Source organism: Streptococcus oralis SK304 (assembly GCF_000287715.1).
Taxonomy (GTDB): Bacteria; Bacillota; Bacilli; order Lactobacillales; family Streptococcaceae; genus Streptococcus; species Streptococcus oralis_Y.
On sequence record NZ_ALJN01000024.1, the window covers coordinates 1 to 56,935 of the forward strand.

General features: G+C 42.7%; 54 protein-coding genes, 2 tRNA genes and 2 pseudogenes (1 of these 58 cut by a window edge). 46 read left to right on the plus strand and 12 right to left on the minus strand.

Annotated elements, in window-relative coordinates; genetic code table 11:
• Positions 1 to 19: 19 nt before the first annotated feature.
• A tRNA-Pro gene (locus HMPREF1125_RS11995) sits at positions 20 to 93 on the plus strand.
• Positions 94 to 259: 166 nt separating this feature from the next.
• On the opposite strand, the pseudogene HMPREF1125_RS12000 reads toward HMPREF1125_RS11995, so the two are convergent.
• Positions 260 to 748: pseudogene (locus HMPREF1125_RS12000) on the minus strand (ISL3 family transposase); the annotation flags it as partial.
• Between the two features lie 218 nt (positions 749 to 966).
• On the opposite strand from HMPREF1125_RS12000, the gene HMPREF1125_RS12005 reads away from it, so the two are divergent.
• The 7 genes and pseudogenes from HMPREF1125_RS12005 to HMPREF1125_RS12040 all read left to right on the plus strand — a co-directional run bounded on the left by HMPREF1125_RS12005 (position 967) and on the right by HMPREF1125_RS12040 (position 11,668).
• Complete coding sequence (locus HMPREF1125_RS12005) at positions 967 to 5,358, plus strand: PolC-type DNA polymerase III (protein WP_000095431.1); 4,392 nt, start codon at positions 967 to 969, stop codon at positions 5,356 to 5,358.
• A gap of 23 nt (positions 5,359 to 5,381) precedes the next feature.
• Positions 5,382 to 5,534: a hypothetical protein gene (locus HMPREF1125_RS12010; RefSeq protein WP_000776620.1), complete on the plus strand. Its 153-nt coding sequence runs from the start codon at positions 5,382 to 5,384 to the stop codon at positions 5,532 to 5,534.
• A 15-nt stretch (positions 5,535 to 5,549) separates the two neighbouring features.
• Entirely contained in the window at positions 5,550 to 6,791 is a 1,242-nt protein-coding gene (locus HMPREF1125_RS12015; RefSeq protein WP_000243949.1) for an aminopeptidase, read from the plus strand.
• Between the two features lie 9 nt (positions 6,792 to 6,800).
• Positions 6,801 to 7,031, plus strand: a complete 231-nt coding sequence (locus HMPREF1125_RS12020; RefSeq protein WP_000580440.1) for a GlsB/YeaQ/YmgE family stress response membrane protein — start codon at positions 6,801 to 6,803, stop codon at positions 7,029 to 7,031.
• Between the two features lie 73 nt (positions 7,032 to 7,104).
• Entirely contained in the window at positions 7,105 to 7,827 is a 723-nt protein-coding gene (locus tag HMPREF1125_RS12025; RefSeq protein ID WP_002883442.1) for a pseudouridine synthase, read from the plus strand.
• Positions 7,828 to 7,936: 109 nt separating this feature from the next.
• Positions 7,937 to 9,270 (plus strand): annotated as a pseudogene (gene pepC / locus HMPREF1125_RS12035) (aminopeptidase C).
• Between the two features lie 169 nt (positions 9,271 to 9,439).
• Complete coding sequence (locus tag HMPREF1125_RS12040) at positions 9,440 to 11,668, plus strand: HAD-IC family P-type ATPase (protein ID WP_000876382.1); 2,229 nt, start codon at positions 9,440 to 9,442, stop codon at positions 11,666 to 11,668.
• A 62-nt stretch (positions 11,669 to 11,730) separates the two neighbouring features.
• Here HMPREF1125_RS12040 and HMPREF1125_RS12045 read toward each other — a convergent pair whose 3' ends face one another.
• The 4 genes from HMPREF1125_RS12045 to HMPREF1125_RS12060 form a co-directional block, all read right to left on the minus strand.
• Complete coding sequence (locus HMPREF1125_RS12045) at positions 11,731 to 12,642, minus strand: PTS system mannose/fructose/sorbose family transporter subunit IID (protein WP_000818320.1); 912 nt, start codon at positions 12,640 to 12,642, stop codon at positions 11,731 to 11,733.
• A gap of 14 nt (positions 12,643 to 12,656) precedes the next feature.
• The gene (locus HMPREF1125_RS12050; protein WP_001280325.1) at positions 12,657 to 13,469 is read right to left on the minus strand and encodes a PTS mannose/fructose/sorbose transporter subunit IIC; all 813 of its coding nucleotides are present in this window, start codon (positions 13,467 to 13,469) and stop codon (positions 12,657 to 12,659) included.
• 74 nt (positions 13,470 to 13,543) lie between these two features.
• Positions 13,544 to 14,533: a PTS sugar transporter subunit IIB gene (locus HMPREF1125_RS12055; protein WP_000021989.1), complete on the minus strand. Its 990-nt coding sequence runs from the start codon at positions 14,531 to 14,533 to the stop codon at positions 13,544 to 13,546.
• 280 nt (positions 14,534 to 14,813) lie between these two features.
• Positions 14,814 to 15,626 carry a Cof-type HAD-IIB family hydrolase gene (locus HMPREF1125_RS12060; RefSeq protein ID WP_000162331.1) on the minus strand — a complete coding sequence of 271 codons (813 nt, stop codon included), beginning with the start codon at positions 15,624 to 15,626 and terminating at the stop codon, positions 14,814 to 14,816.
• Positions 15,627 to 15,813: 187 nt separating this feature from the next.
• Between HMPREF1125_RS12060 and HMPREF1125_RS12065 the strand changes: the two genes are divergently transcribed.
• The 7 genes from HMPREF1125_RS12065 (at position 15,814) to HMPREF1125_RS12095 (ending at position 23,157) form a co-directional block, all read left to right on the plus strand.
• A complete protein-coding gene (locus HMPREF1125_RS12065) occupies positions 15,814 to 17,232 on the plus strand; it encodes an NCS2 family permease (RefSeq protein WP_000359305.1) in 1,419 nt (472 codons plus the stop codon).
• A 52-nt stretch (positions 17,233 to 17,284) separates the two neighbouring features.
• Positions 17,285 to 17,992 carry a CPBP family intramembrane glutamic endopeptidase gene (locus tag HMPREF1125_RS12070; RefSeq protein WP_000660809.1) on the plus strand — a complete coding sequence of 236 codons (708 nt, stop codon included), beginning with the start codon at positions 17,285 to 17,287 and terminating at the stop codon, positions 17,990 to 17,992.
• 75 nt (positions 17,993 to 18,067) lie between these two features.
• Positions 18,068 to 19,042: a dihydropteroate synthase gene (gene folP, locus HMPREF1125_RS12075; RefSeq protein WP_002883437.1), complete on the plus strand. Its 975-nt coding sequence runs from the start codon at positions 18,068 to 18,070 to the stop codon at positions 19,040 to 19,042.
• Position 19,043: 1 nt separating this feature from the next.
• On the plus strand, positions 19,044 to 20,366 hold the full coding sequence (locus HMPREF1125_RS12080; protein ID WP_001002854.1) for a bifunctional folylpolyglutamate synthase/dihydrofolate synthase: 1,323 nt from the start codon (positions 19,044 to 19,046) through the stop codon (positions 20,364 to 20,366).
• Positions 20,347 to 20,901 (plus strand): GTP cyclohydrolase I FolE, encoded by a 555-nt coding sequence (gene folE, locus HMPREF1125_RS12085; RefSeq protein ID WP_000380931.1) that lies wholly within the window; start codon positions 20,347 to 20,349, stop codon positions 20,899 to 20,901. The genes HMPREF1125_RS12080 and folE overlap by 20 nt, the downstream gene beginning before the upstream one ends.
• A 158-nt stretch (positions 20,902 to 21,059) precedes the next feature.
• A complete protein-coding gene (folK, locus tag HMPREF1125_RS12090) occupies positions 21,060 to 21,881 on the plus strand; it encodes a 2-amino-4-hydroxy-6-hydroxymethyldihydropteridine diphosphokinase (protein WP_000372476.1) in 822 nt (273 codons plus the stop codon).
• Positions 21,874 to 23,157 carry a hypothetical protein gene (locus tag HMPREF1125_RS12095; protein WP_001125357.1) on the plus strand — a complete coding sequence of 428 codons (1,284 nt, stop codon included), beginning with the start codon at positions 21,874 to 21,876 and terminating at the stop codon, positions 23,155 to 23,157. The genes folK and HMPREF1125_RS12095 overlap by 8 nt, the downstream gene beginning before the upstream one ends.
• 50 nt (positions 23,158 to 23,207) lie before the next feature.
• Here HMPREF1125_RS12095 and HMPREF1125_RS12100 read toward each other — a convergent pair whose 3' ends face one another.
• Positions 23,208 to 23,525, minus strand: coding sequence for a DUF960 domain-containing protein (locus HMPREF1125_RS12100; RefSeq protein WP_000886043.1), 318 nt, complete (start codon positions 23,523 to 23,525; stop codon positions 23,208 to 23,210).
• Positions 23,526 to 23,733: 208 nt separating this feature from the next.
• On the opposite strand from HMPREF1125_RS12100, the gene ccpA reads away from it, so the two are divergent.
• Positions 23,734 to 24,744, plus strand: coding sequence for a catabolite control protein A (ccpA, locus tag HMPREF1125_RS12105; protein ID WP_001090633.1), 1,011 nt, complete (start codon positions 23,734 to 23,736; stop codon positions 24,742 to 24,744).
• A gap of 53 nt (positions 24,745 to 24,797) precedes the next feature.
• Here the strand turns inward: ccpA and HMPREF1125_RS12110 are convergent, their stop codons facing one another.
• Positions 24,798 to 25,760: an asparaginase gene (locus HMPREF1125_RS12110; protein ID WP_001124797.1), complete on the minus strand. Its 963-nt coding sequence runs from the start codon at positions 25,758 to 25,760 to the stop codon at positions 24,798 to 24,800.
• A gap of 65 nt (positions 25,761 to 25,825) precedes the next feature.
• On the opposite strand from HMPREF1125_RS12110, the gene HMPREF1125_RS12115 reads away from it, so the two are divergent.
• Positions 25,826 to 27,220, plus strand: coding sequence for a Cof-type HAD-IIB family hydrolase (locus HMPREF1125_RS12115; RefSeq protein WP_000453117.1), 1,395 nt, complete (start codon positions 25,826 to 25,828; stop codon positions 27,218 to 27,220).
• A gap of 32 nt (positions 27,221 to 27,252) precedes the next feature.
• On the opposite strand, the gene HMPREF1125_RS12120 is transcribed toward HMPREF1125_RS12115, so the two are convergent.
• Positions 27,253 to 27,705, minus strand: a complete 453-nt coding sequence (locus HMPREF1125_RS12120) for a universal stress protein (RefSeq protein ID WP_000079164.1) — start codon at positions 27,703 to 27,705, stop codon at positions 27,253 to 27,255.
• A gap of 246 nt (positions 27,706 to 27,951) precedes the next feature.
• Between HMPREF1125_RS12120 and HMPREF1125_RS12125 the strand changes: the two genes are divergently transcribed.
• Entirely contained in the window at positions 27,952 to 29,166 is a 1,215-nt protein-coding gene (locus tag HMPREF1125_RS12125) for a pyridoxal phosphate-dependent aminotransferase (protein ID WP_000657744.1), read from the plus strand.
• 144 nt (positions 29,167 to 29,310) lie between these two features.
• Positions 29,311 to 29,445: a 50S ribosomal protein L34 gene (gene rpmH / locus HMPREF1125_RS12130; protein ID WP_000831902.1), complete on the plus strand. Its 135-nt coding sequence runs from the start codon at positions 29,311 to 29,313 to the stop codon at positions 29,443 to 29,445.
• 199 nt (positions 29,446 to 29,644) lie between these two features.
• Here rpmH and HMPREF1125_RS12135 read toward each other — a convergent pair whose 3' ends face one another.
• Positions 29,645 to 31,489 carry an APC family permease gene (locus HMPREF1125_RS12135; protein ID WP_000488825.1) on the minus strand — a complete coding sequence of 615 codons (1,845 nt, stop codon included), beginning with the start codon at positions 31,487 to 31,489 and terminating at the stop codon, positions 29,645 to 29,647.
• A gap of 150 nt (positions 31,490 to 31,639) precedes the next feature.
• Here HMPREF1125_RS12135 and HMPREF1125_RS12140 point away from each other — a divergent pair, with 150 nt between their 5' ends.
• From HMPREF1125_RS12140 to pflA, 13 genes are all read left to right on the plus strand, one after another.
• Positions 31,640 to 32,413 (plus strand): TatD family hydrolase, encoded by a 774-nt coding sequence (locus tag HMPREF1125_RS12140; RefSeq protein ID WP_000575641.1) that lies wholly within the window; start codon positions 31,640 to 31,642, stop codon positions 32,411 to 32,413.
• Entirely contained in the window at positions 32,413 to 32,979 is a 567-nt protein-coding gene (gene rnmV, locus HMPREF1125_RS12145) for a ribonuclease M5 (RefSeq protein ID WP_000659989.1), read from the plus strand. The genes HMPREF1125_RS12140 and rnmV overlap by 1 nt, the downstream gene beginning before the upstream one ends.
• Before the next feature lie 93 nt (positions 32,980 to 33,072).
• Entirely contained in the window at positions 33,073 to 33,369 is a 297-nt protein-coding gene (locus HMPREF1125_RS12150) for a hypothetical protein (RefSeq protein ID WP_000702744.1), read from the plus strand.
• 157 nt (positions 33,370 to 33,526) lie between these two features.
• Positions 33,527 to 34,240, plus strand: coding sequence for a hypothetical protein (locus HMPREF1125_RS12155; RefSeq protein WP_000013637.1), 714 nt, complete (start codon positions 33,527 to 33,529; stop codon positions 34,238 to 34,240).
• A 19-nt stretch (positions 34,241 to 34,259) separates the two neighbouring features.
• A complete protein-coding gene (gene rsmA, locus HMPREF1125_RS12160; protein ID WP_001216849.1) occupies positions 34,260 to 35,132 on the plus strand; it encodes a 16S rRNA (adenine(1518)-N(6)/adenine(1519)-N(6))-dimethyltransferase RsmA in 873 nt (290 codons plus the stop codon).
• A 1-nt stretch (position 35,133) separates the two neighbouring features.
• Positions 35,134 to 36,012: a ribosome small subunit-dependent GTPase A gene (rsgA, locus tag HMPREF1125_RS12165; RefSeq protein WP_002883439.1), complete on the plus strand. Its 879-nt coding sequence runs from the start codon at positions 35,134 to 35,136 to the stop codon at positions 36,010 to 36,012.
• 10 nt (positions 36,013 to 36,022) lie between these two features.
• Entirely contained in the window at positions 36,023 to 36,679 is a 657-nt protein-coding gene (gene rpe / locus HMPREF1125_RS12170) for a ribulose-phosphate 3-epimerase (protein WP_000085010.1), read from the plus strand.
• Positions 36,642 to 37,304, plus strand: coding sequence for a thiamine diphosphokinase (locus HMPREF1125_RS12175; RefSeq protein ID WP_000006114.1), 663 nt, complete (start codon positions 36,642 to 36,644; stop codon positions 37,302 to 37,304). Before rpe ends, HMPREF1125_RS12175 begins: the two co-directional genes overlap by 38 nt.
• Position 37,305: 1 nt before the next feature.
• Positions 37,306 to 38,562, plus strand: a complete 1,257-nt coding sequence (gene rmuC / locus HMPREF1125_RS12180; RefSeq protein ID WP_000450902.1) for a DNA recombination protein RmuC — start codon at positions 37,306 to 37,308, stop codon at positions 38,560 to 38,562.
• Entirely contained in the window at positions 38,552 to 39,493 is a 942-nt protein-coding gene (locus HMPREF1125_RS12185) for a 3'-5' exoribonuclease YhaM family protein (RefSeq protein ID WP_000703206.1), read from the plus strand. Before rmuC ends, HMPREF1125_RS12185 begins: the two co-directional genes overlap by 11 nt.
• 104 nt (positions 39,494 to 39,597) lie before the next feature.
• Positions 39,598 to 40,425 carry a pur operon repressor gene (purR, locus tag HMPREF1125_RS12190; RefSeq protein WP_002874197.1) on the plus strand — a complete coding sequence of 276 codons (828 nt, stop codon included), beginning with the start codon at positions 39,598 to 39,600 and terminating at the stop codon, positions 40,423 to 40,425.
• A gap of 66 nt (positions 40,426 to 40,491) precedes the next feature.
• Complete coding sequence (locus HMPREF1125_RS12195; protein ID WP_000856545.1) at positions 40,492 to 41,739, plus strand: diaminopimelate decarboxylase; 1,248 nt, start codon at positions 40,492 to 40,494, stop codon at positions 41,737 to 41,739.
• 133 nt (positions 41,740 to 41,872) lie between these two features.
• Positions 41,873 to 42,667 carry a pyruvate formate-lyase-activating protein gene (gene pflA / locus HMPREF1125_RS12200; protein WP_001288279.1) on the plus strand — a complete coding sequence of 265 codons (795 nt, stop codon included), beginning with the start codon at positions 41,873 to 41,875 and terminating at the stop codon, positions 42,665 to 42,667.
• 72 nt (positions 42,668 to 42,739) lie between these two features.
• Here the strand turns inward: pflA and yidC are convergent, their stop codons facing one another.
• Both yidC and HMPREF1125_RS12210 read right to left on the minus strand, forming a co-directional pair.
• Positions 42,740 to 43,669, minus strand: coding sequence for a membrane protein insertase YidC (gene yidC, locus HMPREF1125_RS12205; protein WP_025172373.1), 930 nt, complete (start codon positions 43,667 to 43,669; stop codon positions 42,740 to 42,742).
• Positions 43,670 to 43,746: 77 nt separating this feature from the next.
• Positions 43,747 to 44,025, minus strand: a complete 279-nt coding sequence (locus HMPREF1125_RS12210) for an acylphosphatase (protein ID WP_001174619.1) — start codon at positions 44,023 to 44,025, stop codon at positions 43,747 to 43,749.
• Between the two features lie 33 nt (positions 44,026 to 44,058).
• Between HMPREF1125_RS12210 and HMPREF1125_RS12215 the strand changes: the two genes are divergently transcribed.
• The 11 genes from HMPREF1125_RS12215 (at position 44,059) to HMPREF1125_RS12260 (ending at position 52,844) form a co-directional block, all read left to right on the plus strand.
• Positions 44,059 to 44,799 carry a TrmH family RNA methyltransferase gene (locus tag HMPREF1125_RS12215; RefSeq protein ID WP_025172374.1) on the plus strand — a complete coding sequence of 247 codons (741 nt, stop codon included), beginning with the start codon at positions 44,059 to 44,061 and terminating at the stop codon, positions 44,797 to 44,799.
• Positions 44,800 to 44,853: 54 nt separating this feature from the next.
• Positions 44,854 to 45,537: a Bax inhibitor-1/YccA family protein gene (locus HMPREF1125_RS12220; protein WP_001076865.1), complete on the plus strand. Its 684-nt coding sequence runs from the start codon at positions 44,854 to 44,856 to the stop codon at positions 45,535 to 45,537.
• A gap of 109 nt (positions 45,538 to 45,646) precedes the next feature.
• Positions 45,647 to 46,639 (plus strand): aspartate--ammonia ligase, encoded by a 993-nt coding sequence (gene asnA, locus HMPREF1125_RS12225; protein WP_000747987.1) that lies wholly within the window; start codon positions 45,647 to 45,649, stop codon positions 46,637 to 46,639.
• 64 nt (positions 46,640 to 46,703) lie between these two features.
• Entirely contained in the window at positions 46,704 to 47,243 is a 540-nt protein-coding gene (rsmD, locus tag HMPREF1125_RS12230; RefSeq protein ID WP_000706948.1) for a 16S rRNA (guanine(966)-N(2))-methyltransferase RsmD, read from the plus strand.
• A complete protein-coding gene (gene coaD / locus HMPREF1125_RS12235; protein ID WP_001280714.1) occupies positions 47,233 to 47,721 on the plus strand; it encodes a pantetheine-phosphate adenylyltransferase in 489 nt (162 codons plus the stop codon). The genes rsmD and coaD overlap by 11 nt, the downstream gene beginning before the upstream one ends.
• Positions 47,705 to 48,742: a SepM family pheromone-processing serine protease gene (locus HMPREF1125_RS12240; protein ID WP_000730766.1), complete on the plus strand. Its 1,038-nt coding sequence runs from the start codon at positions 47,705 to 47,707 to the stop codon at positions 48,740 to 48,742. The genes coaD and HMPREF1125_RS12240 overlap by 17 nt, the downstream gene beginning before the upstream one ends.
• 55 nt (positions 48,743 to 48,797) lie before the next feature.
• Positions 48,798 to 49,028, plus strand: coding sequence for a DUF1146 family protein (locus tag HMPREF1125_RS12695; RefSeq protein WP_080585631.1), 231 nt, complete (start codon positions 48,798 to 48,800; stop codon positions 49,026 to 49,028).
• A gap of 23 nt (positions 49,029 to 49,051) precedes the next feature.
• On the plus strand, positions 49,052 to 50,332 hold the full coding sequence (gene murA, locus HMPREF1125_RS12245) for a UDP-N-acetylglucosamine 1-carboxyvinyltransferase (protein ID WP_000411909.1): 1,281 nt from the start codon (positions 49,052 to 49,054) through the stop codon (positions 50,330 to 50,332).
• Positions 50,319 to 50,513, plus strand: coding sequence for a DNA-directed RNA polymerase subunit beta (locus HMPREF1125_RS12250; RefSeq protein WP_000977280.1), 195 nt, complete (start codon positions 50,319 to 50,321; stop codon positions 50,511 to 50,513). Before murA ends, HMPREF1125_RS12250 begins: the two co-directional genes overlap by 14 nt.
• Positions 50,514 to 50,553: 40 nt before the next feature.
• Positions 50,554 to 51,387 (plus strand): DNA/RNA non-specific endonuclease, encoded by an 834-nt coding sequence (locus tag HMPREF1125_RS12255; protein WP_000359011.1) that lies wholly within the window; start codon positions 50,554 to 50,556, stop codon positions 51,385 to 51,387.
• A 125-nt stretch (positions 51,388 to 51,512) separates the two neighbouring features.
• Positions 51,513 to 52,844: a hemolysin family protein gene (locus HMPREF1125_RS12260; protein WP_000390008.1), complete on the plus strand. Its 1,332-nt coding sequence runs from the start codon at positions 51,513 to 51,515 to the stop codon at positions 52,842 to 52,844.
• Between the two features lie 133 nt (positions 52,845 to 52,977).
• Here HMPREF1125_RS12260 and HMPREF1125_RS12265 read toward each other — a convergent pair.
• Positions 52,978 to 53,048, minus strand: a tRNA-Cys gene (locus HMPREF1125_RS12265).
• 306 nt (positions 53,049 to 53,354) lie between these two features.
• Between HMPREF1125_RS12265 and HMPREF1125_RS12270 the strand changes: the two genes are divergently transcribed.
• The 3 genes from HMPREF1125_RS12270 to oppC all read left to right on the plus strand — a co-directional run.
• Positions 53,355 to 55,331, plus strand: a complete 1,977-nt coding sequence (locus HMPREF1125_RS12270; RefSeq protein WP_000748899.1) for a peptide ABC transporter substrate-binding protein — start codon at positions 53,355 to 53,357, stop codon at positions 55,329 to 55,331.
• A 66-nt stretch (positions 55,332 to 55,397) separates the two neighbouring features.
• Positions 55,398 to 56,894 (plus strand): ABC transporter permease, encoded by a 1,497-nt coding sequence (locus HMPREF1125_RS12275; protein ID WP_000759887.1) that lies wholly within the window; start codon positions 55,398 to 55,400, stop codon positions 56,892 to 56,894.
• Positions 56,894 to 56,935, plus strand: the beginning of a protein-coding gene (gene oppC, locus HMPREF1125_RS12280) for an oligopeptide ABC transporter permease OppC (RefSeq protein ID WP_000103693.1). The gene runs 885 nt beyond the window's last position; only the first 42 of its 927 coding nucleotides appear in the window; it begins with the start codon at positions 56,894 to 56,896; its stop codon lies beyond the right edge, outside the window. Before HMPREF1125_RS12275 ends, oppC begins: the two co-directional genes overlap by 1 nt.

Here is a 56,935-nt window from a genome sequence, read left to right on the forward strand (position 1 = left end):
TGCATTTTTTTATTTAACGCGGGAAGTAGCTCAGCTTGGTAGAGTACTTGGTTTGGGACCAAGGTGTCGCAGGTTCGAATCCTGTCTTCCCGATCGATTACGAGGATACTTAAGGGTATCTTTTTTATATGTGTTAAGGAGATTCTGAGAATCTTCTTTTTTGTGGCTCTTTGTCAACTGTAGTGGGTTGAAGTCAGCTAAGATCTAGAAAGGACGAATTTCGTCCTTTCTTTTTTGATGTTCGGAGTTATGAAAATCATTTCTTGAAGCTGTATTCATCCCAAGACATGTGGGTTGGAAGAAAAGATGAATCTGTCTTGAATTTGAATTCTTTCAATTTACGAATGACTGTCGAAGTAGAGACAGATAGACTTTCTGCAATAGCTGTCATAAGGACTTTCTCGATTAATTTTTGAGTGATTTTCTGGTTGACGATGGTCGCGATTTGGTGATTTTTCTTGACGAGAGAGGTTTCGGCGACCGCTATTTTCGAACACTGATAACACTTAAAACGTCGCTTTCTAAGGAGAATTCTAGTAGGCATACCAGTTGTTTCAAGGTAAGGAATTTTGGAAGTTTTTTGGAAGTCATATTTCTTCATTTGATTTTCGCAATCAGGACAAGATGGGGCGTCGTAGTCCAGTTTAGCGATGATTTCCTTGTGTGTATCTCTATTAACAACATCCATAATTTGGATATTAGAGTCTTTGATATCGAGTAGTCTTGTGATAAAATGTAATGGTTCCATATGATTCTTTCTAATGATGATTTGGTCGCTTTTCATTATAGATCATATGGGACTTTTTTCTACAACAAAATAGGCTCCATAATATCTATAGGGGATTTACCCACTACAAATATTATAGAGCCGAATTTAGGAAAACTAGCAGGGTTTAAGGAATGGTAGTGACTATATATTTTCTTTAATTATGGTAAAATAGTAAGAGAATAATGTGAGGAAATTGGATGTCAAGTAAGTTTGAAATTTTAATGAATCAAATAGGAGTCTCTGATCAATTGAGACAGGATCCTGCTCTTGTTAATGCAAGTATTGAGCGTGTTGTGGTTCATAAGATTAGTAAGATTTGGGAATTTCATTTTGTATTTTCTAATATTTTACCGATTGAAATCTTTCTAGAATTAAAGAAAGGGCTTCGTGAAGAATTTTCTAAGACAGGGAATCAAGCTGTTTTCGAAATCAAAGCTCTCTCTCAAGAATTTTCAAATGAACTCTTGCAGGCCTACTATAAGGAGGCTTTTTCTGAAGGTCCATGTGCTAGCCAAGGGTTTAAGTCTCTTTATCAGAATTTACAAGTTCGTGCAGAGGGAAATCGACTCTTTATTGAAGGTTCAGAGGTGATTGATAAGGAACACTTTAAGAAAAATCATCTTCCTAATTTAACAAAGCAACTTGAAAAGTTTGGTTTTCCAGCTTTTGTCTGCCAAATCGAAAAGAATGATGCCCTTACGCAGGAGCAGGAGGAAGCCTTCCATACGGAGAATGAACAAATCGTTCAGGCTGCTAATGAAGAAGCTTTGCGTGCTATGGAACAACTGGAACAGATGACTCCTCCTCCAGTAGAAGAGAAGCCGGCCTTTGATTTCCAGGCTAAAAAGGCTGCGGCAAAACCAAAATTGGATAAGGCTGAAGTTACTCAGATGATTGATGTGACGACTGAGGAAAATCGTTTGGTCTTTGAAGGGGTCGTTTTTGATGTGGAGCATAAGGTGACCAGAACTGGTCGCGTTTTGATTAACTTTAAAATGACGGACTACACTTCAAGTTTTTCAATGCAAAAATGGGTTAAGAATGAAGAAGAGGCTCAGAAGTTTGACATCATTAAGAAAAATTCCTGGCTTCGTGTTCGTGGGAATGTAGAGATGAATAACTTTACACGAGATTTGACAATGAACGTGCAGGATGTGCAGGAAGTTGTTCACTATGAGCGGAAGGATTTGATGCCAGAAGGTGAGCGTCGGGTTGAGTTTCATGCTCATACTAATATGTCGACCATGGATGCTCTGCCAGAAGTAGAGGAAATCATTGCGACAGCTGCAAAGTGGGGACACAAGGCGGTTGCCATCACGGACCATGGAAACGTTCAGTCCTTCCCACACGGCTACAAGGCAGCTAAGAAAGCTGGAATTCAGCTGATCTATGGAATGGAAGCCAATATCGTTGAAGACCGTGTTCCTATCGTTTACAACGAAGCGGAGATGGACTTGTCAGAAGCAACCTACGTGGTTTTTGACGTGGAAACGACGGGACTTTCAGCCATCTATAATGACTTAATTCAGGTTGCGGCTTCTAAGATGTACAAGGGAAATGTTATTGCTGAATTTGATGAATTTATCAATCCTGGATATCCCTTGTCAGCCTTTACTACCGAGTTGACTGGTATTACAGATGACCATGTCAAAAATGCCAAACCACTGGAACAAGTTTTGCAAGAATTCCAAGAATTTTGCAAGGATACGGTTCTAGTTGCCCACAATGCAACCTTTGACGTTGGCTTTATGAATGCTAACTATGAGCGTCATGGTCTGCCTAAGATTAGCCAGCCAGTTATTGATACGCTCGAGTTTGCTAGAAACCTCTATCCTGAGTATAAACGTCATGGTTTGGGACCTTTGACCAAGCGTTTTGGTGTAGCACTGGACCACCACCACATGGCCAACTACGATGCGGAAGCTACTGGTCGTTTGCTCTTTATCTTTATCAAGGATGTAGCAGAAAAACATGGTGTGACTGATCTGGCTAGACTGAATATTGATTTGATTAGTCCAGACTCTTATAAAAAAGCTCGGATCAAGCATGCGACCATCTATGTCAAGAATCAAGTAGGTCTAAAAAATATCTTTAAGTTGGTTTCGTTGTCCAATACCAAGTACTTTGAAGGGGTACCACGGATTCCGAGAACGGTTCTAGATGCTCATCGGGAGGGCTTGATTTTAGGAACAGCTTGCTCAGAAGGTGAAGTTTTTGATGCAGTCGTTTCCCAAGGTGTGGATGCGGCGGTTGAGGTGGCCAAGTATTATGACTTTATCGAGGTTATGCCACCAGCTATCTACGCTCCCTTGATTGCTAAAGAGCAGGTTAAGGATATGGAGGAACTCCAAACTATTATCAAGAGTCTGATAGAGGTCGGGGACCGTCTTGGCAAGCCCGTTTTGGCTACGGGAAATGTCCATTATATCGAACCGGAAGAAGAGATTTACCGTGAAATTATCGTCCGTAGTTTGGGACAGGGGGCTATGATTAACCGAACCATTGGTCACGGTGAACATGCCCAACCGGCTCCTCTGCCAAAGGCTCATTTTCGAACAACCAATGAGATGTTGGATGAATTTGCCTTTTTGGGCGAGGAACTGGCTCGTAAACTGGTTATTGAAAACACCAATGCCTTGGCAGAAACCTTTGAGCCTGTTGAGGTGGTTAAGAGTGACCTGTACACGCCTTTCATTGACAAGGCGGAAGAAACGGTTGCTGAGCTGACCTACAAGAAAGCTTTTGAGATTTATGGAAATCCGTTGCCAGATATCGTTGATTTGCGGATTGAAAAAGAATTAACCTCTATTCTGGGTAATGGATTTGCCGTGATTTATCTGGCTTCCCAGATGCTGGTACAACGTTCTAATGAAAGGGGCTACTTGGTTGGTTCTCGTGGGTCTGTTGGCTCCAGTTTTGTTGCGACTATGATTGGGATTACGGAGGTTAATCCTCTCTCTCCTCACTATGTCTGTGGTCAGTGTCAGTACAGCGAGTTTATCACGGATGGTTCTTATGGTTCAGGATTTGATATGCCCAATAAGGATTGTCCAAAGTGTGGCCATAAACTCAGCAAAAATGGGCAGGATATTCCGTTTGAAACCTTCCTTGGTTTTGATGGAGATAAGGTTCCCGATATTGACTTGAACTTCTCAGGAGAAGACCAGCCTAGCGCCCACTTGGATGTGCGTGATATTTTTGGTGAGGAGTATGCTTTCCGTGCAGGAACGGTTGGTACGGTGGCTGCCAAGACTGCCTATGGCTTTGTAAAGGGCTACGAGCGGGATTATGGCAAGTTCTATCGTGATGCAGAGGTGGAACGCCTCGCTCAAGGTGCAGCTGGTGTCAAGCGGACTACAGGACAACACCCGGGGGGAATTGTTGTTATTCCTAACTACATGGATGTCTACGATTTTACGCCTGTTCAGTATCCAGCAGATGACGTGACGGCTGAATGGCAGACGACTCACTTTAACTTCCACGATATCGATGAGAATGTCCTCAAACTTGATGTACTGGGGCATGATGATCCGACCATGATTCGGAAATTGCAGGACTTGTCTGGTATTGACCCTAATGAAATTCCCATGGATGATGAAAGCGTTATGGCTCTCTTTTCTGGAACGGAAGTTTTAGGGGTGACGCCTGAGCAAATTGGAACTCCGACGGGTATGCTGGGAATTCCAGAGTTTGGCACCAACTTTGTACGTGGGATGGTAGATGAGACGCATCCTACAACCTTTGCGGAGTTGCTTCAGCTGTCTGGTCTGTCCCACGGTACCGATGTGTGGTTGGGAAATGCCCAGGATCTGATCAAGAAAGGAATTGCGGACCTATCAACTGTTATCGGTTGTCGGGACGATATCATGGTTTACCTCATGCATGCAGGTCTCGAACCTAAGATGGCCTTTACTATCATGGAACGGGTGCGTAAAGGCATGTGGCTAAAGATTTCCGAAGAGGAGCGAAATGGCTATATCGAGGCTATGAAGGCCAATAAGGTGCCAGAGTGGTATATAGAGTCCTGTGGGAAAATCAAATATATGTTCCCTAAAGCTCACGCGGCAGCCTACGTTATGATGGCCTTGCGTGTGGCCTACTTCAAGGTTCACCATCCCATTTATTACTACTGTGCTTATTTCTCAATCCGTGCCAAGGCTTTTGATATCAAGACTATGGGAGCGGGTTTGGATGCCATCAAACGCAGAATGGCAGAAATCGCTGAAAAACGGAAGAACAATGAAGCCTCTAATGTGGAGATTGACCTCTATACAACTCTTGAAATTGTCAATGAAATGTGGGAACGTGGTTTCAAGTTTGGCAAACTCGATCTCTACCGTAGTCAGGCGACAGAGTTCCTCATCGATGGGGATACCCTCATTCCGCCATTTGTAGCAATGGATGGTCTGGGGGAGAACGTTGCTAAGCAGTTGGTGCGAGCGCGTGAAGAGGGTGAGTTCCTCTCTAAGACAGAACTACGCAAACGCGGTGGGCTCTCATCAACCTTGGTTGAGAAGATGGATGAAATGGGGATTCTCGGCAATATGCCAGAGGACAACCAGTTGAGTTTGTTTGATGATTTGTTTTAAGAATTAGAACGGAGAACATCTTTATGAAACTTAGAATCTTTGCGGAAGACAAACCAGCTGAAAAGGTTTTTGACTATCAGCTAGAGCTGGCAGATGAAACAATTATCCTATCGACAGTGCTTCTGTCGGGTGCCATTGCTTTAGCAGGATTGTTTTCTGCTTTAAAAGAAAAATAGAAAAGGAAGAATAGAATGGTTTTACCAAATTTTAAAGAAAATCTAGAAAAATATGCGAAATTATTGGTTGCGAACGGAATTAACGTGCAACCTGGTCACACCTTGGCTCTTTCTATTGATGTGGAGCAACGCGAGTTGGCTCATCTGATCGTGAAGGAAGCCTATGCCTTGGGTGCGCATGAGGTCATCGTTCAGTGGACAGATGATGTAATCAATCGCGAGAAATTCCTCCACGCGCCGATGGAGCGTCTAGACAATGTGCCAGAATACAAGATTGCTGAGATGAACTATCTCTTGGAAAACAAGGCTAGCCGTCTTGGTGTCCGTTCGTCTGATCCAGGTGCCTTGAACGGAGTGGACGCTGACAAGCTTTCAGCTTCTGCTAAAGCTATGGGACTTGCCATGAAGCCAATGCGTATCGCAACTCAATCCAACAAGGTTAGCTGGACAGTGGCGGCCGCTGCTGGACTTGAGTGGGCTAAGAAAGTCTTTCCAAATGCTACGAGCGATGAAGAAGCAGTTGATCTCCTTTGGGACCAAATCTTCAAAACTTGCCGTGTCTACGAAGCCAATCCTGTTAAGGCTTGGGAAGAACATGCAGCCATCCTTAAGAGCAAGGCGGAAATGCTCAATAAAGAGCAATTCTCAGCCCTTCACTACACAGCGCCAGGGACAGATTTGACACTTGGTTTGCCTAAGAACCACGTTTGGGAATCAGCTGGTGCTATCAATGCACAGGGAGAAGGGTTCTTACCAAATATGCCAACAGAAGAAGTCTTTACGGCGCCTGACTTCCGTCGTGCAGATGGTTGTGTAACCTCTACAAAACCGCTTAGCTACAATGGAAATATCATCGAAGGGATTAAAGTGACCTTTGAAAATGGTCAAATCGTGGATATCACTGCTGAGAAGGGTGATCAGGTCATGAAAGACCTTGTCTTTGAAAATGCGGGTGCGCGTGCCTTGGGTGAATGTGCCTTGGTACCAGATCCAAGTCCAATTTCTCAGTCAGGCATTACCTTCTTTAACACCCTTTTTGATGAGAATGCTTCAAACCACTTGGCTATCGGCGCAGCCTATGCGACTAGCGTCGTCGGTGGAGCAGAGATGAGCGAAGAAGAGCTTGAAGCTGCAGGGCTTAACCGTTCAGATGTTCACGTGGACTTTATGATTGGTTCTAGTCAAATGGATATCGATGGTATCCGTGAGGATGGAACACGCGTACCCCTCTTCCGTAATGGAGACTGGGCAAATTAAGGAGAAGCTATGATTGGAAGCATGTTTGTCGGCCTTTTAATCGGACTATTAGCTGGAGCTATCACCAATCGTGGAGAACGTATGGGATGCTTTGGGAAGATGTTCCTCGGTTGGATTGGTGCCTTTCTAGGACAATTACTCTTTGGTTCTTGGGGGCCAAGCCTAAACGGTACAGCCATTATTCCAGCAGTTCTCGGTGCCATGATTGTCTTAGCTATCTTCTGGGACAGAGGAAGTTAGCTTTCCGACTCTGAAAAGGAAAGGAGGTTGGTCACTTGGGCTAGCCTCCTTTTGAGTATGATATAATAGTTTTATGAGATTAGATAAATTTTTAGTTGCCTGCGCTGTGGGAAGTCGGACAGAGGTCAAAAACTTGCTCAAGGCTGGACGCGTGACGGTCAATGGCAAGAAAGAAAAATCAGCTAAACTGCAGATCAATGAAGAAAGAGATGAGATTCGCTTTGACGGTCAAGTGCTGGAGTACGAGGAGTTTGTTTACTACATGATGAACAAGCCCCAAGGAGTCATTTCGGCGACTGAAGATCCCAAGCATAGAACTGTTTTAGACTTGTTAGATGACTATGCTCGCGCCAAGGAAGTCTTTCCAGTGGGGCGCTTGGATATTGATACCCATGGTCTTTTGCTTTTGACTAATGATGGTCAACTGGCTCATGCCCTTCTTTCACCCAAACGTCATGTGGATAAGACCTATTTGGCTCAAGTCGAGGGCATCATGAGCCAAGAAGATGTGGATACATTTGCCAAGGGCATTTCTCTCAAAGACTTTACCTGCCAGCCTGCTAGACTGGAGCTTGTTTCTACAGATACAGAAAAGAATCAAAGTTTGGTTCGTGTAACCATTGCAGAAGGGAAGTTCCATCAGGTCAAGCGTATGGTATCCTACTGTGGCAAGGAAGTAGTGGACCTACAACGTTTGACGATGGGAACTTTAGCTTTGGACGAGAATTTAGAACGAGGAGAATGGCGTCGTCTGACCAAGGAGGAGTTAGAGGTTCTCCTTGCGAGTATTGTTTAATTTGATTTATTTTAGAAAAGGCGAGGAGAATGTCCTTGCCTTTTTATGTTTTCAGTTGCTTCCTTTGTGAAAAGAGTTATAATAGACAGTAGAATAAAAGGAGGAATCTATGAACGCGATTCAAGAATCATTTACTGATAAACTATTTGCTAACTATGAAGCAAATATCAAATACCAAGCGATTGAAAATGCTGCAAGCCACAACGGAATTTTTGCAGCTCTAGAACGTCGTCAAAGCCATGTAGACAATACACCTGTTTTCTCGCTTGATTTGACTAAGGACAAGGTGACCAACCAGAAAGCATCTGGTCGTTGCTGGATGTTTGCAGCCCTTAACACCTTCCGTCACAAACTCATCTCTCAATACAAACTTGAAAACTTTGAATTGTCACAAGCCCACACCTTCTTCTGGGACAAGTATGAGAAATCAAACTGGTTTTTGGAACAAGTCATTGTGACTGCAGACCAAGAATTGACTAGCCGCAAGGTTAGCTTCCTACTCCAAACACCTCAACAAGACGGTGGTCAGTGGGATATGGTCGTTGCCCTCTTTGAGAAATATGGTGTCGTTCCTAAGTCTGTTTATCCTGAGTCTGTTTCATCTAGCAGCAGCCGTGAGCTAAATGCTATTCTCAACAAATTGCTTCGCCAAGATGCTCAAATCTTGCGTGACTTGCTCGCTTCTGGTGCAGACCAAGCGACTGTTCAAGCTAAGAAAGAAGACCTCTTGCAAGAAATCTTTAACTTCCTTGCTATGTCACTAGGACTTCCACCACGTAAATTTGACTTTGCTTATCGCGATAAGGATGACAATTATCAAAGTGAAAAAGGAATCACACCACAAGAATTTTACAAGAATATGTTGACCTTCCTCTAGAAGACTACGTTTCTGTTATCAATGCTCCAACTGCTGACAAGCCTTACGGCAAATCTTATACAGTTGAGATGTTGGGGAATGTCGTTGGTAGCCGTGCAGTTCGCTACATCAATGTTCCAATGAAGCGCTTGAAAGAATTGGCGATTGCCCAAATGCAAACAGGTGAGACTGTTTGGTTTGGTTCAGATGTCGGTCAGCTCAGCAATCGTAAAGCTGGAATCCTTGCGACAGATGTTTATGACTTTGAGTCAAGCATGGACATTCAACTCACTCAAGATAAAGCTGGACGTTTGGAATATAGTGAAAGCTTGATGACCCACGCCATGGTCTTGACAGGTGTGGACTTGGACGAAAATGGTAAGTCAACCAAGTGGAAGGTTGAAAACTCATGGGGAGACAAGGTCGGTACAGATGGTTACTTTGTTGCCTCAGACGCTTGGATGGATGAATACACTTACCAAATTGTTGTCCGTAAGGAATTGCTGACAGCAGAAGAACAAGCCGCATATGAAGCAGAACCAATCGTACTCGCACCATGGGATCCAATGGGAGCCTTGGCAGAATAAAGCATAAAGAAAAAAGGTTAGGGGAATCCTAGCCTCTTTTGTTTTTAAGTGCTTCTTAAAGTAGTGATAGATAATGCTTGCCAAGGGAATTCTTCTTATTTTGAGTCTTTAAGTGACAGAGGAAAAGATATGTGTTACTATAGTAGTACAAAAGGATATCGGAGTAGAAATGAAGTATTTAAGCAGTCAAGACATCAAGGATCGTCAACGAAATATCAGTGACATTAAACCCTATAAAACAACCAAGGAAATCATTTTTTCAAATATCTTTACCTTTTTTAATGCTATGAACTTGGCTCTGGCAGTTCTGGTAGCCACAACCTTGCGATTTGAGAATATGCTCTTTTTAGGTGTGATTGCTATCAATACAGCCATCGGTATCTTCCAAGAAGTGCGCTCAAAGAATGCCTTAGAAAAGCTTAGTTTACTTGGTAAAAGTAAGTACAGAGTCAACCGAGATGGTCAAACAATCGAGATTGATCCAGAGGACATCGTTTTGGGGGAGTATCTGCATCTCAATCTGGGTGATCAGGTGCCTGTAGATGCAGAAGTGCTTGAAGGGAATATTGAAGTTGATGAGTCCTTGCTGACGGGTGAAAGTGATTCGGTCTTTAAAACAGTTGGTGACCAGCTGATGAGCGGAAGCAATGTCGTTAGCGGATCCTGCCTGGTCACTGCGATGGAGGTCGGTCCTGATAGTTATATCAACAAACTGGCAAAATCCAGCAAGGAATTCAAAAAATACACTTCTCAACTGCGCGATTACATGGATAAGATTTTAAAAATCGTCTCTATCTTGCTGGTGCCAGTTGCCATTCTGCTCTATGTCAGAGGTTTTAGTCTAGGGCGGACTTATGCTGAGATTGTTTTGGGAAGCTCTGGTGCCTTGGTTGGTATGATTCCAGAGGGCTTGATTCTCTTAGTCAGCGTATCCCTAGCCGTAGCTGCCATGAAGCTGGCCAAAAAGAAGGTTCTGGTGCAGGAGCTATATTGTGTAGAGACCTTGGCGCGAGTAGATGTTCTTTGTTTTGATAAGACAGGTACCATCACGACTGGTAATATGAAAGTCCAAGAAATGGATGCGAAGCTGGTAGAGAAACTGTCTTCTTATCTAGCCTATTTCGAGGATGAAAATGCGACTTCGCGAGCTCTGAAGACTTACTTAACGTGTGAGAAAAAGTGGGAAGTTCAAGAAGTTGGTGCCTTTTCAAGCAAAAACAAGTATTCCTTTGTCCAAGTTAAAAATGGAGGGACTTACTTTTTCGGAGCCTATGAATTTCTAGGATTTAGTCAACCAATGGATGCCTACTATGAAAATCTAAAACAGCAAGGTTTTCGAATCTTATCGCTTGCTTATAGCAAGGACCAGATCACAAGCCCAGCCAATATGAAATTACTAGGCCACGTCGTTCTGTCAGATGAGATCAAGGAAAATACCAAGGAAACCTTTGACTATTTCGAGTCACAAGGTGTTGAAGTGAAGATTATCAGTGGGGATAATCATGTGGCTGTATATGGGGTCGCTCGTAAGGCAGGATTTAAAGAATCAGCCCGTGCGATTGATATGACCAAGGTGAGTGATGAGGACTTTGAAAGAGTGGTCTTGGAACACGATATCTTTGGTCGGGTGACACCTGAACAGAAAGAAAAGATGGTGACTATTTTGCAAAAGGCTGGTAAAACAGTTGCCATGAGCGGTGACGGAGTCAATGATGTTCTGGCTCTCAAGAAAGCAGATATCAGTTTTGCGATGAATAGTGCTACCAGCGCAGCCAAAAGCGTCTCCAATATTGTTTTTCTCACAGATGACTTTGCAGTATTTTATGATATCTTGATGGAAGGACGCCGGGTCATCAATAACATCCAAAAGGTAGCATCTCTCTTTCTAACAAAGACCTTCTTCTCCATCGTGTTTGCCATTTTGAGTGTGATATTTGGTTTGGAATTTGCCTTTATCCCTATTCAGTTTACAATCATTTCAGCCATTACGATTGGGATTCCATCCTTCTTCCTAACTTTTGAGTCCAATAAAGAAAAGGTTAGCACACATTTTATGCGAGATATTTTGACCAATGCTGCGATTGGTGGTGGCATTCTGGTTGCTAGTGTTCTCCTGACGAACTTCTTTATCACTGTCCCAGGTCAGGTCAAATTTATTTGCTTCCTCCTTGCTTTGATCAATGGTCTGTGTCTAGTTGCCAAGGTCAGCATTCCCTTTAATCGATATAAACTAGTCTTGCTCACGTTTTTGAGCCTTGCAGCCCTTGTTGGATTGCTTGCCAATACCTTTATCCTGCGAGGAGCTTTTGTGCCTCTAGAAACCACTCAAGTACTCTATGTAGCCATCCTAGCAGTGGTGATTGGGAGCCTGCATTATCTGACTAGAAGAAAAAGTTGATACACAAAAAGAATCAGGATTTGATCCTGATTCTTTTTTATCTATATTCTCGATGGCTTGGATTACATGATACCGAGGAAACGAGCTGCAATACCTACTGCAAAGAGAGCAAGGATGATTGCGATTGGTGATACTTTTTTCTTAAGCAACCACATGCAGAGGAAAGTAAGGAGAAGTCCCATCAATCCTGGAATCAATGAGTTCAACTGACCTTGAAGTGTTTGTGGTTGAACGCTATCCAAGCTCAAACCACTAAGAGCCTGACCAAGAATTCCCTTCAATTCTCCACCTGTTACAGGCCCTTCTGGGAAGTTGATGTAAGCACCTTCAGCCAATTGTTTACCTGGAAGGTTCACAGTAAAGTTGATAGATACCCAACGTTGTACAAGAACAGCAAGGATGAACATACCAAGGATAGATGCTCCTTTAGTGATATCTTTCAAGATACCACCAGACATGTCTTTAGTGATTTCAGATCCAGCTTTGTAACCGAACTCTTGTGTATACCATAGGAAGGCCATACGGATAGCATTCCATCCAAAGAAGAAGAGAAGAGGACCAACAATATTACCAGATGCAGCAAGTGATGCACCAAGAGCTCCAAGGATAGGACGAACTGTAAACCAGAATACTGGGTCACCGATACCAGCAAGAGGTCCCATCATACCGATTTTAACCCCTTGGATAGCCGCGTCGTCGATTTCAACACCGTTAGCACGCTCTTCTTCAAGTGCAAGAGTAACCCCCATGATTGGAGCAGCTACGTATGGGTGAGTGTTGAAGAACTCAAGGTGACGCTCAAGAGCAGCCGCTTGGTCTTCTTTTTTAGTGTACAATTTTTTGATAGCTGGGATTAGTGAGTAAGCCCAACCCAAGTTTTGCATACGCTCGTAGTTCCAAGAACCTTGAAGGAATTGTGAACGCCACCAAACTTTTTGACGATCTGATTTTGATAATTGAATTTTTTCAGCCATGATTGTTCCCCTTTCTAGTAGTCTTCTAGGATATCACCGATTGGGTCGTTAGAAGTCGCAGCTCCGCCGCCACCGTTTCCACCTTGTTTTGAAAGGTTAAGGTAGATGAAGGCAAGAGCAACACCGATGACACCAAGGGCAATCAAAGTCAATTGAGAGATTGCTGCAAGAGCAAAACCGATAGCGAAGAATGGCCATACTTCACGAGTTGCCATCATGTTGATAACCATAGCGTAACCAACGGCAACGACCATAGCACCACCGACAGCCATACCACCATTCAACCATTCTGGCATTAGGCCAAGAGCGTCTTGAACAGCAGAAGCAGGGATAGCGATAAGGAAGGCTGCAGGGATAGCGATACGAAGACCTTGAAGAACAAGGGCGAAGTAGTGAGCGCGTTCAACAGCCGCAATGTTTCCTTCTTTTGCAGCTGCGTCAGCTGAGTGAACCAAGGCAACTGAGATTGTACGAACAATCATTGTCAAGAAAAGTCCAGCTACGGCAAGAGGGATAGCTGTGGCTGTTGCGACGGCGATACCTTCAGTAGTAAAGTTACCACCTTTGATCAAGATGATCGCTGCGGCAACAGATGCAAGAGCAGCGTCAGGAGCTACGGCAGCTCCGATGTTAGCCCAACCAAGGGCGATCATTTGAAGAGATCCACCAAGCATAACACCTGCTTCGAGGTTACCTGTTACAAGTCCGATAAGGGTACATGCGACGATTGGTTGATGGAATTGGAATTGGTCGAGGATACCTTCAAGACCTGCAAGGAAGGCAACAACTACAACCAAGATAGCAGAAATGATTGAAATATCTGACATGGTTTTATTCCTTTTCTATTTAGTTTTAATAAAGTATTTAATCCTGTTTTCAAAAATGATAAAACAGATTAAAATTATTGAACGTTTGCTTTTTTAATCAAGTCAAACAAATCTTTTTTCGTGTCGTTTGGTACTTTACGTACATCAAATTCAACACCGAGGTCACGCATTTTTTCAAATGTTGCAACATCATCTTTGTCCATAGACAAGACGTTATTGATCATTGTTTTACCTGTTGAGTGGGCCATAGAACCAACGTTAAGGGTCTTGATTGGCACGCCACCTTCGATGGCACGAAGGGCATCTTGAGGTGTTTCAAACAAGATAAGAGCATGTGTGTTACCAAAACGAGGATCTTTTGCAACCTCAATCAATTTTTTGATTGGTACAACGTTGGCTTTTACTCCGTTAGGAGCTGCTTGCTTGATCAATTCTTTACGCAATTCGTCGTTTGCAACGTTATCTGAAGCAACGATGATACGGTCTGCTTTTGAATCTGGTGTCCAAGCAGTTGCGACTTGTCCGTGAAGAAGACGTGTGTCAAGACGGGCAAGATTGATTTTCAATTTACCGTCTCCGATAACAGTTCCTTCTGGAATAGCAGCTTGGGCAACTGGAGCAGCCGCAGCACTAGCCCCTTCCTCAACTGGGTTAAGCTCTTCTGGAAGAGCCTTGATGCCATCTTTGGCTTCTTTAATGATATTCGCAGCGACTTTATCCACACCTGCAGTAGCATCCATAAGGCGCTCAGTGTAGGCTTGGATCAACATCGGCAAGTTAAGCCCTGTGATGATGGCAAACTTACGCTCAGGATTTTCTCCCATCACGCGGCTAGCTTGGTTGAATGGAGATCCACTCCAAAGGTCAGCCAATACTAGAACCTCATCTTCTGCGTCAAATGCAGCCACAGCGTTGTTGAATTTAGCGTAAAGATCATCTGGACCTTCATTTGGCATAAAGGTTACAACTTGAACCTTTTCTTGTTCACCAAAGATCATAGATCCTGACTGATGAATACCCGCAGCAAATTCGCCGTGGCTCGCAATAATGATTCCGATACTCATTATTGTCATTCCTCCTTTTAAAATGTTTGACTTATAGGTTTCCTAAAAAACCTCAGACGTACCTAGTATAAATCGTTTTCATATAAAAATCAACTACTTTTTCGAAAATTGTAAAAGTTTTCAATGAAAATAGGCTTACAAAATGTTAATATATAAATAATTTTAAAAAATATATGAAAATAGCAATAGAAAATTTAATATAAAAATACTGAAAATGAGTGACTTTTATGAAAACAGAATGAAAACAAAAGGAAAGATTGCAGGATAGCAATCCTCCCTTTTATAGGAATAAAGTTTGTAAAGCGTGGGCTACCCCGTCTTCTTCGTTGGTCAGAGGAAGTTGCTCGTCTGCATATGGAAGGAGAGCAGGATTGGCGTTTTTCATAGCATATCCCTTGCCTGCAAATGCCAACATTTCCGTATCATTATGCTCATCACCAAAGGCGATTAAGTCTTTTTTATCACGATTCATCACATTGAGCAAGTACTCTAGAGCAAAGGCTTTGTTTACCCCCTTGGGTGTACATTCGAGGATGTTGAGAGGGCCACCCCAGGTATTGATAGCTAGTTGATGCTGATAAAAACGATTCATCTCGTCCGCTAGAGCGTATTTGTCCTCAACCCTTGTTTGCAAGAGAATGCAGTTAGGATTCTTGGTTACTCGTTCGGGTTTGAATTGATTTTTCGGTTGGAAGTTCTCTACGCCAAATAGTTTAGGGTCCGCAATTTCTTCATTCGGAGCTGTAATGTAAAATTTCTTACGGTATTCTCCTGCAATAAAGTCGGCCTGAATATCCTCTTTACGTTTGACCATATCTAGGAGATATTTTTTGTCCAAGGTTAAGCATCTTTCGTGCTCCCAAGCCTGTCCTGGTAGATGGGTGAGGGAACCATTAAAGTTAATCATAGGAGTATGTAGCTCTAGTTCGCGGTAGAAGTCTTTTGCCATGCGATACGGGCGCCCCGTCGTGATGATGACATGGTGTCCTTTTTCTGAAATTTTTTTGATTGTCTCTTTGGTAAAATCGGAGAGCTTGCTTTCACCATTAAGCAAGGTTCCGTCCAAATCGACTGCGATAATTTTTTTAGTCATATAAACCTTCCTAGTCGTTTCCAGATAAGATGTCTACTATTATATCAAAAAGAAAGAAGAAAAGCAGACAAGAACAAAAAACTCAGTTGCTTTGATTTATTAAATAAATCAAACAAACATATTGAAAAGGTGAATGATAAATGATATAATACTAATATTGTTCGTAAAAAATAAAAGGAGATTAAAGATGGACAAACTATTTAAACTAAAAGAGAACGGGACGGACGTTCGTACGGAGGTTCTCGCTGGTTTAACAACTTTCTTTGCAATGAGTTACATTCTCTTTGTAAACCCACAAATGCTTGCGCAGACAGGGATGCCTGCTCAAGGTGTCTTCCTAGCAACGATTATTGGTGCAGTAGCTGGTACCCTGATGATGGCCTTCTATGCGAACCTGCCATACGCTCAAGCACCAGGTATGGGACTCAATGCCTTCTTTACCTTTACAGTCGTATTTGGGCTTGGTTATTCATGGCAAGAGGCCTTGGCTATGGTCTTTATCTGTGGGATTATTTCGCTAATCATTACCTTAACAAATGTTCGTAAAATGATTATTGAATCCATTCCCAATGCGCTTCGTTCGGCTATTTCAGCAGGTATCGGTGTCTTCCTTGCCTATGTAGGGATTAAGAATGCTGGTCTTTTGAAATTCTCTATTGATCCAGGAAGTTATACAGTTGCTGGTGAGGGTGCTGATAAGGCCCAAGCAGCCATTACAGCAAACTCTTCAGCAGTTCCAGGTCTGGTTAGCTTTAATAATCCGGCTGTTTTAGTAGCTATTGCAGGTTTGGCTATTACGATTTTCTTTGTTATTAAGGGCATCAAGGGAGGAATCATTCTTTCTATCTTAACAACGACAGTTCTTGCTATCGCTGTTGGTTTGGTTGATGTATCAAGCATTGATTTTTCTAATAACCATGTAGGTGCAGCCTTTGAAGATTTGAAGACAATCTTTGGTGCAGCACTTGGCTCACAAGGATTGGGTGCTTTAATCTCAGACACTGCTCGTCTACCGGAAACACTTATGGCTATTCTGGCCTTCTCGTTGACAGATATTTTTGACACAATTGGTACCTTGATTGGTACAGGTGAAAAAGTCGGTATCGTAGCGACAAATGGTGAAAATCACCAATCAGATAAGTTGGATAAGGCTCTTTACTCTGATTTGATTGGTACTTCAATTGGTGCCATCGCAGGTACTTCAAACGTGACAACCTATGTTGAGTCTGCAGCGGGTATCGGTGCGGGTGGACGTACTGGTTTGACAGCCTTGGTGGTTGCGGTTTGTTTTGCAATTTCAAGTTTCTTTAGTCCACTTTTGGCAATTGTTCCATCAGCTGCGACGGCTCCAATTTTGATTATCGTTGGGATTATGATGCTCGGTAGCTTGAAAAACATCCATTGGGATGATATGGCTGAAGCTGTCCCTGCCTTCTTTACGTCTATCTTCATGGGATTCAGCTACTCTATCACACAAGGGATTGCAGTTGGTTTCTTGACTTATACGTTAACAAAAGTTGTCAAAGGTCAAGCCAAGGATGTGCACGCGATGATTTGGATTTTGGATGCCTTGTTTATCCTTAACTATATCAGTATGGCGCTTTAAATGATATAATAGTAAGAGGGGGGTTCCCCCTTTTACTATAAGGAGGTATATCATGAAAGAAAAGACGATCTGGCGAGAGGTTTGGGACAGAGGGAAGTGGATCCTCATCCTTTTAGCAGCTTTTGTCCTATCACAATTTCCTTTAGGGTTATCCGCTTGGTTGACTTCTAGACAATTTCCGCTTTTGCAATCAGGACTCTTAGTTGGTGCCTTGTCTATTGTCGTTTTGGTGGTATTTATCATTGGTGCGCGGAAAACAAAGCTTGCTACCTTTAATCTATCCTTTTTTAAAGCTAAGGACCTAGCTCGCTTGGTATTGAGTTATCTAGTAATCTTTGCTACTAATTTGTTGGGCTCAGCTTTGCTTCGCATGATGAATGAAACAACAACCAGTAACCAATCAATACTGAATGGTTTGGTTCAGAATAGTTCCTTGATTTCTACCTTCTTCTTGATTGTATTGGTTGCTCCGATTTGTGAGGAAATTTTGTGTCGTGGGATTATTCCCCAAAAGATCTTCCGTGGAAAAGAAAAACTTGGCTTTGTTGTTGGTGCAATCGTCTTTGCCTTGCTCCATATGCCAACCAATCTACCTTCTGTGATTATTTATGGAGGAATGTCAACGGTTTTGACTTGGACAGCCTATAAGACTGAGCGTTTGGAGATGTCCATTTTGCTTCATATGATTCTCAATGGTATTGCATTTTGTTTGTTGGCCTTATTGGTATTGATTAGTAGAAATCTAGGTCTATCATTCTAAGCCATTGACCTACTTGGAAAAGATGAATACTAGCGTGTCCATCTTTTTCTTTTTATGGTAAAATAGAGAGATAATATGGTAAAGAACATTAAGGAAGTGACCGTTATGTCCAATAAAGTCAACCACGTAAAAACAGCCATTTGCGGCATTATCAATGTAACCCCAGATTCTTTTTCAGATGGTGGTCAATTTTTTGCTGTTGACCAGGCGCTCCAGCAAGCTCGTAAATTGATAGCTGAAGGAGCGAGCATGCTAGATATCGGTGGGGAATCGACTCGCCCGGGCAGCAGCTATGTAGAGATAGAAGAGGAAATCCAGCGTGTTGTTCCAGTTATCAAAGCTATCCGTGAGGAAAGTGATGTCCTCATTTCCGTCGATACATGGAAAAGTCGGGTGGCAGAGGCTGCTTTGGCTGCTGGCGCCAATCTGGTCAATGATATCACTGGTCTTATGGGAGATGAGAAAATGGCGGATGTGGTTGCTAAGGCTGGAGCGAAAGTGGTTACCATGTTTAATCCAGTTATGGCTCGACCTCAGCATCCTAGCTCGCTCATCTTTCCTCATTTTGGTTTTGGACAAGCTTTTACAGAGGAAGAGTTAGCTGACTTTGAAAAAATGCCAATCGAAGACTTGATGGAGGCTTTCTTTGAACGAGCACTAGTGAGAGCGAATCAAGCCGGGATAGCAAGAGAAAATATCCTGCTGGATCCAGGGATTGGCTTTGGTTTGACCAAGAAGGAAAATCTGCTCCTTCTACGGGATCTGGATAAACTACACCAGCAAGGCTATCCGATTTTTCTTGGAGTTTCGCGTAAGCGATTTGTTATCAATATCCTGGAAGAAAATGGTTTTGAAGTTAATCCTGAAACGGAAGTCGGTTTCCGCAATCGGGACACAGCTTCGGCTCATGTAACTAGTATCGCTGCGAGACAGGGTGTCGAAGTAGTGCGCGTGCACGATGTAGCCAGTCACAAGATGGCGGTTGAAATTGCGTCAGCTATTCGATTGGCAGAAGATGCGGAAAATCTAGATTTAAAACAATATAAGTAAGATGAACGAAATTCAAAACAATCAATGGATTGCCCACTACCGGACGGACCAACCGCATTTCGGTTTGGAACGAATGGTGGAACTCCTAGCTTTACGAGGCAATCCCCATCTCAAACTTAAGGTCATCCATATCGGAGGGACCAATGGCAAGGGGTCTACAATTGCTTTTTTGAAAAAGATGCTGGAAAAGCTAGGTCTAAGAGTTGGTGTGTTCAGCTCGCCCTATCTCATTCATTATACAGACCAGATTAGCATCAATGGGGAATCCATCCCAGAAGCGAGGCTGGAGGCCCTCATGGCAGTTTATCGCTCTTTGCTTGAGGGGGAGAGGAGCGTTGCATTACAAGGAACAACCGAGTTTGAGATTATCACAGCCCTTGCCTATGATTACTTTGCCTCAGAACAAGTAGATGTAGCCATCATGGAAGTCGGTATGGGTGGTCTTTTGGATAGTACCAATGTCTGTCAACCAATTTTGACAGGAATTACAACCATTGGACTGGACCATGTAGCCCTACTTGGTGACACCTTGGAAGCCATAGCAGAGCAGAAGGCAGGTATTATCAAACAAGGTATTCCCTTGGTAACAGGTCATATTGTTCCAGAAGCCTTGACTGTGATCAACCATATTGCAGAAGATAAAAATGCGCCGAGACTTGCCTATGGGAGTGATTATCAAGTCAGTCATCAAGAAAGTGTGGTGACAGGAGAGATCTTTGACTATACAAGTGCTGTCAGACAAGGTCGCTTCCAGACAGGTCTGATTGGTTTGCATCAGATAGAGAATGCGGGGATGGCGCTTGCCCTCCTAGACACTTATTGCAAGGAGACTGGGCGGGAGTTAGCAAGTAATGACTTGGTTGCTCAAGCTTTGAAAGAAACCAGATGGCCAGGGCGTTTGGAAGTCGTGTCTAGTGACCCCTTGCTGCTCTTGGATGGGGCCCACAATCCTCATGCGATAAAGGCTTTGTTGGCAACCTTGCGAGAACGGTTTGCGGATTATCATAAGGAAATCCTCTTTACCTGCATCAAAACCAAGGCTTTGGAGGATATGCTGGATTTGCTAGAAACGGTGCCAGATAGTCAATTGACTTTAACCCATTTTGACGATAGTCGGGCGACTAATGAAAGCGTGTTGAAAGAGACAGCCAAGTCTAGAAATCTCAATTACCAAGGTTGGCAGGATTTTCTAGAGCAGAAATTGACAGATAAAAAAGAGGAGAAACAAACAGTTAGGATTGTCACAGGTTCCTTGTATTTCTTGAGCCAAGTGAGAGCCTATCTGATGGAGAGGAAGAACGAGAATGGATACACAAAAGATTGAAACGGCTGTAAAAATGATTATCGAGGCTGTTGGTGAGGACGCTAACCGCGAGGGCTTACAGGAGACACCTGCTCGTGTAGCCCGTATGTACCAAGAGATTTTTTCAGGTCTTGGCCAGACTGCGGAGGAACATTTGTCAAAATCCTTTGAGATTATCGACGATAATATGGTGGTGGAAAAGGATATCTTTTTCCACACCATGTGTGAACACCACTTCTTGCCCTTCTATGGGAGAGCGCATATTGCCTATATTCCAGATGGCCGTGTGGCAGGTTTGTCCAAGCTAGCTCGTACGGTTGAAGTCTACTCTAAGAAACCACAGATTCAAGAACGGTTGAATATTGAAGTGGCTGATGCCTTGATGGACTATCTAGGGGCTAAGGGAGCCTTTGTTGTTATTGAGGCGGAACATATGTGTATGAGCATGCGTGGTGTCAGAAAACCAGGCACTGCAACCTTAACTACTGTAGCCCGTGGCCTATTTGAGACGGATAAGGACCTCCGAGACCAGGCTTATCGTTTAATGGGACTATAATACTCTTCTAAAATCAAATTCAAACCACGTCAGCTTCCATCTGCAACCTCAAAACAGTGTTTTGAGCAGCCTGCGGCTAGCTTCCTAGTTTGCACTTTGATTTTCATTGAGTATAAAAAGAATCCGCTTTAAGCGGATTTTTCTAGAAAGGACTAGTTATGGATCAGCTAAAGATTAAAGATTTGGAAATATTTGCTTATCATGGACTCTTTCCAAGTGAGAAGGAATTGGGGCAAAAGTTTGTTATTTCCGCACGCTTATCCTATGATATGACCAAGGCAGCGACTGAGTTAGATTTGTCTTCTTCTGTCCACTATGGAGAACTTTGCCAACAGTGGAAGACTTGGTTTCAGGAAAGCACTGAGGATTTGATTGAAACGGTAGCCTACAAACTAGTAGAGCGTACCTTTGAGACCTATCCTCTTGTCCAAGAGATTGAGTTGGAACTAAAAAAACCTTGGGCGCCAGTTCATTTACCGTTGGATACCTGCTCGGTGACCATTCACCGTCGTAAGCAACGGGCCTTTATCGCTCTAGGAAGTAATATGGGAGACAAGAAAGCGAACTTGGAACAAGCTATTGATAAACTGCGGACTCGAGGTATCCATATTCTCAAAGAGTCCAGTGTATTAGCGACGGAGCCTTGGGGTGGTGTGGAACAAGATAGCTTTGCCAATCAGGTGATTGAAGTAGAAACCTGGCTTCCAGCATCAGTCTTATTAGAGACCTTGTTAGCCATTGAGTCAGAAATGGGACGGGTTCGAGAGGTGCATTGGGGGCCACGTTTGATTGATTTGGACCTGCTTTTTGTAGAAGACCAAGTCATCTATACAGACGACCTCATCTTACCTCATCCTTATATAGCAGAACGCCTCTTTGTCCTTGAACCGTTAGTGGAAATAGCTCCCCATTTTATCCATCCAATCTTAAAACAACCAATTCGATACTTGGTTGACCAGTTGGAGCAAGGAAATGCCTAAGCTTTCTGAGACCTATAGCAAGTGGAAGAGTATCGGGGAGGGACTACTTGCTATTGTTTTAGGGCTTCTCTTGATTCGTTTTGGACAAGTTATTCCGCGAATGGGGTATCAGTTGCTGATGGGCTACTTTTCCTTGTCAGCAGTTTGGCACTTGTTGACTCGCTGGTTTCAAGATAAAAAACGTCGGGAAAACATCTTTGTAACCTTGGCTAAGCTAGTGGTTGCGGCTCTGGTGTTTGACTCTATCATCTTGCAAGACCTTGCCCTCTATCTCCTGGTTTTTATCATTGCGAGCTACCAGCTGTTTACGGGCGCCATTAGTCTTGTGACCTGGTCCCTCTATCGAAAAAATGCCATTCATCCTCGGCTCCATCATCTCTTTGATGCTGTATGGATGATAGGATTCGGTCTTTATAGCATCTCTCCTTTTCACGATGCAGCGAATTTTGAATTGCTCTTGCTTGGGTTTTACTTGCTCATGCTAGGAGCCAGTAGCCTTCGGGATGGTTTCTTTTTTGAAAAGATAGAAAACAATCCCAAGCTGAAACGACGAATGCGAATGACCTTGCCGATCTTTGTGACGGCTCTGATTCCTATCAGCACCTTGCGAAAACTAAATGAGTGGCTGGCAAATCATGAAAGTCAAGAAGGGGAAGTTCATTCAGAAAGAAAAAACGACCAGACGGTTGATCTGGAGATTTTTGTCCATACCTCAGAAACCTCTTTCTTCCTCGCTATGGGACATGTGGATATTTGTTATCAAGGGGAGGTTATTTCCTATGGTTCCTATGATCCCCACTCGGAGCGTTTATTCGGCATGGTCGGAGACGGTGTTTTGTTTAAGGCCAATCGGGAAAAATACATCGAACTCTGCAAGAGGGAGAGTCAGAAGACCTTGTTTGCTTATGGTCTGAGTTTGACGGACCAACAGAAAGCAGCCATCCAAGCTCGTTTGGCAGAGATAGAAGACCTGTTAATTCCTTGGGAACCAAGCTCGCAGTTGATGAAAAGAAGAGAGGGAGAGGTCAAGCATACCTACTCCTACCAACTAAAAGAGGAAGCAGATGCGACACTCTATAAATTCAGCTCATCTGAGTTTAAAACCTACTTTGTTCTCAGTACCAATTGTGTCTTGCTAGCAGACTCTATCGTGGGAAAAGCTGGGACTGATATATTGAGTCCCCAAGGTTTCATCGTACCAGGGACTTATCAGGATTATCTTGACTTAGAGTATACAAAACCAAACGGTCTAGTTGTCAGTCGCTCCATTTATTAGAAAAAGAAAACTCTAGTTCCTCAGCAGTTTGCGCCGAGAAGCTAGAGTTTTTAAAATAGGTCATTTTCTTCTGGAAGGAGGATGGTTTCTCTGCCGTCCATGTCTAAAACAAGGACCCTAGGAGGGTAAAGAGGATCGAAAGGATGATTGAAATCAAAATCGATCCTAGTCGGAAGGTGCTGGCTAGAAAAATGGAAGGTGATGGTCCCCTTATTGTTAAGCAGTTGAAACTCAAGTTCTTCTTCTAATTCAAAGACATTTTTCAGGAAATGATCAATAATATACCATAAAGAGTCAATGACATCGTCAGGCAGGCTGGTAACGACACCAAAACTAGCGGAACGTCTCTGTGTATTTGTAAAAGCCATAAGAGTCCCCTCCCCCTTTTATTTTTCCTTATCATACAGCAAAATGTCTTAAAAATCAAGAAATCGTAATTGCTTTTTCAAAATGGGAATAAACTGTGAAATTTTTTCAAAGTTTCTCTAAAAAATACTTGAAAGTGTTTACAATAAGTGATAAAATGGAGTAAGTAGATGCGTGAAAGCGAAATTTTCATTATAGAAAAGAAACGGAATGAACACAGATGATACAGTAACGATTTATGATGTTGCCCGTGAAGCAGGAGTTTCAATGGCAACAGTTAGCCGTGTCGTTAATGGCAACAAGAATGTTAAAGAGAACACTCGAAAAAAAGTCCTAGAAGTGATTGATCGCTTGGACTATCGTCCAAATGCGGTAGCCCGTGGTTTAGCTAGCAAGAAAACAACGACAGTCGGAGTTGTGATTCCTAACATTACCAATGGTTATTTCTCAACGCTTGCTAAGGGGATTGATGACATTGCTGAAATGTACAAGTATAACATTGTCCTAGCAAATAGTGATGAGGATGATGAAAAGGAAGTTTCAGTGGTTAACACTCTCTTTTCAAAACAAGTCGATGGTATTATCTTTATGGGCTATCACTTGACTGAAAAGATTCGTTCAGAGTTTTCTCGTTCACGGACACCGGTTGTTCTTGCTGGTACTGTGGATGTAGAACACCAACTTCCAAGTGTGAATATCGACTACAAACAAGCAACGATTGATGCTGTGGGCTACCTTCTCAAAGAAAACGAGAAAATTGCTTTTGTAAGTGGACCACTTGTCGATGATATCAATGGCAAGGTTCGTTTGATTGGTTACAAGGAAGCGTTGAAAAAAGCTGGACATTCTTATAGCGAGGGATTGGTCTTTGAATCAAAATACAGCTATGACGATGGTTATGCCTTGGCAGAACGCTTGATTTCATCACAAGCTACAGCCGCAGTTGTAACAGGCGATGAATTGGCAGCAGGTGTCCTAAATGGTTTGGCTGACCACGGTGTATCAGTGCCGGAAGAGTTTGAAATCATTACTAGTGATGATTCACAAATCTCACGCTTTACCCGTCCAAACTTGACGACTATTGCCCAACCTCTTTATGACTTAGGTGCTATCAGCATGCGTATGTTGACTAAGATTATGCATAAGGAAGAGTTGGAAGAACGTGAAGTTCTCTTGCCTCACGGTTTGACAGAACGTCGCTCTACACGAAAACGTAAATAGAAAAAATCAGGAAATCTTCACGATTTCCTGATTTTGTGTTCTAGAGAAGAGGATTAGCCTTCCATATAGTCTTTTAAGGCTTGTCCTTTTAGTCCAGCGTTAAGGGCAATTAATAATTTGAGGCGAGCTTTTTGAGCGTTGAGTTCTTTGACAAAGAAAATACCAGCTCGTTGCAACTGCACCCCTCCGCCTTGGTAGGCATAGACAGGTTCAGCAATACCATTAAAACAACGTGAGACCAAGGCGACTGGGATTCCTTTTTGGAGGAGATTTTCCAACTTTCGAGCTGTTTCTTTGGGAACATTGCCTGCTCCAAAAGCCTGAATGACTAAGCCATCCAGCTGTTCCAAGTCTAACATATCGATCAGCTCGTCTGTCATACCGGCATAGGCTGAGATGATGGGAATCAGACCTTGAATACGCTCGAGATCAAACCGGACACGAGGTTCAGCCGTTTTGAAGTAGAGGATTTCTTGCTTCATGATGAGGCCAAGTGGTCCATGTGTTGGGGTTTGAAAGGTGCTGACGTTGGTTGTATGTGTTTTGGTAACATACTTGGCTGCGTGGATCTCATCGTTCATGACGACCAGCACACCCTTTTCGGCTGCTTTATCATCGCTGGCAACTCGTAAAGCGCTCAGATAGTTGTATACACCGTCACTACCAAGTTCGTTGGAACTACGCATAGCTCCTGTTAGAACGATGGGCTTGTGTGGGATTTTCATGGTATCAAGGAAATAGGCTGTTTCTTCCAAGGTATCCGTCCCATGTGTGATCACAACTCCATCGTAGTTATCAGCTTCCTCTTTGATTTTATGATAGAGTGCAAGCATATGCTTGGGTTTGATATGGGGACTTGGTAGATTAAAAAAGTCTAGGGCATGAACCTCAATCCCTTCAAGTGGATTGGAAACATGGTTCATGGGATTGTCCTGACTAGTTACAACGGCACCAGTGGCGTCTGCTTGCATGGAAATAGTCCCACCTGTATGTAAAACAAGGATTTTCTTAGGCATGATTTAGTCACTCTTTCTGAAATGTGGTATAATCATTGTAACACAAAAGGGGAGAATGGGATAGGATGGAAGTCAAGGCTGTTTTTTTTGATATCGATGGAACGCTAGTCAACGATCGCAAGAGTGTTTTGAAATCCACTAAGGACGCGATTAAGATTGTCAAAGAGCAAGGGGTACTTGTTGGAGTAGCGACAGGACGAGGACCGTTTTTTGTCAAGGAATTGATGGAAGACTTGGACCTAGACTTTGCGGTGACCTACAATGGCCAATACATTTTTAATAAAGAAAAGGTACTCTTTGCAAGTCCGATTGCTAAGTCAAGCCTGCGTCAACTGATTGCTTATGCTAAAAAGGAGCGTAAAGAAATCGCTCTTGGAACCGAGCATGCCGTTGTTGGTTCGAAGATTATGTCATTTGGTCTCGGATCCTTTTCCCAACTGGTTAGTCGTTTTATCCCGACAGTGCTGACAAGAACCGTCAGCCGTTCTTTTAATCGAATGGTCAGCAAGGCAGTTCCTCAAAAAGAAGACGACTTGCTTAACTTGATTAATCAACCCATTTATCAAGTTTTGATGCTGATGACGCCAGAAGAATCTGAGAAGGCAGCAGCTGATTTTCAAGACTTGAAATTGACTCGAAGCAATCCTTTTGCCGCAGATATCATTAACCAAGGAAATTCCAAACTAGAAGGCATTTGTCGGGTCGGGAAAGAATATGGCTTTGCTCTCAACCAAGTCATGGCCTTCGGTGATTCAGATAATGACCTGGAAATGTTAGCAGGTGTCGGTATGTCAGTCGCTATGGGAAATGGCAGTAGCAGTGCCAAAGAGGTTGCTAAGCATATTACGGCAAGTAATCAACAAGATGGCATCCACAAGGCGCTTGAGCACTTTGGTGTTTTGGCTTCAGAAAAAGTGTTTGTCAGTCGGGACTACCACTTTAATAAAGTAAAGACCTTCCACCACATGATGGATGAACGAACTCAAGAAGAGCCACAAGCATGGGATGTTGAAGGTGCAACCCACCGCGCAGACTTTAAAATTGAAGAATTAGTAGAGTTTGTTCGCGCGGCAAGTTCTTCGGAGGAAGAATTCCAAGAGTCCCTTGCAAGCATGCATGAAGCACTTGATAAGGCAGCAGAGAAAGTGGCGAAAAAGACACCTGCTAAGCAAAACTTGGTCGGTCAAGTGGATGCTTTGATCGACACACTGTATTTCACATACGGTAGTTTTGTTTTGATGGGAGTGGATCCAGAACGCATTTTTGATATTGTCCATGAAGCAAATATGGGGAAGGTTTTCCCTGATGGAAAAGCTCATTTTGACCCAGTTACACACAAGATTTTAAAACCAGATGACTGGGAAGAAGAATATGCTCCAGAACCTGCCATTAAACAGGAGCTACAACGTCAGCTTAAGGCTTATGAGCGACATAAAGAAAGAAATAGAAATAATAAGTAACAAAAAGGAGCTCTAGGCTCCTTTTTTAATAATTATAATGTTTTTTCACTTTCTCTCACGACCAGCAAATCAACTTTTGCATGGCGGAGAATGTATTCAGATGAAGACCCGACTAAGAGGCGTTCAAAGGCATTGAGACCTGTGGCACCAACTAAAATCAAGTCAACATTTTCTGCGTCTGGAATCGTCCGAGCGAGGAGAGTTTTGGGATTTCCCATCTCGATGACGATGTGGATATCAGTTAAACCGGCATCTTTTGCACGCTTTTCGTACTCTTTCATCATACTTTCAGCATCGGCTTGGAGTTCTTCGTAAACTTCAGCATCAAAGGTAGATACGCTTTGAAGAGCGCGTGTGTCAATAACATGGACAATGGTGAGCTTGGATTCATTGCGTAGAGCAGTGTAAACACCTTTGACGAAAGCCAAGTCCGCTTCTTTAGAACCATCAATTGCGACCATAACATTTTGGTAACGTTGTGCCATAATGAAACCTCCTGAAATTTTCTTGCTTTTATTGTAACCCTTTTCACTAAAGAAGTAAAGTAAAAATCATATTTTAAACCATATTGTTGGTCATAGACTTAGTGCGTATATAGAAATAAAAGAAAAGAGAATTAGTGAGGATTCTCTTTGTCAATGTTTTTTCTTTTGTTTCCTTGTTTATGGAAGCTTGTCGCAGCGACTTTCTAGTGGTATAATGTTACTATCCTGACGAATTGAGGAAAAAAGATGAAAGAATTTAACAAATCTAGCAAGCTAGAGCATGTTGCTTATGATATCCGTGGTCCTGTTTTAGAAGAAGCCATGCGTATGCGAGCAAATGGAGAAAAGATTTTACGCCTGAATACAGGAAATCCAGCAGAATTTGGCTTTACAGCGCCAGATGAGGTCATTCATGATTTGATTATGAATGCGCGTGATAGCGAAGGGTACTCTGATTCCAAGGGTATTTTTTCGGCGCGTAAGGCTATCATGCAGTATTGCCAACTGAAGAAATTCCCAAATGTGGATATTGATGATATTTACCTTGGAAATGGTGTCAGTGAGCTGATTGTCATGTCCATGCAAGGGCTTTTGGACAATGGAGATGAGGTCTTGGTGCCTATGCCAGACTATCCTCTCTGGACAGCGGCTGTCAGCCTAGCTGGGGGAAATGCCGTTCACTATATCTGTGATGAGGCTGCAGAATGGTACCCTGATATTGACGATATCAAGTCAAAAATCACTTCAAACACCAAGGCTATTATTCTCATCAATCCAAATAATCCGACAGGAGCCCTTTATCCCAAGGAACTCTTGTTGGATATTATTGAGATTGCCCGTCAAAACGACTTGATTATCTTTGCGGATGAAATTTACGACCGTATGGTCATGGACGATCATGAGCATGTCTCAGTAGCTAGTCTGGCTCCAGATGTTTTCTGTGTCAGCATGAATGGTCTGTCAAAATCGCATCGTATCGCTGGTTTTCGTGTGGGCTGGATGGTCTTGTCTGGTCCTAAGACACATGTTAAAGGCTATATCGAAGGTCTCAATATGCTGTCTAATATGCGTCTTTGCTCCAACGTTTTAGCCCAGCAAGTTGTACAAACCTCGCTAGGTGGGCACCAGTCAGTGGACGAATTGCTCCTTCCTGGTGGTCGCATCTATGAGCAAAGAAATTTTATCTATAATGCCATTCAAGATATTCCAGGTTTATCTGCGGTCAAGCCTAAGGCGGGTCTTTATATCTTCCCTAAAATCGACCGCAATATGTACCGTATCGATGATGATGAACAGTTCGTTCTTGATTTCTTGAAGCAGGAAAAGGTTCTCTTGGTTCATGGTCGCGGCTTTAACTGGCAAGAACCAGACCATTTCCGTATTGTTTATCTTCCTCGTGTAGATGAATTAGCACAAATCCAAGAAAAGATGACTCGTTTCTTGAAACAGTATCGTAGATAGGGCTTACATGAGAAAAAGCTGGAAACATTTGCCTAGAGCTATTGACAAAAGTATCAGAATCAGATAGAATAGTAAAGTATGTTTAGTAACTGATCACTTTATAGCCGGCTAAACGAATACAAAATCTATGAGGAGGTATTCATCGTGAAACGTACTTATCAACCAAGTAAAATTCGTCGTGCGCGCAAACACGGATTCCGTAACCGTATGTCAACTAAAAACGGTCGTCGCGTATTGGCAGCTCGTCGTCGTAAAGGACGCAAAGTTTTGGCTGCATAATCCAAACAAATTCAGCAAAGAAGCCAGTAGGAACTCGAGTCTACTGGCTTTTGTTTTGCTCAACAAGTATAGATAGTGAAAGATTCATACATTTCCGTATGAGTTTTGTATCATGGAATAAGTCTCTAATCTATAAGAAAATTTGAGAAGTTCAGATAAAAAAGCTCAAAATCAAAAACAAATGATTTTGAGCTTTTGTTTATTCTTTTAAGTGATAAGAGTAGCTAGCGACAACGACGTCTTCATGCCATCTGAGAGCGTATTTTAGTTTGAGGCTCATTTGATTGTGCAGGATATTTTGCCAAGGCTTGTTTGGGATGAACTGTGGTACAAGGACAGTAACGGTATAGTTTTTCTGCTTGGCTTCTTGGGCGATTCGTTTGACATACTTGACGCTAGGGGTGATGATGTTTCGGTAGCTAGTGTTGATATTTTTCAGAGTGATATTTGGGAAGTAATCGGCAAATTCTTGAAGAATTTCTTGGTCTTTTTCTGCCGTTTCTTTAGTAGAAATGTGCATGGCCAACACTTCGTCACCGATACTTTGAGCGTAGTTAATGGCTCCCACGCTTACCCGAGTGACATTTCCTACTAGGACAAGGACAAGGTTGCCGTCATAAGTGCGTTTTTCGATTCCTTCGTAGAGTCGTAGTTGTTTTGCCACTTTTTGATAATGACTGTGAATGGACAAAAATAGGAAGGTCAAGACCAGGATAATTGGGAAGAATGGCCAGATATCACCTAGTCTGAAGAGGAGTAAAATGAGGACAATGGCATAACAAATGATGGCCCCAAGGATATTAGCAAAGGCAGGTTTTAAGAAGTTTGCTCCTTTTTCCTTTTTCCAATGACGAATCATCCCAGTTTGAGATAGGGCAAAGGGAACGAAGACCCCGATAGTATAAAGGGGAATCAAGCGTTCAGTATTCCCATTAAAAATGAGAAGAAGGATCATAGCCCCAAAAGCCAGAGTTAAGATACCATTGGAGTAGCCAAGACGATCCCCTTTTTCCATAAAGAGATGGGGCATGTACTTGTTTTTTGCCATATTGTAGGCCAGCATAGGGAAGGCTGAAAATCCAGTATTTGCAGCTACAGCTAGAATCAAGGCTGTCGAGAACTGGAAGAGATAGTAGCTAGCATGACCAAAAAATGAATCACCAAGAATGCCCTTGGCCATTTGCGAAAGGATGGTTTCTCCGTTTTGAGGCGTGATGCCCATCCAGTAGTTTAGGAAGGTGATGCCTGCAAAAAGAAATCCTAAAATCAGTGACATGATGGTCAAGGTTTGAGCAGCATTCTTTTCTTTTGGAGTTTTGAAAAATGGTACCGCATTTGAAATAGCCTCAACCCCTGTCAGGGATGCCGAACCGCTGGTAAAGGCTCTCAATAGGAGAATGATGGAAAGGCTCGGAACAGTTTGTCCAATGGTTGAAGTCGCCTGATAGTTTAGGGAACCTGTAAATAGTTGAAAGAATCCATAAAGCAAGAGAAAGACGGTACTGAAGATAAAGAGGTAGACGGGAATCATCAGAGAACTGGCAGATTCTTTCAATCCTCTTAAATTCAAGAGCATGAGCAGGCAGACTAGGAAAATAGAGATATGAAGATTGTAGGGATGGAGGGCGGGTATGGCTGCAGTAATAGCATCAGCTCCAGACGCAACGGATACGGCTACTGTCAGCATATAGTCAACAAGGAGACTGCCTCCTGCAATCAAGCCCAGTTCAGGGGAGAGATTTTCCCGAGTGACCATATAAGCCCCTCCACCTTGAGGATAGGCATGAATGATTTGACGATAGGAAATGGTCAAACTAGCGAGGAGTAAGAGGACAAAGATACCGATAGGGAGGCTCCACCAAATAGCGAGAGGGGAGAGACTGACTAAAACGAGAATGACTTGTTCAGGTCCATAGGCAATAGAAGACAGGGCATCACTGGATAACATTGCAAGTGCCTGCATTTTTCCTAATAATCCCCCTTCGCCGTCTGTGAGAGACTTGAGTGGCCGACCGATAAAGGTATATTTTAATTTTCTAAACATTTTTTTTCCTTTACTAAAAATTTCAATAAGTGTTATTATACTGCTTTGAAAAAAGGCAGTCAAGGGAGAACGATTGATATTAGAATATTTTTACAAGCCGAGGGATGCTATTTTTGGTATAATAGAGGGAAGAAAACGAGGTTAGAAGAGATGATTTTTGATACACACACACACTTAAATGTAGAGGAATTTGCAGGACGTGAGGCAGAAGAAATCTCCTTGGCTGCTGAGATGGGTGTGACACAGATGAATATTGTTGGTTTTGACAAGCCAACCATTGAACGTGCCCTAGAGTTGGCAGATGAGTATGAGCAACTCTACGCGACTATTGGCTGGCATCCGACTGAAGCAGGTACATATACTGACGAGGTCGAGGCTTACTTGCTTGAAAAGCTTAAGCATCCCAAGGTTGTTGCTTTGGGTGAGATTGGTCTGGACTACCATTGGATGACCGCACCTAAGGAAGTGCAGGAGCAGGTTTTTCGTCGTCAGATTCAGTTGTCTAAGGACTTGGATTTGCCTTTTGTGGTCCATACCCGGGATGCGCTGGAAGATACCTATGAGATTATTAAGAGCGAGGGCGTTGGTCCTCGTGGTGGGATTATGCATTCGTTTTCAGGCTCTCTTGAGTGGGCAGAAAAGTTTGTCGAGCTTGGTATGACTATTTCCTTCTCGGGAGTGGTAACCTTTAAGAAAGCGACGGATATCCAAGAAGCTGCTAGAGAACTTCCTTTGGATAAAATACTCGTTGAGACAGATGCGCCTTACTTGGCACCTGTTCCCAAGCGCGGTCGTGAAAACAAGACAGCCTACACCCGCTATGTCGTGGACTTTATCGCGGACTTGCGCGGTATGACGACAGAAGAGTTAGCAGCAGCAACGACTGCAAATGCAGAGCGAATCTTCGGATTGGACAGCAAGTGATGAAAGAAAAAATTTCCCAAGTCATCGTGGTCGAAGGTCGCGATGATACGGCCAATCTCAAACGTTACTTTGATGTAGAGACCTATGAAACACGAGGTTCCGCAATAAATGACCAGGATATAGAGCGCATTCGTCGCTTGCATGAACTGCATGGAGTCATTGTTTTTACAGATCCAGATTTTAATGGGGAGCGGATTCGGCGCATGATTATGACGACCATTCCAACTGTGCAGCATGCCTTTCTCAAGCGAGATGAGGCTGTTCCCAAATCCAAGTCCAAGGGACGTTCTCTGGGAATCGAACACGCCAGCTATGAAGACCTAAAAACAGCGCTGGCTCAGGTGACAGAGCAATTTGAAAACGAGAACGAGTTTAACATCAGTCGTGGTGACTTGATTCGCCTAGGTTTCCTAGCGGGAGCAGACAGTCGTAGACGCCGAGAGTATCTAGGCGAACAGCTCCGCATCGGCTATTCCAATGGAAAACAGCTGCTCAAGCGGTTGGAGTTATTTGGGATAACCTTGGCAGAAGTGGAAGAGGCTATGGGAAGTTATGATAATAGCTAGATAGCCCAAAAATACAAAGGGAATGTGTTACAATAGAGGTACTTAGATTTATTTTGATAGTGTTCAAATAGAAACTTATAAGGAGAGAGCAAAATGAAAATCCGAGTTGACAGAGAGTCTATCTGCATGGGGGATGATGTTTTTTCTCATCAGATGGATCTTGATATCCCGGAGGATATGACAGTTAAGGATCTTTGTAGTTTTCTTCAAAAGGACAGATATCTGCCTAGATTGGATACAGAGTGGCTTCTCCGACATGGTGGAAAGACAATAACAAGCTATCATACAGAAACAAAAGAACTGACGAATCCCAGTATCTATTTAAAAGACCTGATTCATCAGAGTTCTAGAGGAAATGAATTTGTTTGGATATATCGCCGTTCCTATTAGAAAAGAGAATAAATGATTTTCTTAAAAGATAATGAATGAAAATTAGAACAATATGCATTGACTTTTTGACAACAAGAGGTGATCTAAACAGTTGGCCCTGTTTGGAGTGACTTTGACGGAAGGTAAAGCCTTCATAAAAATGGTGAAAGGAAACGATATGGCAAATAGAAGTTATATTTACTTAAAAAACGGAGATGAAGCCCGTATTCTAACAGAGGGAATTTACACAATACCTTATTTTTGGCAATTGTTTTGGGATGAAGAAGATTTAAAAGCTCCTATTGCTCTCTGGGAAACAGCAGAAAAACTCGAAGAAGATGAAGAGGAAGCAGAAAAATTTTACCAAGAGCAGAATGTAGATATCTTACTTTCTATTGAAAAATTCCAGCAAAATGCCCTCCAAAATCGGTCTTTTTTAGAAGAAAATGCCCCGCAAGCCTTGCAACTATATGATGCCTTTGTTCGTTATATTCTTGCAAACGTAAAAGACGGTGATGTGCTTGGATTTGATCTTTTAGATGTTGTTTTTATGGACCAAGTGTCTGTTGTTTCTGATAAACTGTTAAAAAACATACGAGCTATTCGGGGAAATCAACCTAAAGATTTAGATTTTTCTTTGACAGAAAAGAACTTAATTGGTCTTGCTATGGGTTTTCCTGATTATTATGCTTCAGAATTATTGCCAGAAGATAATATTCTAGATTCGGTTGCCTATCATGATGAGTTGAAGAAAATGGACCCCCAAGAAAATAAAAAAGCACTTGATATGACTGGAGCTGATTCAAAAGGGAACAAACATCGTGTTCTTTTTGTATTTTGGATTTTGTTGGTACTAGGAATTGTGTGGCTTCTATATATTATTTTTAGCTAATAATTAGAAAAGAGAATAGATGAGAATTGCAGATTATAGCGTGACCAAGGCAGTGCTGGAGCGTCACGGATTTACCTTTAAAAAATCCTTCGGGCAAAATTTCCTGACGGATACCAATATCCTTCAAAAAATCGTGGATACGGCTGAGATTGATGACCAGGTCAATGTCATCGAAATTGGCCCAGGAATTGGTGCCTTGACGGAGTTTTTGGCTGAGCGTGCGGCAGAAGTTATGGCTTTTGAGATTGACCACCGTTTGGTGCCAATTTTAGCAGATACTTTACGTGATTTTGACAATGTTACTGTAGTAAACGAGGACATTCTTAAGGTTGACTTGGCGCAGTATATCCAGAATTTCAAAAATCCTGAACTACCAATCAAGGTAGTAGCCAACTTGCCATACTACATTACGACGCCTATTCTCATGCACTTGATCGAGAGTGGAATTCCTTTTAGTGAGTTTGTCGTCATGATGCAAAAAGAAGTGGCGGATCGCATCTCAGCACAGCCAAATACCAAGGCTTATGGTAGTTTGTCGATTGCTGTGCAGTATTATATGACAGCCAAGGTTGCCTTTATCGTGCCTCGTACGGTCTTTGTGCCAGCGCCAAATGTGGACTCAGCCATTTTAAAAATGGTGCGCCGTCCAGAGCCAGCTGTAGCAGTGAAAGATGAACAGTTCTTCTTTAAGATTTCCAAGGCTAGTTTCACCCATCGTCGCAAGACCTTGTGGAACAACTTAACAGGCTACTTTGGCAAGACCGAAGAAGTCAAGGATAAGCTGACCAAGGCTTTGGACCAAGCAGGCTTGTCACCAAGTGTGCGTGGGGAAGCACTAAGCTTGGAAGAATTTGCTAGCCTTTCAGATGCGCTTAAAGGACAAGGATTCTAAGATGCAGGGACAAATCATTAAAGCCTTGGCAGGATTCTACTACGTGGAGAGTGAGGGTCAGGTCTATCAAACACGCGCGCGTGGGAATTTCCGTAAAAAAGGCCACACGCCATACGTCGGAGACTGGGTAGATTTTTCTGCGGAGGAAAATTCTGAAGGTTATATTCTCAAGATTCACGAACGGAAAAATAGTCTGGTCCGTCCGCCCATTGTCAATATTGACCAAGCTGTGGTGATCATGTCCGTCAAGGAACCTGACTTCAACAGCAATTTGCTGGATCGTTTCTTGGTTCTTTTGGAGCACAAGGGTATCCATCCTATCGTCTATATTTCTAAAATGGACTTGCTGGAAGATAGAGGAAAACTGGATTTTTACCAGCAGACTTACGGTGCCATTGGCTATGACTTTGTGACCAGTAAGGAGGAACTCCTGCCCTTGTTAACAGGCAAGGTTACAGTCTTTATGGGGCAGACAGGTGTTGGAAAATCAACTCTTCTTAATAAAATCGCACCGGACCTCAATCTTGAAACAGGAGAAATTTCAGACAGTCTAGGTCGTGGTCGCCATACCACTCGAGCTGTTAGTTTTTACAATCTCAATGGTGGAAAGATTGCGGACACGCCGGGATTTTCATCGCTGGATTATGAAGTGTCAAGTGCTGAAGAGCTGAACCAGGCCTTTCCAGAGATTGCCAGTGTCAGTCGAGATTGTAAGTTCCGTACTTGTACTCATACCCATGAGCCGTCTTGTGCGGTTAAGCCAGCTGTAGAAGAAGGTGTCATTGCAACCTTCCGTTTTGACAACTACCTGCAATTCCTCAGTGAGATTGAAAATCGCAGAGAAACCTATAAAAAAGTCAGCAAAAAAATCCCAAAATAAGGAGAAACCTATGTCTCAATACAAGATTGCTCCGTCAATTCTGGCAGCAGATTATGCCAACTTTGAACGTGAAATCAAACGTCTAGAAGCAACTGGAGCCGAGTATGCCCATATCGATATCATGGATGGTCACTTTGTGCCTCAAATCAGCTTTGGTGCAGGTGTGGTCGAAAGTCTTCGCCCCCATAGCAAGATGGTCTTTGACTGCCACTTGATGGTAGCAAATCCTGAACACCACTTAGAAGATTTTGCGCGTGCAGGTGCAGACATCATCAGTATCCATGTCGAAGCAACGCCTCATATCCATGGTGCCCTCCAAAAGATTCGTTCTCTAGGTGTCAAGCCATCGGTTGTTATCAATCCTGGTACGCCTGTTGAAGCCATTAAGCACGTTCTTCACCTAGTTGATCAAGTCTTAGTCATGACAGTTAACCCTGGCTTCGGTGGTCAAGCTTTTCTGCCTGAAACCATGGATAAGATTCGTGAGTTGGTTGCCCTTCGTCAGGAAAAAGGTTTGAACTTTGAAATTGAAGTGGATGGTGGGATTGATAATCAGACCATTGCTCAAGCCAAAGAAGCTGGTGCGACCGTTTTTGTAGCAGGTTCCTATGTCTTTAAGGGAGATGTCAATGAGCGAGTACAAACTCTCAGAAAACAACTGGGCTAGGGTTGCCGTTTTTGCAGGCGGAGAACGCGGTCACTACCGTACGGATTTTGATTGCTTTGTCGGTGTGGATCGAGGCTCGCTCTGGGTCTTGGAAGAAGATCTGCCTCTGACTCTAGCAGTTGGGGATTTTGATTCGGTGACTGCGGACGAACGTCAGTTGATTCAAAAACGTGCCCAGCATTTTGTCCAAGCCCATCCAGAAAAGGATGATACAGATCTGGAATTGGCTCTCTTAGCCATCTTTGAGCAAAGTCCTCAGGCTCGGGTGACTATTTTCGGTGCTCTTGGCGGTCGCATTGATCATATGCTGGCTAATGTTTTTCTACCTAGCAATCCTAAGTTGGCCCCCTATATGCGCCAGATAGAAATTGAGGACGGGCAAAATTTGATTGCCTATTGTCCAGAAGGGACCAGTCAGCTAGAACCCCGTTCGGATTATGATTATCTAGCCTTTATGCCAGTTCGGGATAGCCAGTTGACCATTATCGGAGCCAAGTACGAATTGACAGAGGAAAATTTTTTCTTTAAAAAAGTGTACGCTTCTAACGAATATATAGATAAGGAAGTTGCGGTAACTTGCCCAGATGGCTATGTCGTCGTGCTGCATAGCAAGGACAGGAGGTAGGATGGAGACTGTATTATTACTATTATTAATTGCCAACCTAGCTGGACTCTTTCTGATTTGGCAAAGGCAGGATAAGCAAGACAAGTACCTAGCCAAGAGTTTGGAGGATCAGGCAGATCATCTGTCAGATCAGTTGGATTATCGCTTTGAACAAGCCAGACAAGCCAGCCTGTTAGACCAAAAAGATCTGGAAGTAGCTGTCAGCGATCGTTTGCAAGAAGTGCGAATGGAGTTGCACCAAGGCTTGACTCAAGTTAGACAGGAGATGAACGAGAATCTCCTTCAAACCAGAGACAAGACCGACCAACGTCTCCAAGCCCTGCAGGAGTCCAATGAGCAACGTTTAGAACAAATGCGCCAGACGGTCGAGGAAAAGCTAGAAAAGACCTTGCAGACACGCTTGCAGGCTTCCTTCGAGACAGTTTCCAAGCAACTAGAGTCTGTCAATCGTGGCCTTGGAGAAATGCAGACAGTTGCCCGCGATGTCGGGGCCCTCAACAAGGTTCTCTCTGGGACCAAGACGCGAGGGATTCTGGGTGAATTGCAACTGGGGCAAATCATTGAAGACATCATGACACCTGCCCAGTACGAACGAGAATTTGCAACGGTTGAAAACTCTAGCGAGCGAGTAGAGTACGCCATCAAGTTACCTGGGCAAGGCGATCAGGAATATGTCTACCTACCAATTGACTCCAAGTTTCCACTGGCGGATTATTACCGCTTAGAAGAAGCCTATGAAGCAGGTGATAAGGACGAGATTGAACGCTGTCGTAAATCTCTCTTAGCAAGCGTCAAGCGCTTTGCCAAGGATATCAAGAGCAAGTACATAGCGCCACCTCGAACGACCAATTTTGGAGTTTTGTTTGTTCCGACAGAGGGACTCTACTCAGAAATCGTCCGCAATCCGGTCTTCTTTGATGATTTGAGACGGGAGGAACAGATTATTGTCGCGGGTCCAAGTACCCTATCAGCCTTGCTTAATTCCCTATCAGTTGGCTTCAAAACCCTCAATATCCAAAAGAGTGCCGACCATATCAGCAAGACCCTAGCTAGCGTCAAGACCGAGTTTGGCAAGTTCGGGGGGATTTTGGTTAAGGCACAAAAACATCTTCAACATGCCTCTGGCAATATTGATGAATTATTAAACCGTCGCACCACAGCTATTGAGCGAACGCTCCGTCACATTGAGTTATCAGAAGGTGAGCCTGCGCTTGATCTACTCCATTTCCAAGAAGATGAGGAAGAATATGAAGATTAGTCACATGAAAAAAGATGAGCTGTTTGAAGGCTTTTACCTGATCAAATCAGCTGACCTGAGACAGACAAGAGCTGGGAAAAACTACCTAGCCTTTACCTTCCAAGACGATAGTGGCGAGATTGAAGGGAAACTCTGGGATGCCCAACCTCATAACGTTGAGGCTTTTACCGCAGGGAAAGTAGTCCACATGCAGGGGCGCAGAGAAGTTTATAACAACACTCCTCAAGTCAATCAAATTACCCTTCGTTTACCTCAGCCTGGCGAACCCAACGATCCAGCTGACTTCAAGGTCAAGTCTCCAGTCGATGTCAAGGAAATCCGTGACTACATGTCGCAAATGATTTTCAAAATTGAAAATCCTGTCTGGCAACGTATCGTTCGCAGTCTCTACACCAAGTATGATAAGGAATTCTACTCCTATCCAGCTGCCAAGACTAACCACCATGCCTTTGAAACGGGTTTGGCCTATCATACAGCAACCATGGTGCGCTTGGCAGATGCCATTAGCGACATCTATCCTCAGCTCAATAAGAGCCTCCTCTATGCTGGGATTATGTTGCACGACTTGGCCAAGGTTTTAGAACTCAGTGGTCCTGATCAGACGGAGTACACAGTGCGAGGCAATCTCATCGGCCATATCGCCCTCATCGATAGTGAAATTACCAAGACAGTCATGGAACTCGGCATCGATGATACCAGAGAAGAAGTGGTGCTATTACGCCATGTCATCCTCAGTCATCATGGCTTGCTAGAGTATGGAAGTCCAGTCCGTCCACGCATTATGGAGGCAGAGATTATTCACATGATTGACAATCTAGATGCCAGCATGATGATGATGTCAACAGCTCTAGCTTTGGTGGACAAAGGAGAGATGACCAATAAAATCTTCGCTATGGACAATCGTTCCTTCTATAAACCAGATTTAGATTAATAATTTAAGATAAACGAGCATTTTTTACGCAATAATGTTCGTTTTTTTATGTGAATATGGTATAATGGATAAAATATCAAAATTAAATGGAATGGTAAATAGAAATGAAATTAAGAAGAAGTGATCGGATGGTTGTCATTTCCAACTATTTGATTAATAATCCATACAAACTAACAAGTCTCAACACCTTTGCGGAAAAGTACGAATCTGCTAAATCATCGATTTCAGAGGACATCGTGATTATCAAACGTGCCTTTGAGGAAATTGAAATCGGCCATATTCAGACTGTGACTGGAGCAGGTGGTGGCGTTATCTTTACACCATCAATCTCTAGTCATGAAGCCAAAGAAATGATCGCAGACTTGCGTGACAAACTTTCAGAAAGTGACCGTATCTTGCCGGGCGGCTATATCTACCTGTCTGATCTGCTTAGTACGCCTGCCATTTTGAAAAATATTGGACGCATCATTGCCAAGAGTTTTATGGACCAAAAAATCGATGCCGTTATGACAGTAGCGACTAAAGGGGTTCCACTTGCAAATGCAGTTGCCAACGTTCTCAATGTTCCATTTGTTATTGTGCGCCGTGACTTGAAAATCACAGAAGGTTCAACGGTCAGTGTCAACTATGTATCAGGTTCAAGTGGTGACCGCATTGAGAAAATGTTCCTTTCAAAACGCAGCCTCAAGGCAGGCAGTCGAGTCTTGATCGTGGATGACTTCCTAAAAGGTGGCGGAACTGTCAATGGGATGATTAGTCTCTTGCGTGAGTTCGACTCTGAATTGGCTGGTGTTGCAGTCTTTGCAGATAATGCCCAGGAGGAACGTGAAAAGCAGTTTGATTATAAGTCACTCTTGAAAGTAACCAATATTGATGTTAAGAACCAATCCATCGATGTTGAGATTGGAAATATCTTTGACGAAGACAAATAAGAGATAGAACTAAAGGTTGGAACGATTGTCCCAGCCTTTCTTTGCAAACAGAATAGAAGGATGCTTATGAAAACACCATTTATCAGTCGAGAAGATTTAGAAACAATTGTTGCAGAGTTCCCGACTCCTTTTCACTTGTATGATGAGAAGGGGATTCGCGAGAAAGCGCGAGCAGTCAACCAGGCCTTTTCTTGGAATAAGGGATTCAAAGAATATTTTGCAGTTAAGGCTACTCCAACCCCAGCCATCTTGAAAATTCTCAAAGAGGAAGGTTGTGGTGTGGACTGTTCTAGTTATGTGGAGCTCTTGATGAGCCATAAACTGGATTTTCCGGGTTCTGAAATCATGTTCTCTTCTAACAACACGCCTGACAAGGAATATGCCTATGCGCGTGAATTGGGTGCGACCATTAACTTGGATGCCTTTGAAGATATTGAACATTTAGAGCGTGCAGCAGGCATTCCAGAAATCATCTCTTGTCGTTACAATCCTGGTGGCGTTTTTGAGCTAGGAACAGATATCATGGACAATCCCGGGGAAGCCAAGTTTGGGATGACTAAGGAGCAGCTTTTTGAAGCCTTTGCCATCTTGAAGGAAAAAGGGGCCAAGACTTTTGGGATTCACTCTTTCCTAGCATCCAATACTGTCACCCATCTCTATTATCCAGAGTTGGCACGTCAGCTCTTTGAATTGGCTGTTGAAATCAAGGAAAAGTTGGGCATTTCACTAGACTTTATCAATCTTTCCGGCGGTATTGGTGTCAATTACCGTCCAGACCAGGAGCCAAATGATATTGCGATGATTGGTGAGGGTGTGCGTAAGGTTTATGAAGAAGTCCTCACACCTGCAGGACTTGGTCAGGTCAAGATTTTTACCGAATTGGGTCGTTTTATGCTGGCGCCTCACGGAGTTCTCGTCACCAAAGTAACTCATAAAAAGAAAACCTACCGTACCTATCTGGGTGTGGATGCTTCGGCAGTCAACCTCATGCGCCCAGCCATGTATGGGGCCTACCACCATATTACTAATCTGACCCACCCAGCAGGCGGACCAGTTGAGGTGGTAGATGTGGTCGGTTCACTCTGTGAAAACAATGATAAATTTGCAGTGAATCGCGAACTACCTCATACAGAAATCGGTGATTTGCTGGTAATTCATGATACAGGTGCACATGGATTCTCCATGGGTTATCAGTACAATGCCAAACTACGCTCGGCAGAAATCCTCTATACCGAAGAAGGAAAAGCCCGCCAAATCCGCCGTGCAGAGCGCCCTGAGGACTATTTCGCAACCTTGTATGGTTTTGATTTTTAATCGGATCATTAAAAGAAATTGAAAATGAAAGTGAAAAACAGATTGCTTTCTAAAAAATAGACAAAAAAACCTTGTTTTTCACCTTACTCGTGATATAATAAAACTATAAAACGGTTTCAAGGAAGGTGACGATATGTCTGAAGAAACAATTGACTATGGACAAGTGACAGGAATGGTGCATTCGACAGAGAGTTTTGGGGCGGTAGATGGCCCTGGAATTCGTTTCATTGTCTTTTTGCAGGGTTGTCACATGCGTTGCCAGTACTGCCATAACCCTGATACATGGGCTATGGAGACCAATAAATCACGCGAACGGACAGTAGACGATGTCTTGACAGAAGCCCTTCGCTACCGTGGTTTCTGGGGAGACAAGGGGGGAATCACTGTTAGTGGAGGAGAAGCCCTCTTACAGATTGATTTCCTAATTGCCCTCTTTACCAAGGCCAAGGAAAAAGGAATCCACTGTACCTTGGATACCTGTGCCCTTCCGTTCCGTAATAAACCACGTTATCTCGAAAAGTTTAATAAACTCATGGCGGTGACAGATTTGGTTCTCTTGGATATCAAGGAAATCAACGATGAACAACACAGAATTGTTACCAGCCAAACCAATAAAAACATCTTGGCTTGTGCAAAATATCTATCAGATATTGGGAAGCCTGTGTGGATTCGCCATGTGCTGGTTCCAGGCTTGACAGATAGAGATGAGGACTTGATCGAACTTGGTAAATTCGTCAAAACCCTCAAAAACGTTGATAAGTTTGAAATTCTACCTTATCACACTATGGGAGAATTCAAGTGGCGTGAACTTGGAATTCCATACTCACTTGAAGGGGTAAAACCACCAACAGCAGACCGTGTCAAGAATGCCAAAAAACTCATGGATACAGAAAGCTATCAAGACTATATGAAACGTGTACATGGATAAAAAAGAAGCCTGATGGAAACATCAGGCTTTTGTGATGCAAAAAAGGCCTAGCCTTTCAGCTAAGCCGTTACTTTATTTTCTAGAATGTTGTTTACCAGCATTACGTTTTTTATGTTTCTTAGTAGTCGTAATTGCAGTTACTTGGTTAGGAGTGATATCTTTTCGCCCGCCTGTAGTTGATGCTGAACTTGCTTTTGGTGGATTTTTGGCAAATTCTTCACGTACTTTTTGACGAAGTTTTGGACGAACAACATAGTTAACGATGAACTGTTGGAGAATCATCATGAAACCACCGACAACCCAGTAAAGTGTCACACTGGCTGGTGCGAAGAGGGAGAAGACGACAATCATGAGTGGGCTCATGTAAATCATTTTCTTGAGTTGATCTCTTTGCATCTCGTCTTCTACTCCGTGAAGTGAAAGGAGTGATTGGAGATAGTAGAGGATACCAGCGAAGGCGACAAGGATCATACTTGGAGAACCGAGATTGATACCCAAGAAGGTAGAGCTAGATACTCCATCAGTATACTGGGCTGCAAAGTAGATAGCAGAGAAGAAAGGCATCTGAATGAGGATAGGGAAGCATCCTACACCACCGAACATGCTGATGCCGTTTTCTTTTTGTGCAGCAAAGAGAGCCTGTTGTGCTTCTAGTTTTTCTTCCTGAGTTGTTGCCTCTTTAAGGCGTGTTTGATGTGGTTCGAGCACATGTTTGAGAGCATTCATCTTTTCAGAGTGAAGCGTTGCCTTCCATGATTGGTAGATACCAAGTGGCAAAATAATTAAACGTACGATAATGGTTACGATAATGATAGCCACACCAAAGCCTAGACCTTTATCAGTAGCGAAGTATTTGATAGCCTCTGCCATAGGCGATCCGATAGTGTTCCAGATAAAACCAGTAGGTTGTCCTGTTGCTTTGTCTACTTGGACACAGCCTGTCAAGACGAGTAGCATAGCCACTCCCATAGCAGAGAGGGCAAAACGTTTAATAGATTTCAATGTTTTCATTCCTTCTTTAAAAATTATACCTTTCTATTCTACTGTTTTTTTGTAAAATATACAATAGTTCTAGAGACCTAATTTGCGACTTTGAAGTCTGGATAGGATGAAAAGTTGCTCATTTGTACATCTAGATAGGTAACTTTTGAAAAGGGTGTCGGACCTTTTCGGATTTCTTGTATAAATTTTGCCATGGTGGCAGAAGAGTCTGCCTGAGCGAGAATTTCCACTGTGCCATCGTCATTATTCCAGACACGACCGGTGATGCCACCAATTTCAAGCGCTAAAGTATAAACGCCCCAGCGAAAACCAACACCCTGCACCCTACCTTGGGCAATCATTCTAACCTTTTGCATACCAAACCCCTTTGATTGTGTTATAATACTTCTATGACTATTATAACCTCAAAAGCCAATTCTGTGGTAAAAAATGCCAAGAAATTGCATCAAAAAAAATATCGAAAGTATGCCTATTTGATTGAAGGTTGGCACTTATTTGAAGAAGCTGTTCAAGCTGGAGTGATGATTGAGAAGATTTTTGCCTTAGAAAGTTACCGAGATCAGTTAGCTACTTTTCCTCAAACTGTCTGGGTTTCAGAGGAGATTTTGCGAGATTTAGCAGATACGCAAACCCCTCAAGGCATTGTCGCTGTTATTCAAAAAGAAGAAGTGGGTCTGCCTGATTTTAGTCAGGGTAAGTTTCTGTTTTTAGAAGATGTCCAAGATCCTGGTAATGTAGGTACCATGATTCGGACTGCGGATGCTGCAGGTTTTACAGGGGTCATTGTTTCAGACAAGTCAGCAGATATATACAGTCTCAAGACTCTGCGTTCCATGCAAGGAAGCCATTTTCATTTGTCCATCTATCGTCTGCCTGTTGCTACCTTTATAGAAGAAGCAAAGAAGAGCGATTTGCCCATTCTGGCAACGACCTTATTGAGAGATTCCAAGGATTATCGTGAGCTTTCTCCTATAGAAAATTTTGCTTTAGTCATGGGAAATGAAGGGCAGGGGATTAGTTCTGTCATGGCTGAGAGTGCTGACCAGCTGGTTCATATTGGCATGAAAGGCCGAGCAGAGAGTCTCAATGTTGCCATTGCCGCAGGCATTTTGATGTTTTATTTTAGCTAATTTATAAAATCTTTGTTATAATCAAGACATAATTATAGAAAAAGGAGAATCGGAATGAATCAAACAATTATTCAAGAACGTTCAGGTCTCAATCAATTTTACGCTAAAGTTTATGCTTTTGTGGGACTTGGGATTGGTCTATCAGCTCTCGTGTCAGCTTTGATGTTGACAGTTTTTCAGTCTCAATTGATCTACTTTTTAATGCATGGCCGTCTCTGGTTGATGATTGCAACTTTTGCAGAACTTGCTCTGGTCTTTGTTGCAAGTAGCATGGCTGCCAAAAACAGCCCAGCAGCTCTCCCAGTATTTTTAGTTTATTCTGTTTTAAATGGATTTACGCTTAGTTTTGTCGTAGCCTTCTATACACCTGGGACTGTCTTATCAGCCTTTGTATCCAGCGCTCTTCTCTTCTTTGTCATGGCGGCAATCGGAATTTTCACTAAGAAAGATTTGAGTGGAATGGGACGAGCTTTGATGGCGGCGCTTGTTGGTCTCATCATTGCCATGGTTGTGAATCTATTTTTAGCCAATAGCTTCTTTGACTACATGATTAGTATTGCCATGGTCTTGGTCTTCTCAGGCTTGATTGCTTGGGATAACCAAAAGATTCGCTATGTTTATGAGCAGTCACGAGGACAAGTAGCGACAGGTTGGGTCATTTCAATGGCTCTCAGCATCTACCTAGACTTTATCAACCTCTTCCTTAGCATCTTACGAATCTTTGGTCGAAACGATTAATGAATGACAGAGTCAGTGTTTAAAAGAGCACTGACTTTTTCTTATTTACTCTTTTCTTTTCTTGGAAATAGGTGTATAATGCTTTTAACTAATTTTTGAGGAGCCGTTTATGAAGAAAAGTTTTATTCATCAGCAAGAAGAGATTTCCTTTGTCAAAAACACCTTTACCCAGTATTTGAAAGATAAGTTAGAAGTTGTTGAAGTTCAAGGTCCTATCTTGAGCAAGGTTGGTGATGGGATGCAGGACAACCTGTCCGGTGTTGAACATCCAGTATCCGTAAAGGTCTTGCAGATCCCAGATGAAACTTATGAAGTCGTTCACTCACTAGCCAAATGGAAGCGCCACACCTTGGCTCGCTTTGGTTTTGGAGAAGGTGAAGGTCTATTTGTTCATATGAAGGCCCTTCGTCCAGATGAAGATTCGCTTGATGCGACTCACTCAGTTTATGTGGACCAGTGGGACTGGGAAAAAGTGATTCCAAATGGTCAACGCAATATCGCTTATCTCAAAGAAACCGTTGAGAAGATTTACAAGGCTATTCGTCTGACAGAGCTAGCCGTAGAAGCGCGCTACGATATTGAATCCATCTTGCCAAAACAAATTACCTTTATCCATACAGAAGAGTTGGTGGAACGCTATCCAGATTTGACACCGAAAGAGCGTGAAAATGCAATCTGTAAAGAGTTTGGTGCTGTCTTCTTGATTGGTATTGGTGGCGAATTGCCTGACGGGAAACCGCATGACGGACGTGCGCCTGACTACGATGACTGGACAACAGAGTCTGAAAATGGCTACAAAGGGTTGAATGGCGATATTCTAGTTTGGAACGAATCTCTTGGTTGTGCCTTTGAACTTTCCTCAATGGGGATTCGGGTAGATGAGGATACACTTCGTCGCCAGGTGGCTCTTACAGGAGACGAAGATCGGCTTGAGCTGGAATGGCATAAAGCCCTGCTTAACGGTCTTTTCCCACTGACAATCGGTGGGGGTATCGGACAGTCTCGGATGGCCATGTTCTTACTTCGCAAGAAACACATTGGAGAAGTTCAGACTAGTGTTTGGCCTCAAGAAGTCCGCGATACGTACGAAAATATTTTGTAGAGAATCGAACCGCAAGGTTCGGTTTTCTTTCTCTTTTTGCCTATAATTTGGTATAATAAACGGTATGAAAATCGTATCAGGAATCTACGGAGGGCGTCCCCTCAAGACGCTAGAAGGCAAGACGACGAGGCCGACATCAGATAAGGTGCGTGGAGCTATCTTTAACATGATAGGTCCCTATTTTGAGGGTGGTCGTGTCTTGGATCTCTATGCTGGCAGTGGTGGTCTGTCTATTGAAGCTGTGTCAAGAGGGATGTCCCATGCTGTCTTAGTGGAACGGGATAGAAGGGCACAAGCTATCGTCGCTGCAAATATCCAAATGACCAAGGAAGTTTCCAAATTTCAGCTCTTAAAGATGGAAGCTGAGCGTGCTTTGGAGCAAGTAACAGGTCCCTTTGATCTGGTCTTTTTAGACCCTCCCTATGCCAAGGAACAAATCGTTGCAGATATCGAAAAAATGGCAGAAAGAAACCTTTTCTCCGACGAGATCATGGTTGTCTGCGAAACCGATAAGTCTGTAGAACTTCCAGAAGAAATCGCCTGCTTAGGCATCTGGAAGGAAAAAATATATGGGATTAGTAAGGTGACAGTCTATGTCAGATAAAATTGGATTATTTACAGGTTCATTTGATCCGATGACAAATGGACATCTGGATATCATTGAACGTGCCAGTAAACTCTTTGATAAGCTCTATGTCGGGGTGTTCTACAATCCCCACAAACAAGGCTTTCTCCCCGTTGAAAATCGCAAACGAGCAGTCGAAAAAGCGGTGGCGCATTTAGATAATGTAGAGGTGCTGGCTTCTCATGACCAACTAGTCGTAGATGTTGCAAGAAGATTGGGTGCTAAGACCCTTGTCCGTGGCTTGCGAAATACCACCGACTTGCAATACGAGTCTAGTTTTGATTACTACAATCATCAACTGGCTCCAGAAATCGAAACCATTTACCTATATAGTCGCCCAGAGCATCTTTATATTAGCTCTTCAGCCATGAGAGAACTTCTGAAGTTTGGTCAGGAGATTCAGCAATATGTCCCAAACAGTGTTGTGGAGGAATTAGAACATGAAGAAAAAAACTAGATGGCCCTTATATGTCATCCTAGCACTAGTATTGACTTTTTTAGCCTTTGTAGTACCTTTACCTTACTACATAGAAGTTCCAGGTGGAGCGGAAGATATTCGCCAAGTTTTGAAAGTCAATGAAACAGAGGATACGGAAGCAGGAGCTTACCAGTTTGTGACAGTTGGGATTCGACACGCAACCCTGTCGCATCTTGTTTATGCTTGGTTAACACCTTTCACGGATATTAGAAGTGCCAAGGAGACTACGGGTGGCTCTACGGATGCAGAGTTTATGCGGATCAATCAGTTCTATATGCAAACTTCTCAAAACATGGCCAAGTATCAAGGACTGAAGACGGCTGGTAAGGATATCGAACTCAAGTACCTGGGAGTTTATGTCTTGACCGTGACGGACAATTCAACTTTTAAGGGCATTCTGAACATCGCAGATACCGTGACGGCTGTTAATGACAAAACATTTGACAGTTCAAAAGACTTGGTCGACTATGTCAACTCTCAACAATTAGGGGACACGGTCAAGGTAACCTATGAAGAAGACGGAAAAGTCAAGTCTGCAGAAGGTAAAATTATCACTCTCGAAAACGGGAAAAACGGGATTGGGATTGGTTTGATTGACCGTACGGAAGTGACCAGTGATGTTCCCATTCGCTTTTCAACAGCTGGTATCGGGGGACCAAGTGCCGGTCTTATGTTTAGTCTAGCTATTTACACCCAGATAGCAGATCCAGGACTTCGTAATGGCCGTATCGTTGCGGGAACGGGAACCATTGATCGGGACGGAAATGTTGGCGACATCGGTGGAATTGACAAAAAAGTAGTTGCAGCCTCTCGTCAGGGAGCCAACGTCTTTTTTGCCCCTGACAATCCAGTCACTGAGGAAGCAAAAAAAGCAGATCCAAATGCGAAAAGCAACTATGAAACAGCTTTAGAAGCTGCTAAAACGATTAAAACAGAGATGAAAATCGTTCCTGTTAAGACCCTGCAGGATGCGATTGATTACCTCAAAAACAATCCCTAATTTGTAGAAAAATCGAAAACTAGCGCGCAAGCGGATAAGATGGTATAATAGTCAAATGGTTCAATTATTATTCACTATAAGTAGTCATATACTCTTTATTTATTTGAGTTTTTACCTTTTAAAAGATCTTGTAAGATGGGAAAAGGTTTTAAAAGTAACTGCTACTAACACAAAAAAAGTTCGTCTGTTGGTCGGCTTCTGTAGTATTGTAATGGGCTACATCTTGAGTTCATTCTTTATCAGTTTGTACCAACTGTGGCAAGAAGCACTTAGAGGACTATTATAAAATCAAAAGTAAAGGAAACAACTATGGAAAAAATTGTGGTTCAAGGCGGAGATAATCGTCTGGTCGGAAGTGTGACGATTGAGGGAGCAAAGAATGCAGTCTTGCCCTTGTTGGCAGCGACTATTCTAGCAAGCAAGGGTAAGACAGTCTTGCAGAACGTCCCAATCTTGTCAGATGTTTTCACCATGAATCAAGTAGTTCGTGGTCTGAATGCCAAGGTGGACTTTGATGAGGAAGCTCATATTGTCGAGGTCGATGCGACTGGTGATATCACGGAGGAAGCTCCTTATAAATATGTCAGCAAGATGCGAGCATCCATCGTTGTCTTGGGACCAATCCTTGCTCGTGTAGGACATGCCAAAGTTTCTATGCCAGGGGGGTGCACCATCGGGAGTCGTCCGATCGACCTCCACCTCAAAGGTTTGGAAGCTATGGGGGCAAAAATCACTCAGGCAGCTGGTTACATCGAAGCCAAGGCAGACCACTTGCATGGCGCTCATATCTACATGGACTTCCCTAGTGTCGGCGCAACACAAAACCTCATGATGGCAGCAACTCTAGCTGATGGTGTAACGGTCATTGAAAATGCTGCGCGTGAGCCAGAAATTGTTGATCTCGCTATCTTCCTTAATGAAATGGGAGCCAAGGTCAAGGGAGCTGGCACAGAAACAATCACCGTGATTGGTGTTGAGGACCTCCATGGTACGACTCATACTGTAGTACAGGACCGTATTGAAGCTGGAACCTTTATGGTAGCAGCAGCTATGACAGGTGGGGATGTTCTCGTTCGTGATGCAGTCTGGGAGCATAATCGTCCCTTGATTTCAAAACTACTTGAAATGGGCGTTGAAGTGACAGAGGAATCAGAAGGTATTCGTGTTCGTTCTCAACTTGAAAATCTCAAGGCTGTTCATGTAAAAACCTTGCCACATCCAGGATTTCCAACAGATATGCAGGCACAATTTACAGCTCTGATGACAGTTGCAAAAGGGGAATCAACCATGGTGGAAACGGTGTTTGAGAATCGCTTCCAACACTTGGAGGAAATGCGCCGTATGGGCTTGCATTCAGAGATTATCCGTGACACAGCTCGTATTGTAGGGGGGCAGGCTTTACAGGGGGCAGAAGTTTTATCAACGGACCTTCGCGCTAGTGCTGCTTTGATTTTGACAGGTTTGGTGGCGCAAGGAGAAACAGTTGTCGGTAAACTAGTCCACCTTGATAGAGGTTATTACCGCTTCCATGAGAAGTTAGCTCAGTTAGGAGCGAAGATTCAGCGAATTGAGGCAAATGATGAAGAATAAAAACTTACGCTATGTACTCCGTCGCCTACTGTTGATTTTTATCGTACTCTTGCTAGGTTTCCTTGCTTTAGGAATCGGCTTGATGGTTGGCTATGGCATCCTAGGAAAGGGACAGGATCCATGGGCAATATTGTCTCCGGCAAAGTGGCAGGAATTGATTAGCAAATTTACAGGAAATTAGACTGGGAGACCAGTCTTTTTCTAAAGGAATAAGGAGAAAAATGGACAAAAAAACAAGACAGACTTTGATAGGGTTACTTCTATTCTTACTCTTGGCTGCGGGAAGCTATTATATCAAGCAGATGCAATCGGCATCAAATAGCCCTCGAACTAAGGTTAGTCAGAAAAAACAAGCTTCAGAAGCTCCCAGTCAGGAGCTGGCTGAAAGTATCTTAACCGAGTCAATCAAAAACCAAATCAAGGGGGATCTCGAGTGGAATGGAGCAGGAGCTTTTGTTGTCAATGGCAATAAAACCAATCTAGATGCCAAGGTTTCAAGCAAACCCTATGCGGATAATAAAACAAAGACAGTTGGAAAAGAAACAGTCCCAACTGTTGCCAATGCCATCTTATCCAAAGCGACTCGGCAGTATAAGAATCGTGAAGAAACAGGAAATGGATCCACCTCTTGGACGCCACCAGGATGGCATCAGGTTAAGAATCTAAAGGGAGCCTACACACATGCAGTTGATAGAGGACACCTGCTGGGCTATGCCTTGATAGGTGGTTTGGATGGTTTTGATGCCTCTACCAGCAATCCTAAGAACATTGCAGTCCAGACAGCTTGGGCTAACCAAGCGCAGGCTGAAGATTCGACAGGTCAGAACTACTATGAGAGTTTGGTCAGAAAATACTTGGACAAAAATAAGAGGGTCCGTTACCGCGTGACACTCCACTATGCGACAAATGAGGATCTAGTTCCATCTGCTTCACAAATTGAAGCCAAATCTTCGGATGGCGAATTGGAGTTCAACGTGCTAATCCCCAATGTTCAAAAGGGAATCCAGCTTGATTACCGAACGGGTCAAGTAACGGTGACAGATCAGAAACAATAGATACAATAAAACAGTTCCTTTGTCTTCTAGAGGCAGGGGAGTTGTTGTTTAAATGAAAAATAATGTGAATCCTGAAGAATTTTATGATATAATGAAACACAAGATACTATTTTAGGAGAAGGACTATGGAAGACCCGAGCAGTCAGCATTTGTTGCTACAGTTTGTATTATTATTTATCTTGACCTTGTTAAATGCTTTTTTCTCAGCCACTGAGATGGCAATGGTGTCACTAAACCGTTCCCGAGTAGAACAAAAGGCAGAAGAGGGAGACAAACGTTACATCCGTTTGTTAAAGGTACTTGAAAATCCTAACCACTTTTTATCAACGATTCAAGTTGGTATCACTTTAATTACCATCTTGTCTGGGGCCAGTTTAGCGGAGACTCTAGGACGCGAAATTGCATCTTGGATAGGAAACAGTGAAACAGCTTCCGCTATTGCAAGCTTTTTATCTCTGGCATTTTTGACCTATATTTCCATTGTTTTTGGGGAACTCTATCCCAAGAGAATTGCTCTAAATCTGAAAGATACCTTAGCTATCCGAACAGCGCCAGTTATTATTGGTTTGGGGAAAATTGTCAGTCCCTTTGTTTGGCTCCTATCAGCCTCGACTAATCTATTGAGCCGTGTGACGCCAATGACCTTTGATGATGCTGATGAAAAGATGACACGTGATGAAATAGAGTACATGCTCACCAATAGTGAAGAAACACTGGATGCAGATGAGATTGAAATGCTACAGGGAGTCTTTTCTTTAGATGAACTAATGGCTCGTGAGCTAATGGTGCCCCGAACAGATGCCTTTATGGTAGATATTCAGGATGACAGTCAAACGATTATCGAGAGTATTTTAAAGCAAAATTTCTCACGTATCCCTGTTTATGATGGGGATAAGGACAATGTGATTGGTTTGATTCACACCAAGCGCTTGTTGAATGCCGCTTTTGTGGATGGCTTTGACAATATTGTCTGGAAACGAATTCTCCAAACGCCACTGTTTGTTCCTGAGACTATCTTTGTGGACGATCTCCTTAAAGAACTTCGAAATACCCAAAATCAAATGGCCATCTTACTAGATGAATACGGTGGAATGGCTGGTTTGGTAACTCTGGAGGACCTCTTAGAAGAAATTGTTGGTGAGATTGATGATGAGACTGACAAGGCTGAAATTGAAGTCCATCAAATAGGAGAAGACACCTATATCGTTCAAGGCACCATGAATCTTAATGATTTTAATGACTACTTTGATGTAGAATTGGAAAGTGATGATGTTGATACCATCGCCGGTTATTATTTGACGGGTGTGGGAATGATTCCAACGACTGAGAAACTCAGTTATGAATTGGTCAGCCAAAACAAACAAATCATCCTAACCAATGACAAGGTGAAAAACGGACGTGTTACCAAGGTAAAAGTCCAAATCACTGAAATAGAGACTGAAGAAGAAACAGAATAAAGCAGTGACTTGAGTCACTGCTTTTTGTAAATCTATATTGTAGATATAGTTATCCCTATCTATTTGGAATAACAAAAAAGCCCGATTGTCCGGGCTTTTTATTCGGTTAATTCCTGTTAATTCAGGTACTGAAAGGCGGTAGACGGATTTGAACCGACGATCAAGCTTTTGCAGAGCCGTGCCTTACCACTTGGCTATACCGCCTCAACGTTTATTATTATACCTTGAAAATCATTTCCCGTCAATAGTTTCTTATTCTAAAATCCAATTTAAGAAGATAGATTATGTGATGTGAAGAAAAAAGAGAAAAGCGACTTGTAAAAATGAAGCTTACAGAGCTAGACAAATCAATTTTCTTTTCTTATAAATACAAATAAAGAATGGGGAAATTCTGACAAAGAGAAGTTTTTTGTAGATATACGCCTAAATATTCTGAAAATTCGTTTACTTTTTAGAAGATATATGTTATAATTTCCAATAAGCCTAAATTTTTCAAGAGGAGTTATATACATGAAAAAAAGCAAAGTATTGGTTGCAGCAGGGGTTGCCTTATTAGCGACTGGCGTACTAGCTGCCTGCGGTTCTAAATCATCTGATTCAACGGCGCCAAAAAATTATGGTTATATCTATTCAGCTGACCCAGAAACGTTGGATTACCTCATTTCAGGTAAACAAAGTACTAAGATTGCCACTTCAAATGGTATTGATGGTCTCTTCACAAATGACAAATATGGGAATTTGACTCCCGCAGTGGCAGAAGATTGGTCAGTCTCAAAAGATGGTTTGACTTATACCTACAAAATCCGTAAAGGTGTTAAATGGATGACATCTGATGGAGAAGAGTACGCTGAAGTAACAGCTAAAGATTTCGTAAATGGTTTGAAACACGCAGCAGATAAGAAATCCGAAGCCCTATATTTAGCAGAAACTTCTGTTAAAGGATTGTCTGATTATTTGTCTGGAAATTCAAAAGACTTTTCTACGGTAGGTGTGAAGGCAGTTGATGATTATACTCTTGAGTATACCTTGAACCAACCAGAACCATACTGGAACTCTAAGATGGCTTATTCAATCTTCTGGCCATTGAACGAAGATTTTGAAAAATCAAAAGGATCAGATTTTGCCAAAGCAACAGATCCTACGTCCTTGCTTTACAATGGTCCATTCTTACTGAAAGGTTTGACTACTAAATCTTCTATCGAATTTGCTAAGAATGGGCAGTACTGGGATAAGGATAATGTTCACCTTGATAAAGTTACCCTTGCTTTCTATGATGGGTCAGACCAAGAGTCCATTGAACGTAACTTTACAAGTGGAGCATACAGCTATGCTCGCCTTTTCCCAACAAGTTCAAACTACTCTAAGGTAGAAGAAACATACAAAGACAATATCTTCTACACTCCATCAGGACCTGGTATCGGTGGTTTGGGTGTGAATATTGACCGTCAAGGTTACAAATACACTTCTAAGACAACTGATGAAGAGAAGACTTCTACTAAGAAAGCTCTTCTTAACAAGGATTTCCGTCAGGCTTTGAACTTTGCCTTTGACCGTACTTCTTACTCAGCACAAATTAATGGTAAGGAAGGTGCTCCTCTTGCAGTTCGTAACCTCTTTGTGAAACCAGGGTTTGTCTCTGCAGGTGAAAAAACTTTCGGTGACTTGGTAACTGAAAAGATGGTTGCTTATGGTGATGAGTGGAAGAATGTAAACTTTGCGGATGGTCAAGATGGACTCTTCAACGCCGATAAAGCCAAAGCCGAATTTGCCAAAGCTAAAACTGCATTGGAAGCAGAAGGTGTGAAATTCCCTATCCACTTGGATATTCCAGTAGACCAAACATCTAAAAACTATATCGCACGTATCCAATCTTTCAAACAATCAGTTGAAACAGTACTTGGCGAAGGCAATGTAGTCATTGATATCCAACAAGTTTCTAAAGATGAGTTGAACAATATCACTTACTATGCTGCAAGCGCTGCGGCAGAAGATTGGGATCTCTCAGGAGCAGTTGGGTGGAACCCAGACTATGAAGATCCATCAACTTACCTTGATATCTTGAAAACAACGAATGCTGAACAAACAAAAACATATATGGGTTACGAAGGTGCAGATAACGCTGCGGCTGCTCAAGTTGGTTTGAAAGAATACGATAAGCTAGTTGATGAAGCTGCTAAAGAAACAAGCGACTTGAATGTTCGTTATGAAAAATACGCGGCTGCTCAAGCTTGGTTGACAGATAGCTCACTCTTCTTGCCAGCTATGTCATCAAGTGGTGCTGCACCATTCATTTCTCGTGTTGTACCATTCACAGCATCATACAGCCAGTCTGGAGATAAGAGCTCAGATGTATACTTCAAGTATATTCAGTTGCAAGACAAGGTTGTAACGAAAGCTGATTACGAACAAGCTCGTGAGAAATGGCTCAAAGAGAAAAAAGAATCAAACGAAAAAGTTCAAAAAGAATTGACGAATCACGTTAAATAAATAACTCTCAAGAGAACTTTCTCTCCATGAGGAGAAGGTTCTTTTGGGATTTTAAAAGGAAACGATATGAAAAAATATATTTTTATGCGTGTCTTGCGCTCATTGTTGTCTATTTTCTTGGTGACAACCTTGACCTACACGATTATCTATACGATGGTTCCTCGGAAACTGATTTTCAAGCAGGATACCAACTACAACAAGATTGCAACAACTCCAGATAAGCGGGATAATTATGAGAATACCGTTTATGAACGTATGGGCTATATCGAGTACTACGATACCAAGGAGTTGCAAGAAAAAGCTAGCACGATGGACTCATCTGTAACAGTAGATGCCAATGATACCAATAAGGCAATCTACGAAAAATACATCAACCAACTCGGTAATGGTTGGACGTTAGGTGTCTTTTCAGAGAGTGGTCAGTTCTATGCTACGCGTGAAATTCCGATTTTTGAACGTGTTTTCAAATTCTATGCGAACTTACTTGATATTGATCATACAAACAAGATTCAAGACCCTGAAAATCCAAACTTGGAACGTTATCTTCGTTTTGAAAATGACCCTGCTATTGGTTGGTCATTGGTTGGTTCAGGTACCAAACATAAATACCTTTTGTATTTCAACAATCAATTCCCGTTTGTACACCAAAACTTTGTGAACATTAACTTGGGTGACTCTTACCCAACTTATGCGAACACGCCAGTGCTTCAAGTTATCACACAAGGTCAAGGACAAACTAAGACATCAGAAGTTCAATTCCCTACTGGTAAAAAGACTTCGTCTGTAGATATTTACTCTCGTACCTACAAATCTCCAAGTCAAGCAGATGCGCGTGAAATAGCTAACTATGGTAAAGACGATCCATATACAGCTACAGAAAGTAACTACCAATATCCATCTATGATTGCAAGCTCAGCTGTTGCTGGTTTGATTGGTTTGATTATTTCTTATGCTATTGCGATTCCTCTTGGATCTGCTATGGCTCGCCACAAGAATACTTGGATTGACAGCTTCTCAACAGGTGTTCTAACCTTCTTGCTTGCACTTCCAACGATTGCCTTGGTTTATATCGTTCGCTTGATTGGATCATCTATTGGTCTGCCTGACTCATTCCCTATCTTGGGGGCTGGAGATTGGCGTTCCTATGTCTTGCCAGCAGTCATTCTAGGTTTGCTGGGAGCACCAAGTACAGCAATCTGGATTCGTCGTTACATGATTGACTTGCAATCTCAGGACTTTGTCCGTTTTGCTCGTGCAAAAGGTTTATCTGAAAAAGAAATCTCAAATAAACACGTCTTTAAAAATGCCATGGTTCCTTTGGTTTCAGGTATTCCAGGTGCCGTAATCGGGGTTATTGGTGGTGCAACATTGACAGAAACAGTCTTCGCCTTCCCAGGTATGGGTAAAATGTTGATTGACTCTGTTAAGGCATCAAATAACTCAATGGTAGTTGGTCTCGTCTTCATCTTTACATGTATTTCTATCTTCTCACTCTTTGTAGGAGATATCTGGATGACTATGCTTGACCCACGTATTAAATTGACAGAGAAAGGAGGCAAATAATGTCAACAATTGATAAAGAAAAATTTCAGTTCGTAAAACGT

What these genes read in the sequence shown, in the direction of transcription:
- HMPREF1125_RS12005 (WP_000095431.1), top strand. Translation starts at nt 967, where the DNA reads ATGTCAAGTAAGTTTGAAATTTTAATGAATCAAATAGGAGTCTCTGAT.
- HMPREF1125_RS12010 (WP_000776620.1), top strand. Translation starts at nt 5,382, where the DNA reads ATGAAACTTAGAATCTTTGCGGAAGACAAACCAGCTGAAAAGGTTTTT.
- HMPREF1125_RS12015 (WP_000243949.1), top strand. Translation starts at nt 5,550, where the DNA reads ATGGTTTTACCAAATTTTAAAGAAAATCTAGAAAAATATGCGAAATTA.
- HMPREF1125_RS12020 (WP_000580440.1), top strand. Translation starts at nt 6,801, where the DNA reads ATGATTGGAAGCATGTTTGTCGGCCTTTTAATCGGACTATTAGCTGGA.
- HMPREF1125_RS12025 (WP_002883442.1), top strand. Translation starts at nt 7,105, where the DNA reads ATGAGATTAGATAAATTTTTAGTTGCCTGCGCTGTGGGAAGTCGGACA.
- HMPREF1125_RS12040 (WP_000876382.1), top strand. Translation starts at nt 9,440, where the DNA reads ATGAAGTATTTAAGCAGTCAAGACATCAAGGATCGTCAACGAAATATC.
- HMPREF1125_RS12045 (WP_000818320.1), bottom strand. Translation starts at nt 12,642, where the DNA reads ATGGCTGAAAAAATTCAATTATCAAAATCAGATCGTCAAAAAGTTTGG.
- HMPREF1125_RS12050 (WP_001280325.1), bottom strand. Translation starts at nt 13,469, where the DNA reads ATGTCAGATATTTCAATCATTTCTGCTATCTTGGTTGTAGTTGTTGCC.
- HMPREF1125_RS12055 (WP_000021989.1), bottom strand. Translation starts at nt 14,533, where the DNA reads ATGAGTATCGGAATCATTATTGCGAGCCACGGCGAATTTGCTGCGGGT.
- HMPREF1125_RS12060 (WP_000162331.1), bottom strand. Translation starts at nt 15,626, where the DNA reads ATGACTAAAAAAATTATCGCAGTCGATTTGGACGGAACCTTGCTTAAT.
- HMPREF1125_RS12065 (WP_000359305.1), top strand. Translation starts at nt 15,814, where the DNA reads ATGGACAAACTATTTAAACTAAAAGAGAACGGGACGGACGTTCGTACG.
- HMPREF1125_RS12070 (WP_000660809.1), top strand. Translation starts at nt 17,285, where the DNA reads ATGAAAGAAAAGACGATCTGGCGAGAGGTTTGGGACAGAGGGAAGTGG.
- folP (WP_002883437.1), top strand. Translation starts at nt 18,068, where the DNA reads ATGGTAAAGAACATTAAGGAAGTGACCGTTATGTCCAATAAAGTCAAC.
- HMPREF1125_RS12080 (WP_001002854.1), top strand. Translation starts at nt 19,044, where the DNA reads ATGAACGAAATTCAAAACAATCAATGGATTGCCCACTACCGGACGGAC.
- folE (WP_000380931.1), top strand. Translation starts at nt 20,347, where the DNA reads ATGGATACACAAAAGATTGAAACGGCTGTAAAAATGATTATCGAGGCT.
- folK (WP_000372476.1), top strand. Translation starts at nt 21,060, where the DNA reads ATGGATCAGCTAAAGATTAAAGATTTGGAAATATTTGCTTATCATGGA.
- HMPREF1125_RS12095 (WP_001125357.1), top strand. Translation starts at nt 21,874, where the DNA reads ATGCCTAAGCTTTCTGAGACCTATAGCAAGTGGAAGAGTATCGGGGAG.
- HMPREF1125_RS12100 (WP_000886043.1), bottom strand. Translation starts at nt 23,525, where the DNA reads ATGGCTTTTACAAATACACAGAGACGTTCCGCTAGTTTTGGTGTCGTT.
- ccpA (WP_001090633.1), top strand. Translation starts at nt 23,734, where the DNA reads ATGAACACAGATGATACAGTAACGATTTATGATGTTGCCCGTGAAGCA.
- HMPREF1125_RS12110 (WP_001124797.1), bottom strand. Translation starts at nt 25,760, where the DNA reads ATGCCTAAGAAAATCCTTGTTTTACATACAGGTGGGACTATTTCCATG.
- HMPREF1125_RS12115 (WP_000453117.1), top strand. Translation starts at nt 25,826, where the DNA reads ATGGAAGTCAAGGCTGTTTTTTTTGATATCGATGGAACGCTAGTCAAC.
- HMPREF1125_RS12120 (WP_000079164.1), bottom strand. Translation starts at nt 27,705, where the DNA reads ATGGCACAACGTTACCAAAATGTTATGGTCGCAATTGATGGTTCTAAA.
- HMPREF1125_RS12125 (WP_000657744.1), top strand. Translation starts at nt 27,952, where the DNA reads ATGAAAGAATTTAACAAATCTAGCAAGCTAGAGCATGTTGCTTATGAT.
- HMPREF1125_RS12135 (WP_000488825.1), bottom strand. Translation starts at nt 31,489, where the DNA reads ATGTTTAGAAAATTAAAATATACCTTTATCGGTCGGCCACTCAAGTCT.
- HMPREF1125_RS12140 (WP_000575641.1), top strand. Translation starts at nt 31,640, where the DNA reads ATGATTTTTGATACACACACACACTTAAATGTAGAGGAATTTGCAGGA.
- rnmV (WP_000659989.1), top strand. Translation starts at nt 32,413, where the DNA reads ATGAAAGAAAAAATTTCCCAAGTCATCGTGGTCGAAGGTCGCGATGAT.
- HMPREF1125_RS12150 (WP_000702744.1), top strand. Translation starts at nt 33,073, where the DNA reads ATGAAAATCCGAGTTGACAGAGAGTCTATCTGCATGGGGGATGATGTT.
- HMPREF1125_RS12155 (WP_000013637.1), top strand. Translation starts at nt 33,527, where the DNA reads ATGGCAAATAGAAGTTATATTTACTTAAAAAACGGAGATGAAGCCCGT.
- rsmA (WP_001216849.1), top strand. Translation starts at nt 34,260, where the DNA reads ATGAGAATTGCAGATTATAGCGTGACCAAGGCAGTGCTGGAGCGTCAC.
- rsgA (WP_002883439.1), top strand. Translation starts at nt 35,134, where the DNA reads ATGCAGGGACAAATCATTAAAGCCTTGGCAGGATTCTACTACGTGGAG.
- rpe (WP_000085010.1), top strand. Translation starts at nt 36,023, where the DNA reads ATGTCTCAATACAAGATTGCTCCGTCAATTCTGGCAGCAGATTATGCC.
- HMPREF1125_RS12175 (WP_000006114.1), top strand. Translation starts at nt 36,642, where the DNA reads ATGAGCGAGTACAAACTCTCAGAAAACAACTGGGCTAGGGTTGCCGTT.
- rmuC (WP_000450902.1), top strand. Translation starts at nt 37,306, where the DNA reads ATGGAGACTGTATTATTACTATTATTAATTGCCAACCTAGCTGGACTC.
- HMPREF1125_RS12185 (WP_000703206.1), top strand. Translation starts at nt 38,552, where the DNA reads ATGAAGATTAGTCACATGAAAAAAGATGAGCTGTTTGAAGGCTTTTAC.
- purR (WP_002874197.1), top strand. Translation starts at nt 39,598, where the DNA reads ATGAAATTAAGAAGAAGTGATCGGATGGTTGTCATTTCCAACTATTTG.
- HMPREF1125_RS12195 (WP_000856545.1), top strand. Translation starts at nt 40,492, where the DNA reads ATGAAAACACCATTTATCAGTCGAGAAGATTTAGAAACAATTGTTGCA.
- pflA (WP_001288279.1), top strand. Translation starts at nt 41,873, where the DNA reads ATGTCTGAAGAAACAATTGACTATGGACAAGTGACAGGAATGGTGCAT.
- HMPREF1125_RS12210 (WP_001174619.1), bottom strand. Translation starts at nt 44,025, where the DNA reads ATGCAAAAGGTTAGAATGATTGCCCAAGGTAGGGTGCAGGGTGTTGGT.
- HMPREF1125_RS12215 (WP_025172374.1), top strand. Translation starts at nt 44,059, where the DNA reads ATGACTATTATAACCTCAAAAGCCAATTCTGTGGTAAAAAATGCCAAG.
- HMPREF1125_RS12220 (WP_001076865.1), top strand. Translation starts at nt 44,854, where the DNA reads ATGAATCAAACAATTATTCAAGAACGTTCAGGTCTCAATCAATTTTAC.
- asnA (WP_000747987.1), top strand. Translation starts at nt 45,647, where the DNA reads ATGAAGAAAAGTTTTATTCATCAGCAAGAAGAGATTTCCTTTGTCAAA.
- rsmD (WP_000706948.1), top strand. Translation starts at nt 46,704, where the DNA reads ATGAAAATCGTATCAGGAATCTACGGAGGGCGTCCCCTCAAGACGCTA.
- coaD (WP_001280714.1), top strand. Translation starts at nt 47,233, where the DNA reads ATGTCAGATAAAATTGGATTATTTACAGGTTCATTTGATCCGATGACA.
- HMPREF1125_RS12240 (WP_000730766.1), top strand. Translation starts at nt 47,705, where the DNA reads ATGAAGAAAAAAACTAGATGGCCCTTATATGTCATCCTAGCACTAGTA.
- HMPREF1125_RS12695 (WP_080585631.1), top strand. Translation starts at nt 48,798, where the DNA reads ATGGTTCAATTATTATTCACTATAAGTAGTCATATACTCTTTATTTAT.
- murA (WP_000411909.1), top strand. Translation starts at nt 49,052, where the DNA reads ATGGAAAAAATTGTGGTTCAAGGCGGAGATAATCGTCTGGTCGGAAGT.
- HMPREF1125_RS12250 (WP_000977280.1), top strand. Translation starts at nt 50,319, where the DNA reads ATGATGAAGAATAAAAACTTACGCTATGTACTCCGTCGCCTACTGTTG.
- HMPREF1125_RS12255 (WP_000359011.1), top strand. Translation starts at nt 50,554, where the DNA reads ATGGACAAAAAAACAAGACAGACTTTGATAGGGTTACTTCTATTCTTA.
- HMPREF1125_RS12260 (WP_000390008.1), top strand. Translation starts at nt 51,513, where the DNA reads ATGGAAGACCCGAGCAGTCAGCATTTGTTGCTACAGTTTGTATTATTA.
- HMPREF1125_RS12270 (WP_000748899.1), top strand. Translation starts at nt 53,355, where the DNA reads ATGAAAAAAAGCAAAGTATTGGTTGCAGCAGGGGTTGCCTTATTAGCG.
- HMPREF1125_RS12275 (WP_000759887.1), top strand. Translation starts at nt 55,398, where the DNA reads ATGAAAAAATATATTTTTATGCGTGTCTTGCGCTCATTGTTGTCTATT.